This is a genomic window from Chryseobacterium sp. Marseille-Q8038, from assembly GCF_965111995.1.
Map to the genome: position 1 here is coordinate 2537548 of NZ_CBCOPN010000001.1, position 57671 is coordinate 2595218.

44 protein-coding genes, 1 tRNA gene and 3 rRNA genes (2 of these 48 only partly in view) are annotated in these 57671 nt (G+C 36.7%); 12 read left to right on the forward strand and 36 right to left on the reverse strand.

What is annotated here, in order from left to right; translation table 11 throughout:
* Positions 1-964, forward strand: partial view of a DUF7619 domain-containing protein gene (locus tag ACWPWS_RS11755; RefSeq protein WP_454046614.1) — the 3' end only. It extends 1502 nt beyond the left edge of the window; the window shows 964 of its 2466 coding nt (coding positions 1503-2466); its start codon lies beyond the left edge, outside the window; the stop codon is at positions 962-964.
* Between the two features lie 82 nt (positions 965-1046).
* Here ACWPWS_RS11755 and ACWPWS_RS11760 read toward each other — a convergent pair whose 3' ends face one another.
* The 9 genes from ACWPWS_RS11760 to ACWPWS_RS11800 form a co-directional block, all read right to left on the reverse strand.
* Positions 1047-1505, reverse strand: coding sequence for a hypothetical protein (locus tag ACWPWS_RS11760; protein ID WP_454046615.1), 459 nt, complete (start codon positions 1503-1505; stop codon positions 1047-1049).
* Between the two features lie 35 nt (positions 1506-1540).
* Entirely contained in the window at positions 1541-2044 is a 504-nt protein-coding gene (locus ACWPWS_RS11765) for a hypothetical protein (RefSeq protein ID WP_454046616.1), read from the reverse strand.
* A gap of 48 nt (positions 2045-2092) precedes the next feature.
* Positions 2093-3808 carry a HAMP domain-containing sensor histidine kinase gene (locus tag ACWPWS_RS11770; RefSeq protein ID WP_454046617.1) on the reverse strand — a complete coding sequence of 572 codons (1716 nt, stop codon included), beginning with the start codon at positions 3806-3808 and terminating at the stop codon, positions 2093-2095.
* Between the two features lie 6 nt (positions 3809-3814).
* Complete coding sequence (locus ACWPWS_RS11775; RefSeq protein ID WP_336704721.1) at positions 3815-4924, reverse strand: sensor protein KdpD; 1110 nt, start codon at positions 4922-4924, stop codon at positions 3815-3817.
* A gap of 57 nt (positions 4925-4981) precedes the next feature.
* Positions 4982-6067 (reverse strand): porin, encoded by a 1086-nt coding sequence (locus ACWPWS_RS11780; protein ID WP_454046618.1) that lies wholly within the window; start codon positions 6065-6067, stop codon positions 4982-4984.
* A gap of 66 nt (positions 6068-6133) precedes the next feature.
* Positions 6134-6691, reverse strand: a complete 558-nt coding sequence (kdpC, locus tag ACWPWS_RS11785; protein ID WP_454046619.1) for a potassium-transporting ATPase subunit KdpC — start codon at positions 6689-6691, stop codon at positions 6134-6136.
* A gap of 10 nt (positions 6692-6701) precedes the next feature.
* Entirely contained in the window at positions 6702-8741 is a 2040-nt protein-coding gene (gene kdpB, locus ACWPWS_RS11790; RefSeq protein WP_454046620.1) for a potassium-transporting ATPase subunit KdpB, read from the reverse strand.
* Positions 8742-8915: 174 nt separating this feature from the next.
* Complete coding sequence (kdpA, locus tag ACWPWS_RS11795; RefSeq protein WP_454046621.1) at positions 8916-10610, reverse strand: potassium-transporting ATPase subunit KdpA; 1695 nt, start codon at positions 10608-10610, stop codon at positions 8916-8918.
* Positions 10611-10616: 6 nt separating this feature from the next.
* Positions 10617-10694 (reverse strand): potassium-transporting ATPase subunit F, encoded by a 78-nt coding sequence (locus tag ACWPWS_RS11800; protein ID WP_077415921.1) that lies wholly within the window; start codon positions 10692-10694, stop codon positions 10617-10619.
* A 389-nt stretch (positions 10695-11083) separates the two neighbouring features.
* Between ACWPWS_RS11800 and ACWPWS_RS11805 the strand changes: the two genes are divergently transcribed.
* Positions 11084-12321, forward strand: a protein-coding gene (locus ACWPWS_RS11805) for an IS3 family transposase (RefSeq protein ID WP_454046622.1) whose coding sequence is annotated in 2 segments (ribosomal slippage) — positions 11084-11441 and positions 11441-12321 — 1239 coding nt in all. Because the reading frame shifts where the segments join, the coding sequence is not laid out codon by codon here.
* A gap of 39 nt (positions 12322-12360) precedes the next feature.
* Here ACWPWS_RS11805 and ACWPWS_RS11810 read toward each other — a convergent pair.
* The 5 genes from ACWPWS_RS11810 to ACWPWS_RS11830 form a co-directional block, all read right to left on the reverse strand.
* The gene (locus ACWPWS_RS11810; RefSeq protein WP_454046623.1) at positions 12361-13683 is read right to left on the reverse strand and encodes a sigma-54-dependent transcriptional regulator; all 1323 of its coding nucleotides are present in this window, start codon (positions 13681-13683) and stop codon (positions 12361-12363) included.
* A gap of 668 nt (positions 13684-14351) precedes the next feature.
* Positions 14352-14459: ribosomal RNA gene (gene rrf, locus ACWPWS_RS11815) — 5S ribosomal RNA — on the reverse strand.
* A 144-nt stretch (positions 14460-14603) separates the two neighbouring features.
* Positions 14604-17331 (reverse strand): 23S ribosomal RNA (locus ACWPWS_RS11820).
* 163 nt (positions 17332-17494) lie between these two features.
* A tRNA-Ile gene (locus tag ACWPWS_RS11825) sits at positions 17495-17568 on the reverse strand.
* A 30-nt stretch (positions 17569-17598) separates the two neighbouring features.
* Positions 17599-18983, reverse strand: a 16S ribosomal RNA gene (locus ACWPWS_RS11830).
* Together the 16S, 23S and 5S rRNA genes with 1 tRNA gene alongside form the textbook arrangement of a ribosomal RNA operon.
* Before the next feature lie 1479 nt (positions 18984-20462).
* On the opposite strand from ACWPWS_RS11830, the gene ACWPWS_RS11835 reads away from it, so the two are divergent.
* The gene (locus tag ACWPWS_RS11835; protein WP_454046624.1) at positions 20463-23330 is read left to right on the forward strand and encodes a M16 family metallopeptidase; all 2868 of its coding nucleotides are present in this window, start codon (positions 20463-20465) and stop codon (positions 23328-23330) included.
* A gap of 91 nt (positions 23331-23421) precedes the next feature.
* On the opposite strand, the gene ACWPWS_RS11840 is transcribed toward ACWPWS_RS11835, so the two are convergent.
* From ACWPWS_RS11840 to ACWPWS_RS11850, 3 genes are all read right to left on the reverse strand, one after another.
* Positions 23422-24498, reverse strand: a complete 1077-nt coding sequence (locus ACWPWS_RS11840; RefSeq protein WP_454046625.1) for a GNAT family N-acetyltransferase — start codon at positions 24496-24498, stop codon at positions 23422-23424.
* Positions 24495-25493, reverse strand: coding sequence for a polysaccharide deacetylase family protein (locus tag ACWPWS_RS11845; RefSeq protein WP_454046626.1), 999 nt, complete (start codon positions 25491-25493; stop codon positions 24495-24497). The genes ACWPWS_RS11840 and ACWPWS_RS11845 overlap by 4 nt, the downstream gene beginning before the upstream one ends.
* 72 nt (positions 25494-25565) lie before the next feature.
* Positions 25566-27704: a S46 family peptidase gene (locus tag ACWPWS_RS11850; RefSeq protein WP_454046627.1), complete on the reverse strand. Its 2139-nt coding sequence runs from the start codon at positions 27702-27704 to the stop codon at positions 25566-25568.
* Between the two features lie 332 nt (positions 27705-28036).
* On the opposite strand from ACWPWS_RS11850, the gene ACWPWS_RS11855 reads away from it, so the two are divergent.
* Positions 28037-28522 carry a copper resistance protein NlpE gene (locus tag ACWPWS_RS11855; RefSeq protein WP_228421840.1) on the forward strand — a complete coding sequence of 162 codons (486 nt, stop codon included), beginning with the start codon at positions 28037-28039 and terminating at the stop codon, positions 28520-28522.
* Between the two features lie 41 nt (positions 28523-28563).
* Here ACWPWS_RS11855 and ACWPWS_RS11860 read toward each other — a convergent pair whose 3' ends face one another.
* Complete coding sequence (locus tag ACWPWS_RS11860; RefSeq protein ID WP_454046628.1) at positions 28564-29211, reverse strand: MgtC/SapB family protein; 648 nt, start codon at positions 29209-29211, stop codon at positions 28564-28566.
* A 201-nt stretch (positions 29212-29412) separates the two neighbouring features.
* Here ACWPWS_RS11860 and ACWPWS_RS11865 point away from each other — a divergent pair, with 201 nt between their 5' ends.
* The 3 genes from ACWPWS_RS11865 (at position 29413) to ACWPWS_RS11875 (ending at position 31278) form a co-directional block, all read left to right on the forward strand.
* The gene (locus ACWPWS_RS11865) at positions 29413-29997 is read left to right on the forward strand and encodes a hypothetical protein (protein WP_454046629.1); all 585 of its coding nucleotides are present in this window, start codon (positions 29413-29415) and stop codon (positions 29995-29997) included.
* 15 nt (positions 29998-30012) lie between these two features.
* Positions 30013-30411 carry an immunity 22 family protein gene (locus tag ACWPWS_RS11870; RefSeq protein ID WP_209785741.1) on the forward strand — a complete coding sequence of 133 codons (399 nt, stop codon included), beginning with the start codon at positions 30013-30015 and terminating at the stop codon, positions 30409-30411.
* Positions 30412-30543: 132 nt separating this feature from the next.
* On the forward strand, positions 30544-31278 hold the full coding sequence (locus ACWPWS_RS11875; RefSeq protein ID WP_454046630.1) for a protein phosphatase 2C domain-containing protein: 735 nt from the start codon (positions 30544-30546) through the stop codon (positions 31276-31278).
* 92 nt (positions 31279-31370) lie between these two features.
* Here the strand turns inward: ACWPWS_RS11875 and polA are convergent, their stop codons facing one another.
* The 16 genes from polA to tssO all read right to left on the reverse strand — a co-directional run bounded on the left by polA (position 31371) and on the right by tssO (position 50657).
* Positions 31371-34205, reverse strand: a complete 2835-nt coding sequence (gene polA, locus ACWPWS_RS11880) for a DNA polymerase I (protein WP_454046631.1) — start codon at positions 34203-34205, stop codon at positions 31371-31373.
* A gap of 245 nt (positions 34206-34450) precedes the next feature.
* Positions 34451-34864 carry a type VI secretion system tube protein TssD gene (tssD, locus tag ACWPWS_RS11885; RefSeq protein ID WP_105684425.1) on the reverse strand — a complete coding sequence of 138 codons (414 nt, stop codon included), beginning with the start codon at positions 34862-34864 and terminating at the stop codon, positions 34451-34453.
* 534 nt (positions 34865-35398) lie between these two features.
* Entirely contained in the window at positions 35399-35812 is a 414-nt protein-coding gene (gene tssD / locus ACWPWS_RS11890; protein WP_105684426.1) for a type VI secretion system tube protein TssD, read from the reverse strand.
* 345 nt (positions 35813-36157) lie between these two features.
* Positions 36158-37021, reverse strand: coding sequence for a lytic transglycosylase domain-containing protein (locus tag ACWPWS_RS11895; RefSeq protein ID WP_454046632.1), 864 nt, complete (start codon positions 37019-37021; stop codon positions 36158-36160).
* Between the two features lie 65 nt (positions 37022-37086).
* Positions 37087-39585, reverse strand: a complete 2499-nt coding sequence (locus ACWPWS_RS11900; RefSeq protein ID WP_309513414.1) for an ATP-dependent Clp protease ATP-binding subunit — start codon at positions 39583-39585, stop codon at positions 37087-37089.
* Between the two features lie 267 nt (positions 39586-39852).
* Positions 39853-40524 (reverse strand): hypothetical protein, encoded by a 672-nt coding sequence (locus ACWPWS_RS11905; protein WP_454046633.1) that lies wholly within the window; start codon positions 40522-40524, stop codon positions 39853-39855.
* 50 nt (positions 40525-40574) lie between these two features.
* Positions 40575-41096 carry a hypothetical protein gene (locus tag ACWPWS_RS11910; RefSeq protein WP_454046634.1) on the reverse strand — a complete coding sequence of 174 codons (522 nt, stop codon included), beginning with the start codon at positions 41094-41096 and terminating at the stop codon, positions 40575-40577.
* 172 nt (positions 41097-41268) lie between these two features.
* Entirely contained in the window at positions 41269-41556 is a 288-nt protein-coding gene (locus ACWPWS_RS11915; RefSeq protein WP_209785747.1) for a hypothetical protein, read from the reverse strand.
* 629 nt (positions 41557-42185) lie between these two features.
* The gene (locus ACWPWS_RS11920) at positions 42186-43166 is read right to left on the reverse strand and encodes a hypothetical protein (protein ID WP_454046635.1); all 981 of its coding nucleotides are present in this window, start codon (positions 43164-43166) and stop codon (positions 42186-42188) included.
* Positions 43150-43323: a hypothetical protein gene (locus ACWPWS_RS11925; protein ID WP_454046636.1), complete on the reverse strand. Its 174-nt coding sequence runs from the start codon at positions 43321-43323 to the stop codon at positions 43150-43152. The genes ACWPWS_RS11920 and ACWPWS_RS11925 overlap by 17 nt, the downstream gene beginning before the upstream one ends.
* A 1-nt stretch (position 43324) precedes the next feature.
* Positions 43325-45250 carry a type VI secretion system Vgr family protein gene (locus ACWPWS_RS11930; protein ID WP_454046637.1) on the reverse strand — a complete coding sequence of 642 codons (1926 nt, stop codon included), beginning with the start codon at positions 45248-45250 and terminating at the stop codon, positions 43325-43327.
* 171 nt (positions 45251-45421) lie between these two features.
* Entirely contained in the window at positions 45422-45829 is a 408-nt protein-coding gene (gene tssD / locus ACWPWS_RS11935; protein ID WP_034697144.1) for a type VI secretion system tube protein TssD, read from the reverse strand.
* A gap of 365 nt (positions 45830-46194) precedes the next feature.
* Positions 46195-48600, reverse strand: a complete 2406-nt coding sequence (tssR, locus tag ACWPWS_RS11940) for a type VI secretion system protein TssR domain-containing protein (protein WP_209785750.1) — start codon at positions 48598-48600, stop codon at positions 46195-46197.
* Between the two features lie 47 nt (positions 48601-48647).
* Complete coding sequence (locus ACWPWS_RS11945) at positions 48648-49559, reverse strand: PKD domain-containing protein (protein ID WP_105684435.1); 912 nt, start codon at positions 49557-49559, stop codon at positions 48648-48650.
* Positions 49560-49608: 49 nt separating this feature from the next.
* Positions 49609-50133 (reverse strand): type VI secretion system transmembrane protein TssO, encoded by a 525-nt coding sequence (locus tag ACWPWS_RS11950; RefSeq protein ID WP_105684436.1) that lies wholly within the window; start codon positions 50131-50133, stop codon positions 49609-49611.
* Positions 50134-50144: 11 nt separating this feature from the next.
* On the reverse strand, positions 50145-50657 hold the full coding sequence (gene tssO, locus ACWPWS_RS11955) for a type VI secretion system TssO (protein WP_454046638.1): 513 nt from the start codon (positions 50655-50657) through the stop codon (positions 50145-50147).
* A 203-nt stretch (positions 50658-50860) separates the two neighbouring features.
* On the opposite strand from tssO, the gene ACWPWS_RS11960 reads away from it, so the two are divergent.
* The 5 genes from ACWPWS_RS11960 to ACWPWS_RS11980 all read left to right on the forward strand — a co-directional run bounded on the left by ACWPWS_RS11960 (position 50861) and on the right by ACWPWS_RS11980 (position 55617).
* Positions 50861-51532, forward strand: a complete 672-nt coding sequence (locus ACWPWS_RS11960; RefSeq protein ID WP_034697153.1) for a response regulator transcription factor — start codon at positions 50861-50863, stop codon at positions 51530-51532.
* 317 nt (positions 51533-51849) lie between these two features.
* Complete coding sequence (locus ACWPWS_RS11965) at positions 51850-52140, forward strand: HU family DNA-binding protein (protein ID WP_002984212.1); 291 nt, start codon at positions 51850-51852, stop codon at positions 52138-52140.
* A gap of 367 nt (positions 52141-52507) precedes the next feature.
* Positions 52508-54067: an Rne/Rng family ribonuclease gene (locus ACWPWS_RS11970; RefSeq protein WP_105684438.1), complete on the forward strand. Its 1560-nt coding sequence runs from the start codon at positions 52508-52510 to the stop codon at positions 54065-54067.
* Between the two features lie 218 nt (positions 54068-54285).
* A complete protein-coding gene (locus tag ACWPWS_RS11975; protein ID WP_454046639.1) occupies positions 54286-54765 on the forward strand; it encodes an OsmC family protein in 480 nt (159 codons plus the stop codon).
* Between the two features lie 201 nt (positions 54766-54966).
* The gene (locus ACWPWS_RS11980) at positions 54967-55617 is read left to right on the forward strand and encodes a response regulator transcription factor (RefSeq protein ID WP_245169767.1); all 651 of its coding nucleotides are present in this window, start codon (positions 54967-54969) and stop codon (positions 55615-55617) included.
* A gap of 290 nt (positions 55618-55907) precedes the next feature.
* Here ACWPWS_RS11980 and ACWPWS_RS11985 read toward each other — a convergent pair whose 3' ends face one another.
* Positions 55908-57419 carry a carboxypeptidase-like regulatory domain-containing protein gene (locus tag ACWPWS_RS11985; protein WP_309513408.1) on the reverse strand — a complete coding sequence of 504 codons (1512 nt, stop codon included), beginning with the start codon at positions 57417-57419 and terminating at the stop codon, positions 55908-55910.
* An 11-nt stretch (positions 57420-57430) separates the two neighbouring features.
* Positions 57431-57671, reverse strand: partial view of a CsgG/HfaB family protein gene (locus ACWPWS_RS11990; protein ID WP_454046640.1) — the 3' portion only. The gene runs 1124 nt beyond the window's last position; 241 of the gene's 1365 nt are visible here — the last part of the coding sequence; the start codon falls outside the window, past its right edge; it ends in the stop codon at positions 57431-57433.

Below are 57671 nucleotides of genomic sequence, written 5' to 3' on the forward strand. Positions count from 1 at the left end.
CAAAGGTACCGCACCTCAGTCGGGAAATATAGTTTTTAATTTCAATAATAACCTGATGAACTATCTGAGTGCAACGACATCTCCAGGCTCTCAATCTACCGGAATGTTGAACTGGAACTTCACGAATCTTCTTCCTTTTGAAACCAAAGAAATTACCGTAACTGTGAAATTAAATACTCCAACACAAACTCCGCCAGTCAATGGAGGTGATATTCTACATTACACAGCACAGATCAATGGTGCAACTGATGAAACACCTGCTGACAATAGCTTTACTTTAAACCAAACGGTTGTCAACTCTTTTGATCCCAATGATAAAACCTGCCTGGAAGGAACTTCTATCACCCAAACTCAGGTGGGAGATTATGTGCATTACCTGATCCGATTTGAAAACACGGGAACAGCCAATGCAAAGAATATTGTGGTAAAGGATGAAATTGACATTACTAAATTTGATATTTCTTCCCTGGTAGCGCTAAACGGAAGTCATAATTTTGTTACAAGAATTACCAATCCGAATACCGTAGAATTCATCTTTGAAAACATCCAACTGCCTTTTGATGATGCCAATAATGACGGATATATTTCATTTAAGATTAAAACAAAATCTACCTTAAATATTGGGAACAGCTTCAGCAATACAGCCAAAATCTATTTTGATTACAACAACCCGATTATTACCAATACTTACACAACAAGTGTTCAAAATGTATTAGCTACAGCAGAAACCAATAAGGAAAACACTAGTATTTCGATTTATCCTAACCCTGCAAAAGATGTTTTAAATATCAGATCCAAGCAGGAAATCATCAAAGCTGAAATCTATGATGCGACTGGAAGAATTATCAGATCAACAAATGTAACTGAAAATTCAATTTCTGTTTCAGAACTTTCCAAAGGAAATTATATTCTAAAAGCTTTCACAAAGGACAAAGTACTTGTACAAAAGTTTATTAAAGAGTAAACTTACGCAATGTTATAAAAAAGGCTGCGAAAATTATTCGCAGCCTTTTTATGTTTTTCGAATCTGTCTCAAAATTCATATTTTACTTGAAAACAATAATAGTATAGGGAGAACTTTCTCCTGTCTTTGGCAGAATCAACCTGATATGTTCTTTATCCTTGTAGTAATCTACATATGGCTCTTTGGTGATGATTTTTCCTTTTTCTGTTGGTTTATATCCGTCAGCTAAAATCAGTGTAAGGTACTGATCATATTCTTTCTTTGTTTTAAACTCAAATTCAATTCTGTCTTCTGACTTTTCTTCAGCATATTCAAACTTCCCAATTTTTGAGGTATAATCGGGGGCTTCATATTCGGTTAAAGCGAAACCAAGCCCTTCAGTTCTGTCATAAAACTTGAACTTTTGCTGTTTCATTTCCTTTTTAAACTCATCCATGCTAAGCTTATTGAAACCTTTAAACTGTTCTAATGTGAAAGTCTGAGCAGAAATCTGAATACTTAATACAACTGAAAATAATATAAATCCTAAGGTTTTTCTCATTTCTATTTTTATCGTAAATATAAAGAATAGGATTGTCAGTTTTGTAATCTCCAGTTATGAAGGACAACGGTAATAATAACGTCGTTCCATAACTCAAAGCCTATTAACTTCGGTTTTACCGGAAGAATGGAGGTTTCAACCCATTGACTTTTTCCTACAGTATACATCATTGCATCATATATGAGATTTTTATCAAAGGGATTACTTACCTGAAGCATCATTCCTTTATGTTTTCTATTTTCAACATCCTGCGAAAACTCTATTTCTATGGTCTTTGACGGGTTTACATTCTCTTTAACCACCTTCATAGATTCCAGTTTTCCCTCTTTAACATCTGCTTCAATAAACAAGTGTTCACCAGGATAAATTTGCAAAGTATTTTCCTTAACAAAATAAGGAGATTTTTTGACTTCCTGCTGGTAATACCTCACAGAATCAACCGGAAGTTTTAAAGTAAAATTTTCACGAAATTCTTGTTGACCAAAACAAAAGTTAGCGATTATAAATCCAAAAAAGAAAGCAATAGTTTTGATATTCACAGTTATAAGTTCTTTAAATTCTATGACACTAAAATATAACAATAATCCTTATGAAACCGGCAGTCTGAAGTAAAAAGTACTTCCATTATTCAGAGAACTCTTTACTCCTATTTCTCCATGTTGTTTCTCAATGAAGTTTTTTGAAATGGCCAAACCTAAGCCTGTTCCATTCTGGTGTTCTCCGGGAACCTGGAAGTAACGGTCAAAGATCTGGCGGTGGTATTTTTCATCAATCCCGCTTCCGGTATCAATAATACTGAACTGAATGAATGAGTTTTGTTTTTCTACTACAATCTGAATATTTTCGTCCTGAAAAGAGTGTTTCACAGCATTCGTTAGAAAGTTATTCATTACCCAGACTGTTTTATCAAAATCGGCAGTTACCGCATCACTTTCTTCTAAAAGATATTCTGTACTGATGGTGATATTTTTCTGTTCGGCAAGCTTTTCAACATTTTTTACAGCGGTCTGTACAATTTCTTGAGGAGAGCATTTTTCCACTATCAGTCTGATATTTCCGGATTCTACCTGGGAAAGATTAAGCAGTTCACCTGTAATATCCAATAAACGCTGTCCGTCTTCATTGATGCTTTTCAGCAATTCCTGCTGTTGTTCGTTCAGTTCTCCGAATTTCTGATTTCCAAGGAGCTGAACGCCCATTTTAATAGCAGAAATCGGAGTTTTCAATTCATGGGATATTGTTGCAATGAAGTTCGTTTTAGCAAAATCCAATTCTTTAAAAGGGGTAATATTTCTCAGCAAAATTACCTTTCCAATATATTTTTTTTCCTTTTCGCCGGTTTTAACAATATTGATGGGGATAACATCCTGTTCAAAATAGTTTTCTTTGTTATCACGGACAATCTTGATAGGATCTTTTACCGGATGGTCTATATTTTTCAGCAGTTCACGTATCAGATCATTGTTGATGGCTACTTCATGGGCAGTTTTTCCAATAATTTCTTCCTTGTGAAGGTTCGTAATCTTCAACGCTTCATCATTGATCATGTAGATAAAATGATTCTCATCCAGGCCAATCACTGCATCATGCATATTATTAACCAATGTTTCGATCCGTTTTTTATCCATCAGTTGCTTGGAAAGTGTACTGCTTTCGTACTCCTGAAGTTTCTCCGCCATACTGTTGAATGATTCTGCCAGGCTGTTGAATTCCTCACTTCCTTTAAAATGAACTCTTTCACTATAATTTTTATCAGCAATTTGTTTGATACTGAAAGTAAGCTGATTGATAGGTTCTGCAATCGTTTGTGGTAAATTGAAAAGCAAAATAAAAGCAATCAGAAAGCACACCGTTCCTAAACTTACAATCCAGAAAGTGGCATTTTCTGCCGTAATGATCGCGATATCACTCTTTCGTTCTATCCCTTTCATATTTAAAGACATAATCTTCGAAAGATCTTCACGGATTAGTTTTTCCTTATTGATATCGGGAGCTTTCAGATAGCTGTTGAAATGCAGATTCAGATTCTGAGTGGCTTCTTTTTCTCCGAATTCAGTAAGATTTTTTTCCTGAAGTTTATTATTTTTCTGAAAATCTGCTATCGCAACGGTACTGTCTGTACTGATATTATCCAGTGCCAGAAGCATATTTTTGGAAAACTCCAGACTGTTGTAATTGGCAGTAAGGATTTTTTCAGTATCAGATTTTAATTTATTAATATATACAGAACCTATAACTGAAAGCAGAACAATCAGCAGAAATAAAAGGCCAACGCCTAAGGTAAGTTTCGTTTTAAGTTTCATTATTTTTTAAGATAAAATAATAATATCTATCTGTCTTTCATTCAGCCTGTTCATCAGAGTATAGATCCAGCTGTACCCCAACATCCGCTGCCAGAAACTGGCATGAGGTTTCCCAATGCAGACCGTTGTGATATTATGGGCAATCACATATTCCAGAATTCCGTTATGAACACTGCTTTCTTTGATCCGGACTACTTTTGCCCCTAATTCCTGTGCTAAATTAAAATTATTAATTAAATACCGCTGTTTATCGAGTGCAATTTTTTCTGGATTTTCAGAAGGTTTCTGAACGTACAAAACAGTCCATGGACTGTTATAGTAACTGGCTAATCTCGCTGTTTTCCTGATAATTGTTTTGGCAATCTTCTCATTGCTGCTGATGCAGGCCAGGAATTTTATAGGTTTAAAATTTTCAGTTTTGATCTCTGTTTCTACCTTTCTTTCCACATGAGTGGCCACTTCCTTTAAAGCCAGCTCACGAAGCTGGAGAATATGCCCGCTTTGGAAGAAATTGCTGAGTGCAGTCTGAATTTTTTCCTTTTTGTAAATCTTCCCTTCTTTTAAACGCGTCAGCAGCTCATCAGCGGTAAGGTCAATGTTCACCACTTCATCGGCGAGTGCCAGTATTTTATCCGGAACCCTCTCTGCTACTTCTACTCCTGTAATTTTCTTTACTTCTTCATTCAGACTTTCAATGTGCTGGATATTCATGGCACTGATGACATTGATCCCGTTATCCAGGATTTCCAGTACATCCTGCCATCTTTTTTTATTTTTAGAACCTTCCACATTGGTATGAGCCAGCTCGTCTACCAGAACAACCTCAGGATGCTCATTGATAATGGCCTGAAGATCCATTTCTTCAAGGTTTTTTCCTTTATAAAAAACGGATTTTCTTTCAATTTGAGGAAGCCCTTCTACCAGAGCTTCGGTTTCTTCACGGCCATGGGTTTCAATATACCCAATCTTTACATCAATGCCATTTCGCAAAAGAGAATGTGCTTCCTGAAGCATACGAAAACTCTTTCCTACACCTGCACTCATCCCGATATAAATTTTGAATTTTCCTTTGCGGGATTTCTGGATAAGCTCTAAAAAATCTTTTGCTGATGACATTGATTTTATTCTTTTTAATTTTACTTTAAACACCTTTAATCGTGATTAAACTGATTTCTAAAACCAGGCTGAAAGACTTGTTGTAATGAAGAAATTTCCTTTTTTAAATTCATCATTTTTTGCAAAAATGGCATCTTTCGCAGTAAAACCTCTTGCTTCTGTACGGAAAACCACATTTTTAAAGATCGCATAATCTACGTTGAGAGAATATCCAAAGGTCTGAAATCCATTTGGAGTTCCGGTGTTGATAATAACCCCATTTTTATCATTGTAATATTCTAATCTTCCCGCCAGTGCCCACTTGTTGTCTAATTGATATTTCATTAATACATTGGGGCTGTACCAGATGTTATACTGCTCGCTTCCTTTTGATTTCTGCTCTGCTCCGATATCAAATCCCAATACCGCAGAAAATTGTTCTGTCAGCTGGAAACTTCCATACAAATCATGGAAATAGCGCATTCTTTTATCATCCTTTGCTTTATCATTTCCAATGAATGAACTACTGTTCAGTGTGATTTTTTCATTGGGTTTATAAGTCACCTGATGTCCGAAAGAAATACTTTGGTTTCCTTCCGGTTTAGCGATACGCTGCCAGCCATTCAGGACTAATCCGCTTAAAAACCATTTCCCGTTATCTGAGGTATAAGAAATTTTAGCACCTGTTTCAAAATAAGGAGAATTTTCTGCTGCAAAACTTCTGGTCAGATTGATATTATCCTTTCCTATAGCACTTTCCCAGCCAATATGAGATGGCATGATCCCTGTATCAATCCACAGGTTTTTATTTTTTGATATTTTGATCCCTACATTGGCTTCGTTTACATAACGCAAAGCATTTTGTTCAGCAGCCATATTATCCTGGGCATAAGTTCCGGCCATTAAAGCTACATTGGCGCGGATATTTTCACTCTGATAGTTGGCTTTAACCAATCCCAGATTGAGGTTCATTTCATTATGCCTGTTATAGGAGTATAAAAAGTTTTGACGGATATGATTTCCCGGTTCATTAAAATCATAGGTATAAAACAATTCTGCATAGGCGGAAAATGTAACTTTATTCCCTGTTTTCAATGAATCTGATGACTGTGCTTTTGTTAAAAATAATCCTAATAGTGCACTTATAACTAGATATTTTTTCACTTTTATTGTAAGGTATGTGAATCATGTCAAGGTTTTAAACCTTGACATGATTGATTATTAAATTTATTATTTTAATTGGTCTAAAGCAATATTAAGCTTCAGAACATTTACTTTTGATGGCCCGAAAAGGCCTAACAATGGCTTTTCAGTTTGATTATTGATTAAATTTTTGATCTGCTCTTCAGAAAGGCTTCTCACTTTTGCGATTCTCTTTGCCTGATACAAAGCTCCTTCTTCAGAAATATCAGGATCCAGACCGCTTCCACTGGCAGTAACCAGCTCAACAGGAACTTTCACACCTCCCATTTCAGGATTGTTCATTTTCAAAGTGTCAATTCTTTTCTGTACCGTTTCCAGATATTCTTCATTGCTTGGACCTTTGTTGCTTCCTCCACTTCCTGCAGCATTATAATTAACTGAGGAAGGTCGGCCATGAAAGTAATTTTCAGATTTAAATTCCTGTCCGATATTGGCATAAAACTTCTGCCCTTTATCATACACAATTTCTCCGTTTCCTTTGTTGGGAAGTATTTTAGAACCTCCGTATACAACAGCCAGATAAATACCTGTAACCACCAACATTACAAGAGTTAATCTCAATGCTGAAACAATATGATTTTTCATTTTTTAAATTTTAATAGAATAAACTGATTACCAGATCAATGATTTTGATCCCAATGAACGGAACAATTACTCCGCCCAGACCGTAGATCAAAAGGTTTCTTCTTAATAAAGCACTTGCACCAATTGGTTTATAAGCCACGCCTTTCAACGCCAGTGGAATCAGAAACGGAATGATGATCGCATTGAAAATAACCGCTGATAATATGGCTGTTTCAGGGCTGTGAAGATTCATAATATTCAGCTTCTGAAGGGAAGGAATAAAAGTGATGAAGAGCGCAGGAATAATGGCAAAATACTTTGCAACGTCGTTCGCAATACTGAAAGTTGTCAAAGTTCCTCTTGTCATCAATAACTGTTTCCCAATTTCCACAATTTCGATCAGCTTTGTCGGGTCATTATCAAGATCTACCATGTTTCCGGCTTCTTTCGCTGCCTGTGTTCCGCTGTTCATTGCTACTCCTACATCTGCCTGGGCCAATGCCGGAGCATCGTTTGTACCGTCACCCATCATGGCTACCAGCTTACCTTCCTGCTGTTCCTTTTTGATGTAATTCATCTTATCTTCAGGCTTGGCTTCAGCAATAAAGTCGTCTACTCCAGCTTTTTCAGCGATAAATTTTGCTGTTAAAGGATTATCTCCGGTTACCATTACGGTTTTCACGCCCATTTTTCTCAGTCTCTGAAAACGCTCCTGAATTCCTGTTTTGATGATATCCTGAAGTTCAATAACACCCCATACTTTTTCATTAACAGCAACAACAAGAGGAGTTCCTCCATTTTCAGAAATTTTGGTTACTGCGTCCTGGGTTTCCTGAGGGAAGATATTCCCGGCTTTTTCAGTCAGTTTTTTTATGGTATCATAAGCTCCTTTACGGATTCTTGTTTCTTCAAAATCGATCCCTGAAGTTCTGGTCTCCGCTGTAAAATCAATATAAGTAGGATTAGGAACCAACAAGTCTTCAGATTTCAAAGCGCTCAGTTCAATGATTGATTTTCCTTCCGGTGTTTCATCAGCTACAGAACTTAATGCCGAGGCTTTAATGAAATCTTCAAGCTGAATTCCATTAGCTGGATGGAATTGGGTTGCCTTACGGTTTCCAATAGTGATTGTTCCGGTTTTATCCAGCAGCAGAACGTCAATATCTCCTGCTGTTTCTACAGCTTTACCACTTTTGGTAATCACATTCGCTCTCAGTGCTCTGTCCATCCCCGCAATCCCGATTGCAGAAAGCAGACCTCCGATTGTTGTCGGAATAAGACAAACGAAAAGAGATATAAATGCCACTATGGTAATCGGAGTCTGCGCGTAGTCTGCAAAAGGCTTTAAAGTGAGGGTAACAATAATAAATGTAAGCGTAAATCCTGCTAAAAGTATAGTTAATGCGATTTCGTTGGGTGTTTTCTGTCTTGATGCTCCTTCTACAAGGGCAATCATTTTATCTAAGAAGGATTCTCCGGGTCTTGTTGTCACTTTTACTTTAATTCTGTCTGAAAGTACTTTTGTACCGCCTGTTACAGAGCTTTTATCTCCTCCGGCTTCACGGATTACAGGAGCACTTTCTCCGGTAATGGCAGACTCATCAATAGTTGCAAGACCTTCAATAATCTCACCATCCATTGGGATCTGATCTCCGGCTTCACAAAGGAAAATATCCCCTAATTTCATCTCAGCAGACATTTTCAGCATTGTTTCTACCTGAAACCCGGGTTTGTTATCAACCACTAATTTGGCTGGAGTTTCTTCCCTTGTTTTTCTGAGGGTATCAGCCTGCGCTTTTCCTCTTGCTTCTGCTATAGCTTCTGCAAAATTGGCAAACAGAACCGTGAAAAATAAAATAATAAATACTAAAAAGTTATAGGAAAAGCTTCCCTGGCTTTTATCACCAGTAAGGCTGAACATGCTCACGATAAACATGACAACTGTTCCGACTTCCACCAGGAACATTACTGGATTTTTAAACATAATTTTCGGATTCAGCTTTACGAAAGACTGTTTGATCGCTTCGTTTACCAAATCTCTTTGAAACAATGTTTGTGACTGATTTTTCATTTTTTTGAAAGAGTTTATATCATTGTAAATCAATAATCACCATCAAGGTCTGCCAAATAATAAGGATAGATATGGATAATATTAAGTGAACGTTTCAGTAAGTGTCAGACTAGCTTCCTCAAACTTTAGCTTCCTTAATGGTTGAATATTGATTGTAATTTTTAATGTTCACATTTATTTTGAGAAATACTGGATCTGCTCTGCGATAGGTCCTAATGTCAATGCAGGGAAGAAAGATAGTGCTGCAATCAGTAAAATCACTGCCAGTGTCATAAATCCGAAAGTAGCTGTATCTGTTTTTAGGGTTCCGGAACTTTCAGGGATGTATTTCTTCTGTGCCAATAGTCCTGCAATCGCTACCGGTCCAATAATCGGAATGAATCTGGATAGTAACAGGACAATTCCCGTTGAGATATTCCACCACGGCGTATTATCTCCAAGTCCCTCGAATCCGGATCCGTTATTCGCGGCAGAAGAAGTAAATTCGTACAGCATTTCACTAAAACCATGGAAACCGGGATTGTTCAATGTTTTTGCTCCAAACTCAGGTAAGTAAGCTGTTAAAGCTGTTCCTGCGAGAATTAAGAAAGGATGGAATAAAGCCACAATCATCGCGATCTTCATCTCTTTGGCTTCAATCTTTTTACCCATAAATTCAGGAGTCCTTCCTACCATCAGACCACTGATGAATACTGCCAGAGTAATAAAGATGAAATAGTTCAGAATTCCGACTCCACAACCTCCGTAGAAACAGTTGATCATCATCGCAAGCAGCTCATTCATCCCCGAAAGCGGCATTGTACTGTCATGCATAGAATTCACAGATCCTGTGGAAATAACTGTAGTTGCGATACTCCAATAACCAGATGAAGCACTTCCGAAGCGTATTTCTTTGCCTTCCATTGCTCCCAGACTGTTGTCTGTTCCCATTTGTGTAATCAGAGGATTTCCTCCTGTTTCATTCACAACATTCGGAATGGTAAGCGCCAGGAAACCGACAGTCATTACAGTAAAAATCACCCATGAAAGTTTTCTTTTCTTTAGATAAAAACCAAGGGCAAATACCAATGCAAAAGGAATGATCATCTGAGTAACCATCTCTGTCATATTGGTGATATAATTAGGGTTTTCAAGCGGATGTGCCGAGTTTGCTCCGAAAAATCCACCTCCATTGGTTCCCAAATGCTTGATCGCAACAAATGCAGATACAGGACCTCTGGAAACATCAGCTTTCTGACCTTCCAGTGTTATGATGTGATCTCTCCCTTCGAAAGTCATCGGGCTTCCGTTGATGGAAAGAATTAAAGCAACAATTACACTTATTGGAACCAAGATTCTGATCATGGATTTTGTAAAAAAATCATAGAAATTCCCTAATTCTGTGCTTGTTTTTTCTTTAAAAGCTTTGAAAAGAACCGCCATTGCCGCCATTCCTGTTGCTGCCGTTACAAACTGTAAAAACATCAGATAAAGCTGGCTCAGATAGCTTACTCCTGTTTCTCCTGAATAGTGCTGTAAATTACAGTTAACTAAGAATGAAATGGTAGTATTAAAAGCCAGATCGGGTGACATATTCGGATTTCCATCTGGATTTAAAGGAAGCCAGGCCTGATTCATTAAGAGAAGAAAACCAATGATGAACCATATCAGATTAATGGCCAGCATGGCGTACATATTCTGTTTCCAATTCATCTGACGGGTAGGATTAATACCCGATATTTTATAAATTAACTTTTCAACAGGTTCAAAAACCGGATCAAGAAAAGTTTTTTTGTATCCATAAACATTAGCTATGTATTTACCTAAAAATATTCCTATAACTAACGTGACAGCAAACATTGCTATAATGCCTAAAATTTCTGTATTCATGACCAATTAAAATTTTTCAGGTTTAATTAAAACATAACAGATATACACAAAGGCAAGTATTGAGAGGAAAAATAAACTCCACATAATTTATATTCTATCAAAAAATTCAACTGATTTATATAAAAGCCAAAACAATACTGCAAAAAGCAGAATTAAACTTATAAGCATCATATCTTAATCATTAGGGTTAAAAGAGTCAGTAATACGTACGATACAATCAGCAGACTAAAAGTTGAATGCTCCCGTTTTTTAAACGTTTTTCTTGAAATTGTCATTTTTAAATATTTTATTCAGAGACTATATGCCAAAAGAAAGTCCACTTTAAAATAAAAACATTTAAATGATTGAAATTAAAATACTTACATCAAAAACTTAAGATCTCCTAAAACAAAAAAGCCTATCAAAATGATAGGCTCTTTATTAAAATGATATGTCCCGTCCTGAAATAAGTTGACACTTAATCAACTTATATTATGAAAGATCAAGAATTAAAAGATGAAAAACGTACTCAAAGAGATTACAGTATAGGCTTTAAATTACGAGTTGTTTCTCAGGTAGAAAACGGCGATTACACTTATAAACAAGCCCAAAAAGAGTATGGTATCCAAGGCAGAAGTACAGTTTTGGTTTGGTTGCGAAGATATGGTAACTTAGATTGGAGTAAACCTAAACTTCATACTATGCATAACTCTAAAGAAACTCCGGCTCAAAAAATTAAGCGTTTGGAAAAAGAATTAGCTGATGAAAAACTAAAAACTAAGGTTCTTAATACCATGATTGATATATCAGATAAGCAGTGTGGCACCCAAATCAGAAAAAAGTTTTCCTCCCAACAATCTTCAGACTCCACAGAGAAGGAATAAGCATATCCAGGCTGTGCAGATTGTTTGGGATAAGCCGTCAGGCAGTTTATCAAAATAAGCAGAGGAGCTTAACCCGTGAAAAAGAATTACTAAAAATAAAGATACTCGTACAAAAAGTACGAATGGAAATGCCTAGACTTGGAACCAGAAAGCTTTATTACCTACTTAAAGGAAGGTTCAAAAATGAAGGAATCAAAATAGGCAGAGATGCTTTATTTGCTTATCTAGAAAGAGAGAATATGCTTGTGCGTGCTCAAAAAAAGTATGTTAAGACAACTTTTTCAAAACATTGGCTTAGAAAACATCCTAATTTATTGAAAGAATTAAAGATCAGAAAAGCAGAACAGGTTTTTGTAAGCGATATAACTTATATTAAAACAAGAGAATCTACCTGCTATTTGTCTTTAGTAACAGATGCTTACAGCAGAAAAATCATGGGATATTCATTAAGTTCAAATATGAATACTGAGAATGTAGCCAAAGCCTTAAAGATGGCAGTGAAAAATAGAGTTTCAAATACTCCTTTGATTCATCATTCAGATAGAGGATTGCAATACTGCTCGGGCTATTACCAGAAAATGCTTAATAAAAACAGAATAAAACCATCTATGACTGATGGTTATGATTGTTATCAAAATGCATTGGCCGAGAGAATTAATGGAATATTAAAACAGGAATTCCTGTTTTGTAAAACAAAGAATATACAAGACTTAGGATCATTGGTAAAAGAAAGTATTGATATCTACAATACAAAAAGACCACATCTGAGTCTTAATATGCAAACGCCAGATAAAGTGCATAAAAAATCCGAAGAAAATAAATACTTCTCCGGATTAAATATTGTCTAATTTTATGTCAACCTATTTTAGGACGACTCAATAAAAGATTTATTTTAATCCGTATTCTTCCAGTTTACGGTATAATGTGGCAATACCAATCTCAAGTAGGCGGGATGCTTCTGCTTTGTTCCCTTTTGTATACTGTAAAACCTTCTGTATATGTATTTTTTCCAGTGATCTGATACTTAAAGAATCACTTTCTTTAGTATTTTTTTCAGAATAATGAGGAAGACTTTCTGCATCCAGAATATTGTTATCCATTAAAATCAAACTCCGTTCTACAGCGTTTCTCAACTCACGGATATTCCCTTTCCAGTCATTTTTCTCTAAAGCTTTATAATAATCCGGATCAACCTGAACAGAAGACAGGTGAAGTTTATGTGAAAAAATATCAACAAAGTTCTTCGCAAGCGCTTTCAGATCTTCTTTTCTGTCTCTTAAAGCCGGAAGAGTGATCTCAAAGACATTCAGTCTGAAATAAAGGTCTTCTCTAAAATTACCCTGCTTTATTTCATCCTCCAGATCCCTGTTGGTGGCTGCAATTAATCTAAAATCGGATCTTGAAACTTTTGTTTCCCCCATTTTGATGAATTCCCTGGTTTCCAAAACTCTGAGTAGCTTCGCCTGAAGCTCTATAGGCATTTCACCAATTTCATCCAAAAACAAAGTCCCTCCATTAGCTTCTTCTATCAATCCTTTTTTATCTTTCAATGCACCGGTAAAAGCACCTTGTTTATGACCAAAAAGTTCACTCTCCAGAATTTCCTTACTGAATGCAGAGCAATTGATGGCCACAAAACTATTCTTCTTTCTGTCACTTCCTTCATGAATAGCACTCGCAAAAACCTCTTTCCCAGTCCCTGTTTCACCTGTAAGAAGAACCGCTGCATCCGTTAGAGCTACTTTTTCTGCCAGTTTTTTAGATTGTAAAATTAAAGGTGACTTACCAATAATCTGATCAAAACCTTTCGTTACAATCTGCTGAACCATTCTTGACTTGTTGTCTTTTACTTTGTCAAGAGCCTTATACACCAATGGGATAATTTTCTCATTATCATCACCCTTCACAAGATAATCATAAGCTCCATTTTTCATAGCTTGCACTGCATCCGTAATATTACCGAACGCTGTCATCAGGATTATTTCCAGCTGAGGATATTTGGTTTTAATAGACTTAACAAGCTCTACCCCAAAAGCGTCAGGAAGGCGCACATCGCTCAGAACAACATCAAAGTCATACTGCTCCAGCATCGTCATAGCAGAACGTGCCGTAGAAGCTTCTTTTACATTAAAATTTTCTTGGGAAAGGATCATTCCTAGGAGTTTAAGGAGCTTGATCTCATCATCGATGATCAGAATATTTCCTGACATTATAATTATTTTTGGAAAACTCCTACAAACTTATTGAATTTATTCGAGTAAAACTCGTTTATACAGGGAAATAGTTTAGTAAATAACAGCCATATATTTCAGGAGCTGTATCCCGCTATTCATTCATACTCCTCGCGCCTGTGCTCTCACCCTGAGCTAAGCCAAAGGTTCTCCACGCAAGCTGCGGGGTAACCATTACTATCGGGGCTAGGAGGACATTAATGATGAATGATAAGTGATGAATGATGAGATTCGGGATTTGAAGGAAGAATCGTGAATTTCTGATTTGGTTTGATGAAATTTTAAAATGTGAATTGTCCCATTTCATATTCAATAGGAGCGGGCTTTAGCCCGTTTTCTTAATTTTTTTTCTTCCATTGGCTTTAGCCAAAACTTATTATTTGGTAAGACATCCGTTGAGGAAAATGATACAATACAATCCCGAATTGTTTAGACTCCTACGGAGTGGCAACAGTGTTGGGGTAAAGATGAGTAATGGGTAATAAGTAATGATGGCATACGTTAGATATTACTCATTGCTGATTGCTTATTACTCATTATTGATGTTGGTTGGGTGTTTAGGTTTGGAGCTGGTAGCTATGGGTATAGTATAAAGCAAAAAAAAAATCCTTTATCATCAGATAAAGGATTTTTAAAAATAAAATAAAAACTGGCGGCGGCCTACTCTCCCGCGTTAGCAGTACCATCGGCGCTGGTGGGCTTAACTTCTGTGTTCGGAATGGGAACAGGTGAGCCCCACCGCTAAAACCACCCTAAAGGTTGTATATAAGATGTCAGATGTAAGACAGCAGATGTCAGACGAATTTGTCTGAGATCTGAGATCTAATCTCTGATATCTGTTTTATCGATAAAAACTTTCACAAAGAGGTAACCTTGCTGCACTTCCGTGCGCCATATCAGGCTATAAATCTACGGGTAATTAGTACTACTTGGCTATGACATTACTGTCTTTACTATAGCCTATCAACGTCGTCATCTCCAACGACCCTTAAAAGATGTCTCATCTTGAGGCGAGTTTCGCACTTATATGCTTTCAGTGCTTATCTCTTCCAAACGTAGCTACTCAGCAGTGCACCTGGCGGTACAACTGATACACCAGAGGTTTGTTCAATTCGGTCCTCTCGTACTAGAATCAAGCCCTCTCAAACATCTAACGCCCGCAATAGATAGAGACCGAACTGTCTCACGACGTTCTGAACCCAGCTCGCGTGCCACTTTAATGGGCGAACAGCCCAACCCTTGGGACCTTCTCCAGCCCCAGGATGTGACGAGCCGACATCGAGGTGCCGAACCTCCCCGTCGATGTGAGCTCTTGGGGGAGACTAGCCTGTTATCCCCGGAGTACCTTTTATCCTATGAGCGATGGCCCTTCCATACGGAACCACCGGATCACTATGTCCTGCTTTCGCACCTGATCGACTTGTAGGTCTCACAGTCAAGCACCCTTATGCCATTACACTCTACGCACGGTTACCAAGCGTGCTGAGGGTACCTTTGAAAGCCTCCGTTACTCTTTTGGAGGCGACCACCCCAGTCAAACTACCCACCACGCAATGTCCTTCTAAAAGAAGTTAGGCTCCAAGTAAGTAAAGGGTGGTATTTCAACGTTGGCTCCACAAACACTAGCGTGCCTGCTTCAAAGCCTCCCACCTATCCTACACATTACTTACTCAAAGTCAATACGAAGTTATAGTAAAGGTTCACAGGGTCTTTTCGTCCCATTGCGGGTAATCGGCATCTTCACCGATACTACAATTTCACAGAGCTCATGGTTGAGACAGTGCCCAGATCGTTACACCATTCGTGCAGGTCGGAACTTACCCGACAAGGAATTTCGCTACCTTAGGACCGTTATAGTTACGGCCGCCGTTTACTGGGGCTTCAGTCAATGCCTTCGGTTTAACCCTAAGCACCTTCCTTAACCTTCCAGCACCGGGCAGGTGTCAGACCCTATACGCATCTTTCGATTTTGCAGAGTCCTGTGTTTTTGATAAACAGTCGCCTGGGCCTCTTTACTGCGGCCACCATTGCTGATGGCGTCTCTTCTCCCGAAGTTACGAGACTATTTTGCCTAGTTCCTTAACCATGATTCACTCTAGCACCTTAGGATTCTCTCCTCGACTACCTGTGTCGGTTTTGGTACGGGTTGCTTCACTTCGGCTTTTCTTGGAAGCACTTTCCCTACAGCAGCTTCGCCCGAAGGCTAGGCCTTGACTATTCCGTCAGTCTCCAGTAAGTACGGCACTCCGTCCCCTTTTTAGTGTGAGCAAGTATGGGAATATTAACCCATTGTCCATCCACTACCCCTTTCGGGTTCGCGTTAGGTCCCGACTAACCCTCAGCTGATTAGCATGGCTGAGGAAACCTTAGTCTTTCGGTGAGCGGGTTTCTCGCCCGCTTTATCGTTACTTATGCCTACATTTTCTTTTCTATCCGCTCCACAATAAGAATGCTCTCCTACCAGATGTATCTAAAATACAAATCCATAGCTTCGGTAATATGTTTATGCCCGATTATTATCCATGCCGGACCGCTCGACTAGTGAGCTGTTACGCACTCTTTAAATGAATGGCTGCTTCCAAGCCAACATCCTAGCTGTCAATGCAGTCCAACCGCGTTGCTTCAACTTAACATATATTTTGGGACCTTAGCTGTTGGTCTGGGTTCTTTCCCTCTCGGACATGGACCTTAGCACCCATGCCCTCACTGCCGTAGAACATTTATTAGCATTCGGAGTTTGTCAGGAATTGGTAGGCGATGAAACCCCCGCATCCAATCAGTAGCTCTACCTCTAATAAACTTATATACGACGCTGCACCTAAATGCATTTCGGAGAGTACGAGCTATCTCCCAGTTTGATTGGCCTTTCACCCCTACCCACAGGTCATCCGAAGACTTTTCAACGTCAACCGGTTCGGTCCTCCACTCTGTGTTACCAGAGCTTCAACCTGCCCATGGGTAGATCACAAGGTTTCGCGTCTAATCCTACTAACTATACGCCCTATTCAGACTCGCTTTCGCTCCGGCTCCGGTACTTAATACCTTAACCTCGCTAGTAAAATTAACTCGTAGGCTCATTATGCAAAAGGCACGCCGTCACACCATATAGGTGCTCCGACCGCTTGTAGGCGTACGGTTTCAGGTTCTATTTCACCCTTCTATTCGAAGTGCTTTTCACCTTTCCTTCACAGTACTTGTTCACTATCGGTCTTTCAGGAGTATTTAGCCTTGGAGGATGGTCCCCCCATATTCAGACAGGATTTCACGTGTCCCGCCCTACTCATTTATCATCTTAATATGCCTTTCGAGTACAGGATTATCACCTTCTACGATTGTTCTTTCCAGAACATTCCTCTAAACATATAAAGACTTTTGGGCTAATCCGCTTTCGCTCGCCACTACTTACGGAATCTCTTCGATTTCTTTTCCTCCGGGTACTTAGATGTTTCAGTTCTCCGGGTTTGCTCCTCCTAAGAGGTGACTGGTCTTCAACCAGCCGGGTTGCCCCATTCGGACATCTGCGGATCAATTCGTGTGTGCCAATCCCCGCAGCTTTTCGCAGCTTACCACGTCCTTCGTCGCCTCTGAAAGCCTAGGCATCCGCCATACGCCCTTAACGATTTCTTTCCTAATATTTAAATTAGTTCAGTATTTTTTGATAAACTCTCGTCTATCGATATTTTTATAAACTCGGCACTCGAAAGTGCTCGGTTATCTCTTTGTGATGTCTTTACCGTTAATGTCAATAATCTAAAATCTATAATTTATAATCTATAATCCCTTCAATTAGTAGTCTCGGGCAGGCTCGAACTGCCGACCTCTACATTATCAGTGTAGCGCTCTAACCAGCTGAGCTACGAGACTTCATTATTAATTTTAAATTTTAAATTGAAAATTTTAAATGATTCTTAAATCTAAAATCTATAATTTATAATCTAAAATGCGCGATTACTAGCGATTCCAGCTTCATAGAGTCGAGTTGCAGACTCCAATCCGAACTGAGACCAGCTTTCGAGATTTGCATCACATCGCTGTGTAGCTGCCCTCTGTACTGGCCATTGTATTACGTGTGTGGCCCAAGGCGTAAGGGCCGTGATGATTTGACGTCATCCCCACCTTCCTCTCTACTTGCGTAGGCAGTCTCACTAGAGTCCCCAACTTAATGATGGCAACTAGTGACAGGGGTTGCGCTCGTTGCAGGACTTAACCTAACACCTCACGGCACGAGCTGACGACAACCATGCAGCACCTTGAAAAATGTCCGAAGAAAAGTCTATTTCTAAACCTGTCATTTCCCATTTAAGCCTTGGTAAGGTTCCTCGCGTATCATCGAATTAAACCACATAATCCACCGCTTGTGCGGGCCCCCGTCAATTCCTTTGAGTTTCATTCTTGCGAACGTACTCCCCAGGTGGCTAACTTATCACTTTCGCTTAGTCTCTGAAGCTTGCGCTCCAAAAACGAGTTAGCATCGTTTACGGCGTGGACTACCAGGGTATCTAATCCTGTTCGCTCCCCACGCTTTCGTCCATCAGCGTCAGTTGTTGCTTAGTAACCTGCCTTCGCAATTGGTGTTCTAAGTAATATCTATGCATTTCACCGCTACACTACTTATTCCAGCTACTTCAATAACACTCAAGACCTGCAGTATCAATGGCAGTTTCACAGTTAAGCTGTGAGATTTCACCACTGACTTACAGATCCGCCTACGGACCCTTTAAACCCAATAAATCCGGATAACGCTTGCACCCTCCGTATTACCGCGGCTGCTGGCACGGAGTTAGCCGGTGCTTATTCGTATAGTACCTTCAGCTTCCCACACGTGGAAAGGTTTATCCCTATACAAAAGAAGTTTACAACCCATAGGGCCGTCGTCCTTCACGCGGGATGGCTGGATCAGGCTCTCACCCATTGTCCAATATTCCTCACTGCTGCCTCCCGTAGGAGTCTGGTCCGTGTCTCAGTACCAGTGTGGGGGATCACCCTCTCAGGCCCCCTAAAGATCGCAGACTTGGTGAGCCGTTACCTCACCAACTATCTAATCTTGCGCGTGCCCATCTCTATCCACCGGAGTTTTCAATTTTAAATGATGCCATTCAAAATGTTATGGGGTATTAATCTTCCTTTCGAAAGGCTATCCCCCAGATAAAGGCAGGTTGCACACGTGTTCCGCACCCGTACGCCGCTCTCAAGATCCCGAAAGATCTCTACCGCTCGGCTTGCATGTGTTAGGCCTCCCGCTAGCGTTCATCCTGAGCCAGGATCAAACTCTCCATTGTATGTTTGTCTGACTCACTCAAAGTTTTTTAACGCTTTAGTTTTTCCTTACTTGGTTGTTATATTGTATGTCAATGATCTTTATATCTTTCGCTTTTCAACGAAGCAATCTCTCTGTCAGTGTCGCTCCGTATTTGCGAGTGCAAAAGTAAAACTTTATTTCTTAATGACCAAATGTTTTGAAAGAAAATTTTAAAGTTTTTTAAGTAACCTTAATCTCTCCTAAACCCTCAATCATTCTACTCCTGCGCTCCCTGTAATTGGGACTGCAAAGATACAAACTCTTTTTAAACCTGCAACTCTTTTTAATAAAAAAATTAAAGTTTTTTGTTTGTCTCTTTTTGAAGTATCATATTGTTTCTGCTTAGCTAAAAGCTCTTCTGCGCTACTGAGCTACTCTCGTTTTTCAGTGGGGCAAAGATAACAACTTATTGTAACGCAAAACAACTTTATTTAACATAAATGTCATATCCACGTAATATTTGAACATAAGCCACTGATACAAAGTGAGAAAAATTTTAAACATTTGTTTGGGATTCCCAGTGGGAGGGTTTGAGGGTGGGAGAATTTGAGGGTTTGAGCGTGAAAGGGGGAATCATGAGTAATGGGTAATGAGTAATGAGTAATGAGTAATGAGTAATGAGTAATGAGTAATGAAAGATATATATTCTATATATTATATTACATATAGGATAAGTATAAAGGATAAGTTTTGGCTAAAGCCATAGGAAAAGGAATATTTTTAATAAAACGGACTCTCTTTGTCTACACTCAGGATTATAGCCCGTTTCTATTGAATATGGTTGTAGAGTGAATAGGTATTGGTTGGGATGCGTGGTGTTTTTTTTCCCACAGATGGCACGGATTTGCACAGAGGATGATGGATATAATATAGGTATACAAAAAAGTGGATAATGAAAACGGGATAAAGCATGTTCTTATAATATATAAATACTGCTGATGATAATATAGAATATGGATAGTAATAATATGAAGCCTGAAAAACCAAAACTCAAATATTAAAAAACAGAACTCGAAACACGTAACTCAAGACCCAAACTCCGAATTCATCATTCATCATTCATCATTCATCATTCATCATTCATCATTTATAATTTATAATTCACTCCCCTCTTCTTCCCTAGCCCTGATAGAAATGGTTACCCCGCAGCTTGTGTTGGAGAGTGGATGGGTCTGAGCGTGGGACAACAGCAAAGGCGCGAGGAGTAGAAATGGATAGCAGGAAATAGCTCCTGAAAAAATAAATGCCCATTTTCTATAGACAGTCATAAATAATAAAGGCGGTACATTATATAATATATAAGAGGAAACGGCATTAGTAAAAACTGTTTGTGCCTCATGATTCACCTTTTCAACTGTAACAATAGATGTAATAATGATAAAAAAGAGTCAACACTTTTTTTTGATTCCTTACATTTGTAGTGCATTCCGGTTTCTAAGGAATGAAATGAGTTTTATATATGACAGACAGACAACATAAGGAAACGGTACATACGGATAAAAACCAATACGAATATATTACGGTAACACATGACGAAAATAACGTCAGAATCTATACTTTGAAAAATGGATTAAAGGTTTTTCTTGCTCAAAATTTTGATGCTCCAAGGATACAGACCTTCATTCCCGTAAGGACAGGAAGTAATAATGATCCGGCTGATAATACAGGGCTGGCTCATTATCTAGAGCATATGATGTTTAAAGGAACTTCTCGTATTGGAACTCAGAACTGGGAAAAGGAAAAGGAACTCCTCGACCAGATCTCAGCATTGTATGAAGAGCATAAAGCAGAACAGGATTCTGAAAAGAAAAAGGAAATCTATAAAAAGATTGATGAAGTTTCTCAGGAAGCCAGTCAATACGCCATTGCCAATGAATATGACAAAGCGATTTCTTCTCTGGGAGCAAGTGGAACCAATGCCCACACCTGGTTTGATGAAACGGTATACAAAAATAATATTCCGAACAACGAACTTGAAAAATGGCTGAAAATAGAAAAGGAAAGGTTTTCTGAAATTGTACTTCGTCTTTTCCATACCGAGCTGGAATCCGTATATGAGGAGTTCAACAGGGCGCAGGACAATGATACAAGGCTTGTGAATTCCGAACTGATGGATGCTCTTTTTCCTACTCATCCTAATGGACAGCAAACGACACTGGGAAGGCCGGAGCATTTGAAAAATCCTTCAATGAAGGCTATTCACAAATATTTCGATGAATATTATGTTCCTAATAATTATGCCATGGTATTGGTTGGGGATCTTGATTTTGATAAGACCATTCAGTTAATTGATCACTATTTCGGTACATTACCTTATAAGGAACTTCCTAAGAAGACACCAATTATTGAACAGCCCATTACAAAAGTTGTAACAAGAACAGTGAAAAGCCCTACTACTCCACGCACTCAGCTGGCATGGAGAACAGAAAGCTATGGAACAAGAGAAGCTATGCTGGCGGATGTTATAGCGAATATACTCAGCAACAGAGGGGAAGCCGGATTACTGGATCTGCATATTAATCAGACTCAGAAAATGCTTTGGGCCCAGGCTTTTTCTGTGGGATTAAGACAGTATGGATATTTTTCCATCGTTGCTGTTCCTAAGGAAACACAAACCCTGGAGGAAGCAAAGAACATGGTACTGGACGAAATTGAACTGATCAAGAAAGGAGATTTCCCGGACTGGATGCTTCCCGCCATCATTAATGATTTCAAACTTCAGAGAATGAAAGGCCTTGAAACGGCTGAAGGTCTTGCTACCACACTCTATGATTCTTATATAAAAGGAAGAACCTGGGAAGAAGAATTGAATGAAATGGATGAGTATGCTTCTTTCACTAAAGATGATATTGTGAATTTTGCCCATGATTTTTTCAAAGAAAACTATGTGGTTATCAATAAAGAAAAAGGGGTAAATGACAAATTAATCAGGGTTGACAACCCGGGAATCACTCCTGTTAAAATCAATCGTGATACACAATCTGAGTTTTTAAAAGATATTTTAGCAGATAAAACTGAGGATATTAAACCTGAGTTTATCGATTATCAAAAAGAAATCATCACGGATCAGCGTAACGGAAAGAAACTAAGCTTTGTAAAGAATAAGTATAACGATATTGCTCAGCTGCATTTTATTTTTCCTTTGGGAAGTGATAACGACAGGGATCTAGGAATTTCCACTCAGCTTCTGCAGTATTTGGGAACAGATACCCATTCACCGGAAGATTTAAAAAAGGAATTTTTCAAAATCGGAATCAGCAATGATTTTAAAACAACAAACAACCAGCTGATTATATCTCTAAGCGGACTGGAAGAAAATATAGAAAAAGGAATTGCTCTTTTACAGCATTGGATGCAGGATGTAAAACCTGATCAGGAAATCTACAATCAGTTTGTGGGTACCGTACTGGAAAACCGCCAGGCGATCAAGAAAGATAAAAACCGTATTATAACTGCTTTAAACAATTACACGAAACTGGGCAGCAACTCACGTTTTACAGATGTCATTTCCAGGGAAGAGCTTGAAAGCAGCAATTCTGAAGTATTCACAGACAGAATGAAAAAGCTTTTCAAATATCCTTATCAGGTATTTTTCTACGGTAAAAATTTTGAAAACTTCAAAGAATATATCGGCCAGTATATAGAAACTGACAGCCTTCAGATACCTGAAGCCAAGCAGTATCCGGAACCTGCAACAGGAGGAAATGTTAATTTCATCAACTATGATATGGTTCAGATGGAAATGAGCAAGATTGGTAAAGGAAACGAAGTGAACCCACTTCATTTTGGAAAGATCAATGTTTTCAATGAATATTTTGGAAGAGGATTATCTTCAATTGTTTTCCAGGAGATGCGTGAAAGTAAAAGTCTTGCCTACTCGGCCTATGTTTCTTACGCCGCCAACTCTGAGCTGAAGCACCCTGACTATGTAACCACTTATATCGGAACACAGCCTGACAAACTAATGATTGCAGTGGATACCCTGAACGAACTGATGAACGAACTTCCCGAAGTTCCTATTCAGTTTGAGAATGCCAAAAATGCTGCGCTTAAGCAGATTGCATCAACAAGGGTTACCCGAAATAATATATTTTTTAATACCTTAAGACTGCAGAAGCTCAATATTCATCATGATTTCAGAAAGAATATTTATGAACAGATCCAGAGCCTGGAGTTTGAAGGTATCAAACAGTTTTATCAGACAGAAGTCCAATCCATACATTTTAATACAGCCATTATCGGTAAAAAAGAGAATCTTGATATGGAAGCTGTCAATAAAATGGGAACATTTAAAGAAGTAAGCCTGAAAGATATTTTCGGACATTAAAAAACAAACCGCCTGATAGTGTTATCAGGCGGTTTGTTTTTAAATGATAATTGATCAATGATAATTCATCATTTATAATTTTATAATTTAATTACGTCATCATACAATCTCCGTCTCCATCCTGATAGTTTGGGTTAAAATTATCGGGAAGTAATTCCAGAAGATTTTTATGAAACAGATACTCTCTTGTGAAATCACGTTCGTAGATAGGGGAAAACCCTTTTGAATGTTGTATTTCCTTGTTCAAAGCGGTTTGATAAGAGGTAAAGCCTTTCACTTTGTGGGTAACAATAAAGTAATTCAGAAACCGGACAACCTCATCTGCATCACCATTCGTGAAAAAGTAAGGGATTTTAAGATATCCATCACGAAGCTGCAACAAGAGACAGGCTTTAATTTTCTGATCCTGATCAAAAATTTTAATCCAGAAATATCTAAATGTACCAGCAAAACTGGAAAAAAGGTATTTTTCATCTTTTTCACCCTCCAAAACCCAGGGATTATCTATAAAGGCATTAATTTCATCAGCATTCCGCTGGCCAGAAAATCCATTGATAAAATCAGCACTTTCTTTGTCGATCCTATCCTGAACTTCATATTTGAAGTTGGGTTTTGGTACTGTAAAATTCTTTATTGAAATCAATCCATTGGCTGTGACATCCAGAATTTTAAAAAGAGGTTTCAACGGTTTTGTTCCCGGTTTCTTTTCAGGAATCATTTTAGCAGCATCTGTTCTGAAGTAATAACGCTTTCCTTCTTTGGGGAAAATGTATTCAAAAACACCCATTATATTGTAAAGCGCTTCTGCTTCTTTGGTAAATTCTGTTATGGCAATTCTCCCTTCATATTCTTCAAAAACTTTTTTAAGCAATGCTTTTGCCGGTCTTTTTTTTCTGTACTCGGGGTTTGCATACAGCGTACTGAGCCACGCATATCGGATTTCTTTTCCATCAATAATAAAACAATCCGGAAAACAGCCTACATAACCGATGAGTTTTTCTTCATAAAAAGCAAGAATGAGAAGTGTATCTTCGTCTGATGCTTTTGGATTCTGAATATGAGACAGTGCACGATGCCTTGTAATGGGAAGAAAATCATATTGCTGAAAATCTCCGGTTGATATAAAATCTTCCAGTTCTTTTCTGTTGTATGTTTTCAGGGTTATCATTTTCTTATAATCATGTTTTTATTGATGAGCTTTTTCAGTCGGAAATAAGCCATTTCCTTTTTTAATATCTGTGCTCCGCTCTCTCCCATTTCCATTGGAATTCTCTGGAAATTTCTTTTTATACTGTCTAATTTTATCCCAGCACATCCAAAGCTGCAGTAGATTTCCTCATTTTTATAGAGCTCATCAAAAAAGTCTTTCCTAACTTCAAAATCGGTAAACGGAAATGCAAAACTTTCGTACAGGAAGCCATTTTCTTTTAAATAAGCAAAAGTCTTATCCGTTGTTTCCATCTGTTCTTTCAGAGATAAATCTCCATATTTCGGATGATCCCAGCTGTGCGAAGAAATTCCGAAGCCTTTACGCGTAAGTTCTTTTAATTCTGCTGTGGTTAAATAAGGCTTATATTCTTGGGAATAGGTTTTAAAATCTATTTCAAATTTTTCTGCAAGCTCATCCAGAATATCTTTTTCCTGATAATTGATTGTTAAAATTTTCTTTTGTAAAATGCTCCTGTCTGCGTTTTTCAGCGATAAGATAGAATAAATTTCAGGATCTATGGTTTTTATTTTTTCAGCAGCATCCGCAAGCAGGCTCGCTTTGCACCTGAACATCATCTCTTTATTGTCTATGAAAGCAGGATTGATAAAATTACAGGCATAAATTCCCTTACGCTCCAACACAGGAACCGCTACATCATAAAACTCTCTGAACCCATCATCAAAGGTGAGCAAAGCAACTTTTTTCGCAGGTTTAAAGTTTCCAGCTTTATATTCCTTGAATTCCTGCCAGTTTACAAACTGAAAATTTTTTTCCATATGATCCAGATCTTCTTCAAACTGTCTGGTATTCTTATAGCGGATCACATGTTTTAAATGAGGAAGTTCTTTATCGGAAACACTGTGATAAAGCGGCAGACAATAATCCAGCGGAAAAGATTTTCCGATATTTTCAGATTCGAAGGCTGCCAGTACATTGATGATCCTGTCTTTCATCTTATTTAAAATAAAAAAGAATCTATTTAAAACTCGGTTTAAATAGATTCTTAAAGATATAACTTTTAAAAATTATTTTATAATCTTCATTTCATCAACAAGCCACTTTGAGTCAGCGAACTTTTCGATGATGAAAAGAATATATTTCGTGTCTACCATGATGTTTCTGCTGAAACGAGGATCATAGTTGATATCACTCATTGTTCCTTCCCACTGTCTGTCGAAATTCAATCCAACAAGGTTTCCGTTGGCATCAAGAGCAGGGCTTCCTGAGTTTCCTCCGGTTGTGTGGTTGGTAGCAGTAAATCCTACAGGAACATCACCTGTTTTATCTTTATAGATTCCGAAATCTTTTTTGTTGTAAAGATCAATCAGTTTCTTTGGAACATCAAATTCATAATCTCCTGGAACATATTTTTCCATTACTCCGGCAAGGTGAGTCTGGTATCCGTAAGAAACCGCATCTCTAGGAGTAGAACCTTTCACTTTACCATAAGTTACACGAAGCGTAGAGTTGGCATCCGGGAAGAACTTTCTGTCTTTATCCGTCTGCATCTGCTGTGCCATGAACTTCTTCTGTAAAGCATCAATTTTTGCCTGAAGTGAAGTATACTGTGGATCAGCAGTTTTCATATAGGTTTCTCTCATAGAAACATACAGCTGATAAATAGGATCTTTCTTTAGCGTTTTGATCAGTTTATCCTGATTAGAAAATGCTTTCTCAATATCTGCAGTCAATGCGCCTCCGTTTACCGCATTTCTTCCTGTGATAATAGAGTTTTTAGACATATCTTCTACTACTGGAATATTAGCATTCTCATCTTTATATTTATTGAATCCTGCCGGTAAAAACTGTGGTGCAGTTTTATTAACGTATAAAGCCAATAACTTTGCGGTTACTTTAGCATCTAGCTCTGCACTGTAATCCTTATAGAAAGAAGTTAATTTTGATTTTAACTTTGAAAGTTCCTTTTCATCCATTCTTCCGGCTTCTACAGAAGCCACGAAATCATAATAATCACCGGCAAGTTTCAAAGTCTCTGCATTTCTGATTACTTCTGTATAGTAAGCATTGTTTAATGCATAAGGAGCCTGATCATTATAAAGCTTATTCAACTGATCCAAAGTAGTCTTTATCTCCGGGTTTTTAGCCACCAAAGAACCTTCGTACATTACTTTCTTTTCTACAGCATTGGATTTTTTCAATCCTTCTACTTCACCAATCCACTTTTTCCAGTAGTTGGCTACTGAAGCATATTTTGAAGCATATTTAATACGTGTTTCATTGTCAGCACGCATCTTTTCGTCCAATGTTTTCAACGCAACATCACGTACCGCAATTCTTGCAGGATCAATATCCTTCATGATTTTCTCAACACCTACTGCAGGAAGATATTCTGTAGTTCTTCCCGGGAATCCGAATACAAAAGTAAAATCGTTCTCGTTTTTATCTTTTATAGAAACCGGTAAGTAATGTTTTGGAACGTAAGGTACATTGTCTTTTGAATATTCTGCAGGTCGGTTATTCTTATCTGCATAGATTCTGAACATAGAGAAATCTCCGGTGTGTCTAGGCCAAACCCAGTTGTCTGTATCACTCCCGAATTTCCCGATGCTTTGAGGCGGAGCTCCTACAAGACGGATATCTTTATAAGTTTCGATGGTATACGCATAGTATTTGTTTCCGTAATACATAGGTTTTACCATGATCGACTGGTAAGATTCAATTTTCTGAGAGTTTTTGTACACCTCAATATTGTTGTTGATCTTTTTAGTCAGCTCAGGTTCTGTAAGATTATCTGTTCCTTCTAAAATATGATCAGTAACTTCTTTTATATCTACAATAAAATCCACTTTTACTCCCGGATTAGGAAGCTCTCCATCTGTATTTTTTGCCCAGAATCCGTTCGAAAGAAGGTCATTCTGAACTGTAGAATGTGCCTGAATCTGACCGAAACCACAGTGATGGTTGGTTAAAAGCAGCCCTTTAGGCGAAATAATTTCTGCAGTACATCCGCCGTTAAACTGTACTACCGCATCCTTAATGCTTGGCTTCTGAGGATTGAAAATATCTTTTGCAGAAATTTTCATTCCTAAATCCTTCATTTCCTTTTCATTCAGCTCTGTAGGAATCCACATTCCTCCATATTGTTGCGCAAATGCCATTGCAGCCGGCAAAAGAAATACAGATAAAAGTATCTTTTTTGTCATAATCAAAATTTTGCCCCAATTTACGAAGAAAAATAAGAATAGGCTTTATAAAACGGGCGGAAAAGTTGTTAAGAGTAGGTTTTTGTAAAATGTAAAAAGTAAAATGTATTAATGAAGAGAAAGCAGAAAATTCATTTAATGTATAAAATAAACCCGAACCGCATACTGACAACTATCAACCAGCAACATTCAACATTCAACATTCAACATTCAACATTCAACATTAAACTTTAAACATTAAACATTAAACATTAAACTCCCGCCTCCCTCTGGCTTAATTTTTGTTTATTGGAAGTAACTTTATTATTAAAAACATACTTAAATTACTTATTATGATGAAAAGCAAAATGCTTATGTTGGGAATGGTATCAACGCTATTCTTAGCTTCATGTACTAAAAAAGAAACCACTGAAACAACGGCCAACACAGATTCTGCAACAGCAGTTCAGCCTGTAGCCGCAGACAGCATTACCAAAGCAACGCCTACAGCAGCGGGTGACACCTCTGAAAATGCACTGGACTGGGCCGGTACTTATGAAGCAACTGTTCCATGTGCTGACTGTCCGGGAATCAAGACTTCTTTAACATTGAACAATGATAAAACATTCAGCATTACCGAAGAATATCTTGACAGAAATTCAAAGAACCAGGATAAAGGTACTTTTGCATGGGATGCTACAGGAAGTATGATTACGTTAAAAGGAAAATCAGCCAATTATAAATATAAGGTTGGAGAGAATATGCTGATCCAGCTGGATATGGAAGGAAAAGAGATTGATGGTCCCAACAAGGATCTTTACATCTTCAAGAAAAAATAAAAATAAAGGCTCAGGCCTTTATTTTTTTGCATATACCTCATCTAAAACTGATAGGCGGTAATCTTCGGATCATCTACCAACCGTTTGGTTAATCCTTCATGATGAGTGTTTTTTCCTGTAATCCTCCAGATCACTGTAAAACCTTCCTGTGAATACTGCTGTCTGATCATCTGAAATTTTAAATGATTTTCCTTAAAGATATTTTCGCAATATTTAATATCCCCTGAGCTGGAGACTGCTATTTTGTATTCTCTTACTTTATTATAATTATCAATAAAATTCTGCAAATAAGTCAAAGCACTTAAAATGATTAATACTAAAGCCGTTCCTAGCATGGCAATATAGACATATCCGGACCCTACAGCCATTCCTATAGAAGCTGTGGCCCAAATGGTTGTTGCGGTAGTAATTCCTTCAATTTTATTATCTCCTTTAAAAATAACGCCTGCTCCCAGAAAACCTATTCCCGTAATGATATTGGCTGCAAGACGATCGGGATTGGCAACCCCTATTTTTATAGAAAGTATCGTAAACAGGCAGGCACCAAAGCACACCAGAATAAAAGTTCTGAGACCTGCAGATTTATTACGGTATTCACGTTCAGCACCAATGAACAGCCCTAAAATAACAGAAATAAGGATAAGCAGCAATTCATTTTTAATAGCATAATGATCCTGAAGAAAATCCATTTTTTTAAATTTAAACTGAGAATAAATTTACAATAAAATACCATTAAGGAACTATTTTTGCTGCGCAGATTTTGTGTTGTCACCTCAAAAAATTTATTTCACGAAAAAACTTTTGTAATATTACATTTTAATAGTAACCCTTCTCTTATATAAAAGAATTACCAAAGACAATCAACAAAGAGACGGTAATAGAAATACCCTATGAAAAACCTTATTTTCGCCTTGTTTACGATGCTATCCGGAATGACATTTTTCCAAGCTCAAAAAGTGTTTAATGAAAACTATTCTTTTAAAAGCGATGTATCAACGGTGGCTTTTGTACCTATTATCAACAATTTTGAAGACAATGATGTCATTACAAAGAAAATTTTAAAGGATACTCTTCAATTAAAATTTAATGATGTAGCGGTTTTACGCGCTAATATGGATGCAAAAGTGATGGATATTTTAAAGAAAGTCGCTGAGAAAGATTATAAATCTAAAGAAGTAAAGATGTTTCCCGGTCTTACCACTATTATCAGTACTGAGGAAATGAATTATATTAAAGAAAAATTCGGCAGTGCGGATTTACTGCTGCTTCCGGTTGTGTTCAATGTTAACCAATCTATGGGAATGACTTTTGGAAATTCATTATTTAGGCTCTATGATCTTAATAACGGGGATTTTATTCAGCAGTTTTCAGAAAAAATCAATGTTAATATAGGAGATGCCGCAGGTTTCGCTATCATGACCGGGATGCTTATCAGTGGTGAAAAATCCCACCTGCTAAAAAATATCAAAAAATAATACTTATATAAAATTATGGATAAAGAAATTTCACACTTCTGGTTAGGATATTTTAAAAATGAAGAAGATTTTTATGCTTTTGTAGAAGAGGATGAAAATTATTATATAGAAGAAGAGAGTGACGATCAGTATGTTTCCAAATTCGCGGAATCACAGAATATCAAGTGGTTTGACGATGACTTTATAGAATATGGTTTTGAGGATGAAAGCCTTAGTCTTTATGACAAATTTGCAGAATATTCTTATGCTGATCAATGGCTTCCGATTCTGGAAAACAAACTGAATGAACTCAGTCTGGATACTCCTATAAATGCGATCATTTTTGCTACAAGATTTGTTATTCCCAATCCTGTTTCTGTAGAAAATGACGATTTTGCACTGCATTATGTGGGGGAATTAGAATATGACATCTAAATAATAGAGAGAAACGGATATACAAGCACTGGCAACAAATGATTTATGAAATCACTTGTTGCCATTTTTATAATATAACCAGCATGGAAATAATAAGGGATTTCTTGGAAAAATAGGAGTAATTTAGCACCAATGAATTTATATTCTACACTACAAATAGGAGATTATCATATTAATCACTGTGAAGATGATTTCCTCATCAAAAAAATCGGTTCAGATAAAATTGTATGTGCCATAATGGATGGTTGTTCTACTGCTATGGATAGTCATTTTGCTTCAACACTTATTGGGAAAATTCTACGTAAAGTCATTATTGAAGCTGGATACAAAGCATTATATAAAAAAGACAGCCAAGATAGTCTGGAAGAGGAACTCAGAGAAATCATAAGAGGATTATTCAAAGAACTTCTATTTGTTAAAAATCATCTGATGCTGGATGAAAAAGAGCTATTGACTACTCTTACTATCTTACTTTACGACAACACAACAGACAATGGAATTGTTTTAACAATTGGTGATGGAGTTGTTTGTATCAATGGAAGTATTACAGAATTTGACCGTAATAATAAACCTGATTATTTGGCTTATCATCTTCATGAAAATTTTGAAGATTGGTATTCTGCTCAGTCTCAGAAAATATTTTTTGATCATTTGGAGGATGTTTCAATTGCGACTGATGGTATTTTAAGCTTTTCAAAAATTAAAAAGACAGACTCCGATGAAGTTATCAACTTTATGGAATATTTAATGATTGATCAGAAAAATAATGAAACGGAAGATATGCTCAACAGAAAACTTAAACAGCTGGAACATCAGTATGGGGTAAAGCCAACAGATGATTTGGCTATCATTAGAATGATAAAATAAAGCTATTCTAACAATCCGATTGACATAAAAAAACAAAAACTTCCGCCCAAAAGACGGAAATTTTTTATTTAAGGTTTGATTTACAGTATTAATTAATGAGCTTCCAGCCAGTTATCTCCTACTCCAATTTCTACCAATAGCGGAACCTGTGTTTTTAAGGCATTTTCCATTTCAGTTTTGATCAGTTTTGACGCTGATTCAATCTCATCCACCGGAGATTCGAATATCAATTCGTCATGTACCTGAAGCAGCATTTTTGTTTTTAGCTGTTGTTCTTCAAGTTCCCTGTCTATTTTAATCATGGCAAGCTTTACAACATCTGCGGCACTTCCCTGAACCGGAGCATTTACAGCATTTCTTTCAGCATGACCTCTTACCACAAAGTTGTTGGAATTGATATCTTTCAAATGACGTTTTCTTCCTAAAATAGTTTCTACATAGCCTAACTGACGAGCTTTGTTCACCTGTTCTGCCATGTATTCCTTCAGCTTTGGATAAGTTTCGAAATAAGCTTCAATCATCTGCTTGGCTTCTGTACGCGATAATCCGGTTTGTTCTGCCAGCGCAAAAGCTCCCTGTCCATAAATAATCCCAAAGTTTACGGTTTTAGCCTGACTTCTCTGGGTTTTGGAGACTTCTTCCAACGGAATTTTAAAGAGTTTCGCAGCCGTAGAAGCGTGAATATCTTCTCCATTCTGGAAAGCTTTGATCATATTGTCCTCTCCTGAAATTTCAGCAATCAAACGAAGTTCGATCTGAGAGTAATCGGCAGAAATAATTTTCTTTCCTTCTCCTGAAACAAAGGCTCCACGAATCTGCTGTCCTCTCACCGTTCGGATCGGAATATTCTGCAGGTTCGGGTTTACACTCGCCAAACGGCCTGTAGCAGCAGTAGTTTGTGAGAAATTGGTATGTACTCTGTTATCTTTTTTCTCAATCTGTGAAGGCAAAGCGTCTACATAGGTTGATTTCAGTTTCTGATACGTTCTGTATTCCAGAATATATTTGATGATCTCATGTTTTGAAGATAACTTTTGAAGAACATCTTCTGAGGTTGCATATTGTCCGGTTTTTGTTTTCTTAGCTTTTGGATCCAGCTGTAATTTTTCAAACAGAATCTCTCCCAGCTGTTTAGGCGAATTCATATTGAATTCTTCTTCTGAAAGTTCAAAAATCTTCCCTTCCAGTTGTTTCAGATCATTTTCAAGGTCAACACTTTCCTGTGCCAGCCATTTTTCATCCAGAGAAATTCCTGCCAGTTCCATTTTTGCCAGCACTTCCATCAGAGGCATTTCAATATTATAGAAAAGCTCTTCCAGGTTTTCTTTTTTCAGTTGTGGTGCAAAAAGCTCATACAACTGGAACGTTACGTCAGCATCTTCTGCGGCATAATCCGTCTGCGTTCTTACATCTGCATCTCTGAAGCTGCCTTGTTTTTTACCTTTTTTCCCAATGATCGTTTCAATAGATACCGGTTTGTAGTTCAGGTATACTTCTGAAAGGTAATCCATGCCATGTCTTCCATCCGGATTCAGCAGATAATGGGCAATCATGGTATCAAACATAGCCCCTTTAACGGTGATGTCGTATTGTTGTAAAACTTTATAATCGTATTTAAGATTATGAGCAATTTTCAACAGGTCTTCTTTTTCAAAAAATGGTCTGAAAATCTCCAAAGTCTGTAAAACCTCTTCTCTGTTTTCAGAGAGAGGAATGTAATAGGCAAGTCCTTTTTTATAGGAGAAACTCATTCCTACCAATTCAGCTTCCAGTTCGTTTAATGAAGTGGTTTCCGTATCAAAGCAAACAACTTTCTGCTGCAGCAGGTTATCTACCAGTTTTTTCTGAGCTTTTGGATTATCTATAAACTGATAAAGATGATCGTTCTGTTCAATGGTAGATTTTGTGGAAGTAGCCTGTTCCAGTTCTTCGAAATTGGCAAAAAGATCAAGTTGCATAACCTGTCCTTTCAATTCTGTTCCTGCCGGAGTCTGCTTCACTTCCACTTCACTCACCACTACGGTTTCTGTAGCAGCCGGAGCAAAGGCTCTGTAAAGGTTCTCATATAGTCTTCTGAATTCTATTTCATCAAAGACTTCTTTTACTTTTTCAAAATCCGGAGTTTCCAGGTCATATTGTTCCTGATGGAATTCTACGGGAGCATCACAGATAATGGTAGCCAGTTTTTTAGATAAAATACCACGTTCTGCGGAAGCTTCTACCTTTTCTTTCAGTTTTCCTTTCAGTTTATCTGTGTTCGCCAGCAAAGTTTCGATATTTCCGAATTCTTTCAGGAATTTCATCGCCGTTTTCTCTCCTACTCCTTCCAGTCCCGGGATATTATCCGAAGAGTCACCCATCATAGCCAGGAAATCAATAACCTGCTTAGGATCTTCAATTTCATATTTAGCTTTTATCTCTTCAACACCAAGTATTTGGATTTCTCCACCTTTATAACCAGGCTTATAAATTTTAATATTATCTGTAACCAGTTGTCCAAAATCTTTATCTGGAGTTACCATAAATACAGTATATCCTTCTTTTTCAGCCTTGCATGCAATAGTTCCGATGACATCATCAGCTTCATATCCTTCAACTCCCAAACGTGGAACATGCATCGCTTCTAAAATTCGATGAATATATGGAACACCAATCTTGATAGCTTCAGGAGTTTCACTTCTGTTGGCCTTATAGTCTGCGTAATCGTTTGTTCGAACACTTGCCTGTCCTACATCAAAAACAACAGCTAAATGCGTTGGCTTTTCTTTTCTGATCAATTCAATCAATGAATTCATAAAACCAAAAATAGCAGTGGTTTCAATTCCTGAATTTGTAAATCGCTGGCTTTTATACATTGCGTGATAACCACGAAAGATCATCGCATAGGCATCGATGAGAAACAGCCTTTTATCTTGTGTTGCGTCCATATTTTGAATAATGAACAAATATAAGAAAATAGGAGTAAAAACTGGAAGTCTGCGGAAGGGTTTCGGGGGGGGGTGAATTTCATGAGCTGGGATATGGGATGTAGAGTATGATGATGAATAGTCAATTCGCTTCGCTTGTGAATTTTTTCTAAACTATTTGTTTATAAATGTTTTCAATGAATGATAAAAACAAAAAACAGCATACCGATGGTATACTGTTCCTTTTTTTATTTAAGTTGATTGGATTATTTACCTGAAGAAGGCCATAGTCCTGCGTACTGAGAAGTACCGTAGTCGATAGTCTCAGCACTGATTACGAAACTGATCAGCATACTGTTGCTGTCTATTGCATCGAAATCTACTTCGTGCTGGATTACATATCCATTCTCCCATTTCAAATTAATTAATGTTCCTTCTTCGTGAGATTTGTTGAAAGTGATTTCTCCTACTGTTGGCTTGTACTTACCGTTTAACAAGCTTTCAAGGATGTCTGACTTTTCAGTAGCTTCTACTGTAACCTTGATCAATGCGTTAGAAGGATCTGATGCTACACGTCCTGATACGTCTGTAGATCTTGATACACTGTAGTTCATTTTTAACAGTTTCTGTCCTTCACCGTTGTTGAATTTTAAGATTCCTCTTGAATTTCTTTCTGCCATGATTGTAAATTTTAATCGTTAGTAATAAATTGTAATTCAATAATTATATAACAAAGATAAAGCCCTTGGTTTTGAAAAAAAAGCAATTGAAGGAAAATCTGAAAAAGTGTCGTAATTATACGATTTGGTGTAGTAGTTCTACGATTTCATGTCGTAATTCTACGACATTAGATTTAAATAAAAACACAACCCTCTATAAATAAATATTTTAAAAGCCGTTAAAAATCATCAATCATCTATATATTATTACACCATGAAGAGAAATAAAACGGACTGATTTTACTTATTTAGATAAAAAAAGACCTTTTGAAGGTCTGGTTATTTTTGTTATTTTCCGGTTGTTCTGAATGGAGTCATTTTATCATTTCTCAATTTTAGAAAGAGATTAAACAATTGATGAATCCCTTATACACTTGTCATTTTCTTTTTGGAAAATGGTTTCTGAAATTCTTTTAAACAAAAAAACAGAACAGTATACTCGGAAGAGTGTACTGTTCTGTACCAATTTTATTTTTACTAAGATGATGAATAGGCTTATTTACCTGCTGAAGGCCATAGCCCCGCGTACTGAGAAGTACCGTAGTCAATCGTTTCAGCACTGATGACGAAGCTTACCAGCATACTGTTGCTGTCTATTGCATCGAAATCTACTTCGTGCTGGATCACATATCCATTCTCCCATTTCAAATTAATTAATGTTCCTTCTTCATGAGATTTGTTGAAAGTGATTTCTCCTACTGTTGGCTTGTATTTACCATTTAACAAGCTTTCAAGGATGTCTGATTTTTCAGTAGCTTCTACTGTAACTTTGATCAGTGCGTTAGAAGGGTCTGATGCTACACGTCCTGAAACGTCTGTAGATCTTGAAACGCTGTAATTCATTTTTAACAGCTTCTGTCCTTCTCCGTTGTTGAATTTTAAGATTCCTCTTGAATTTCTTTCGGCCATGATTGTAAATTTTGATCGTTAATATTTTGTGATTCGGTGATTGTGTTAGCAAATATAGACGCTCTTTTCTGCTAAAAAAAGCTTTTGAAGGGAAATCTGAAAATTTGTAGTAATTCTACGATTTCTTGTAGTAATTCTACGACAAAGGATTTAACGAACTCAGTCGAAATACCATCAGCACAGGGTTTTAACTGATTGAAAATTAACAACAAAAACAATAATTTTACACCTCAGTGAGAAATATTAAGATTTCTTTAATATAAAGTTAGGATAGCCTTAACAGATTTCTATCATAAAAAAAGCAACCAGTGACACTGATTGCTTTTTATTTTATCTGACATTATTTTACTGTTTGGTCTTTCCTCCTTCTTTTATGGAACGAACCAGTATTTTATTTTTTCTCAGCAGAAAATCGGGCATAAGATCGATGGGAAGATAGAAAGCACTTTCTCCTTTTCTCTGGAGTTCTTCTACAATTCCCGGATTCCAGGCAAGAATTTTCTCTACGTCTACATTTAATTCAGCAGCCACAATGTTCAGATTGAATCCGGCATTGATCTCTGTTTCTGAAAGCGCTGCAGCAGTCTCTTTTCGGTCTCCCTCAAAGAAAATCTTATTGATTCTCGACGAATTATAGTTATTCAATACACTTTGAAGTTCTCCCGTAGCATAGCATGCATTCAGGTATTTTTTCACATGATTAATGGTTTCTCCGGGAAGGTATTTATAAAACTCATGGTACTGCGAGGAACCTGCAGTTTCCATTGCTTTGGCAATATTTCCTTCACCACAGTTATAAGCAGCTACTACTGTCACCCAGTTGTTATACTTTTTATAAAGATTACTCAAAGAAATAGCGGCTGTTTTGGTACTTTTATAAAGATCGGTACGGCCTTGTTCTGTAAGCCCATACTGATTGGCATGTGCCGTCATAAACTGCCAGACTCCTACAGCTCCGGCTCCTGAGGTAATATTTCTGTCAAAATGGGACTCAATCAGAGCCAGGTTTCTCAAATGCTTGGGAAGCCCTTTCTGAAGAAGTAACTGTTCAATAAATTCTACCAGATCTTTATTGGCATTAATGATACCTTTATACTTTTTCACACTGCTTTCCGAAGTATCGGAAGCGGCAAGAAACTGTCCGTTTACAAAAACAACAGTTCCCAATAATAGTAAACCTGTAAAGATATTTCTGACAATCGTTTTCATTTTAATTTTATTTATAAGCAAAAAAGGCAAAACGCGGTTAGCAGATCTGCCTTCTTACTTTATACTTAATCTACTTTCCAGCTTAATTTTTCTTCTTCATTATTCCAATCTACATGAATGGTCTGTCCGGATTTTACTTCTTCTCTAACAATCATTTTGGAGATTGGCCTGGCAAGCTGTGCACGGATGACTCCTGAGATCTGTCTTGCTCCATATTTGCTGCTGAATCCTCCCAATGCAAGATTTCTTACGGCATCATCAGTAATTTTTAAAGCAATTCCTAATCTCGTTAATGAAGTATGAAGTGATTTCAACTGAATATTAAAGATTCTTTCTGCAATAGATTCTGTGATTGGTGCGAAAGGAATAATCTCTGTAATTCTTGCCAAAAACTCAGGTCTGAATCGTCCGGAGTTTGACATAATCTGCATCAGTGAAGATGATTCCGGAATTTTTCCTTCTTCAAACTGTTTTACAATTTCTTCACTTCCGATATTGGAGGTAAACAGAATCAGGGCATTACTGAAATCTCCTTCTTTCCCTAATTTGTCATGAACTTTTCCTTCGTCCATAATCTGAAGGAATACGTCAAAAACAGAATGGTGGGCTTTTTCAATTTCATCAAATAATACAACGGTATAAGGCTGTTGTCTGATTTTGTTCACCAGCATACCACCTTCCTCATATCCTACATATCCCGGAGGCGCTCCATATAATAACGCTGCGGAATGTTCTTCTTTAAATTCCGACATATCAAAGCGTACCATTGCCTTTTCATCATTGAAAAGCAGTTCCGCCATAGATTTTGCAAGCTCTGTTTTACCGGTTCCGGTAGGTCCCAGAAGGAAGAAAGACCCGATTGGCTGTCCTGGTTTATTCAATCCGCTTCGGTTTTCCACGATAGCATCAGAAAGGATTTTTAATGCATGATCCTGTCCTACCACTCTGTTCAGTAGAAGGGATTCCATATTCAGGAGTTTTTCTTTTTCCTGAGCCTGGATCTTCCCGATTGGGATATTGGTTTTAGCGGCCATTACTGCAGCCAGTTCCAGCCTGTCTACTTTTTCTCTTTTTTTGGCGGCATGCTGTAGAAGCTCAGCATACGTATCTTCAATGATTTTCTGAATCTGATCTACCGGCATAGAGTTGTCAATCGCAGGCTGCTCACTCAAAGAACCCCATAGGATTGGGCTTATTTTGTCTCTTAGTAAGTTATAAGTCCAGATCAGTTCATCCGCTTTATCTTTGCTGTCTGCATATTCTTCTGTTAAAATAGCATCATAGCTTTCTTTCCAGCTGTTAAGTTCTTTTTCTGAAAGTTCATCAAGCATTTTAATGGCTGCCATTGTTCTGTCTAACAAGTCAATAGCTGCATCCGGCAATTTTTTGCCTTTTGCATATCTTTTTGCCAGACGTACACATTCGGGAATAGCTGTTTTTTCGACTTCAATACCATGATGTTTTTTATAGCCATCAAGAAGTACGTCAATCATTTTTACGCAAGTCTTTTCATCCGGTTCGTGAACGGTTAACACTTCAAAACGACGGTTGAAAGCCTGTTCCGGCTCTATAATTTTTCTGTATTCTTCCTGAGTAGTTGCTCCAATTACGGTAATTTCCCCTCTGGCAAGCTCAGGTTTCAGAAGATTGGCAACGTTTCCGATGCTTCCTTTCGGATCTAAAAGGGTATGAATTTCGTCAATGAAAAGAATAGCTTTTTCTATTTTTTTACATTCATTGATAACTTTTTTCAGACGGTCTTCAATTTCACCTTTATAAGAAGTTCCTGCTAACAGGGCACCAGTGTCCAGTTCTAAAAGGGTACCGTTTTTAAGCATTTCAGGAACATTTCCTTTGATAATTTCAGTAGCAAAACCTTCTACCAAAGCAGTTTTCCCTACTCCAGGCTCTCCAATGATGATCACATTCGGTTTGCTTCTTCGGCAAAGTATTTCCACCAGCATTCTCAATTCTTTATCTCTGCCGATGATATTTTCGATTTCTCCTTTTCTGGCCTGTGCTGTTCTGTCTACACAGTAGCTTTTAATGGAAGGAAATGAAGAGTCTGAATAGTCTGATGTACCATTTGAAAATAATGATGAAAAATCTCCGTCTTCTGAAACGGCAAATGGTGTATCTTTTCTGTACAGATTGAAAATTTCATGTTCTCTCAGCGGAAGTGATTTCAGCTGCTGAAGTGAAAATACCACCTGTGGTTTTACAATTGCGGTAAGAATACAGATAGGAGTAATCTCATCCAATCCTAATTTTAAACGGATATCATCTGCTTCTTCTATAAGGGTGTCTATAGCATCATCCTGACCTACTTCATCCGGCAGGTGATTGGTTTTAGGATATTCTTCAATACGGACATCAGCCCATTCATAGAAATAGCCGGGATCTTTATCTATACTTTTCAGGAATTCATTAAGTCCGATATCTTTATGCATTAATGCCTGCAGGATGTGTGGCCCTCCATAAGTTCCATTATAATTTTCCTTCGCTATCGACTGAGCAATATGAAATAGTTGCTTTACGGTTTCGTTGGTTACTAGTACTCCCATTTATAATTTTCTTATATTAATATATTTGCGTTCTGTTTTAGTGTTCTTCAGATTTGATGGTATTGATCTGTATTTCTCATCCCTTTTATCAGGAGGTCAAAAGTTGTTCTTTTTATGCAGCTAAAATTAAAAATTTTATTCTAAACGAGATAAAGATAGTTAATTCTTCAATTAGAGAAGTAATAACCGTATTTTTTTGTCTCCAGAGACAGTTCCGATAATAGAATTTTGTGACCAATTACTGTTGTAAACCTCCTTCTTTTTGTTTTAAATATCCAAAAAATATAATAAAACCAGACTGAACCATTGAAGCCCTATGTAGATATAGAACAGCATGGCTGATGGCTCTGCTAATTCGTATAATTTTTCAATCAAGGTCTTTTTGATAATTTCGGAGAAGTCTGCATTGTCCTCACCGAGGTTCAATTCATCAAACTTGATTTTATGTAAGGCATAGCCTAATATCTTTTTCAAAATTCTGTTTTCAGAGCTGTTTCTGAATTCATTCAACAGTTTAACTTTTGCAATAGCAAAGTCTGCACTGGTTCGGATTACCATAGGCTGTTTGGCTTTAAATGTACTGATGACCTTACCTATAAACGGATTTACAATTGTTTTGGAATGGTCCTGAAGCAATTTACTAATAACTACAGACATTGCATATTTTGTGGCAAAAATTACTGTAAAAAACGGGGCGATAATAATCAACAGGTAGAAAATACTTGCTGAAACAGGCTGAGCAGTAATAGTGGTTATCAAAAATCCTCCAGCACCACTGTGCCCTAATGACGGCCCCAGCTTTTCTGATAAGATATAGATTCCCAGGACGAGTATAATAATTGTTGAAATAGTTCCGATTGCGTAAATTTTCAACACGTTGAGTAGGAATACTGCAGATAGTTTGGACAAATATTTCAGATGATCTGTGATTTTGTTCATTGATGTTTTAAGGTTATTTAGTTTATTTTCTTTATCTATATTCAATAGAATTATGGGTTATAAAATGGTACTGTTTTCTTTTGAAGCTCTTTTCCTGTTTTACCGTCCAGAATGATTTCTTCTATTTTGTCTCCTGCAATTTGATGAGAAATTCTCCATACTTTTTTGCCTTCAAAATCCTGTTTTAATACTCTAGCCTGGTAACCAGAATCATGGTAGCCTTTAGGCAGATCAATTTTATTTTTTTCGCAGTATGCAATAATATTTTCAGATTTGAAATCATAGCCTTCGTCCGTATTTTCTTCTTTAATAAGCTTACCAGATTTATCAAAATAATATAATATTCCTACGGGAGAGCCCATGTTAAATGACAATGATTTATTTTTTATGTACCCGTTTTTATAATACAATTTATCTGATTTATAAAAAGAATTCTCATAGTAAATACTTAATCCATATCCATCTTTAGAAGCAGAAAAGATTTCTTTTCTTCCTTCTGGGGTTTCAATACATCTGTCATCATCTTTTTTCTTAGAGTTCTGTATGGTAATCTTTTCAAATTCATTACTCATTTTGGGGATCATTGTCTCTTGTAATTCCTGAGATTGGAATTGAGTAAAAAGCCCAACCCAGCTAATATTATTATTTTATTCATAATAATTTTTTTGGATAAATCAGTTTTTCCTCATTATCAATACTATAATAATTTTATGTAAATTAATATAAAAGCCGCTATCTACTACATTATTCTTTTACCTGACCTTGCATTGGTTCTGTATTTCCCGATTGCGAGTTTACTTTCAATTTATATAGTTTCCAGGATCTGTTCATCTTATCCTGGCTGGGATCAGTTGTTACACCAAATAGATAATCTTCTCCTTCACAAAAAAGAAATACCGGAGTCAATTTTATATGTTCTTTTTTTAAATATTCCAAAAATATAGCATTGGCCTCATCATATTTTATCTGGGCATTATTTTCAAAAGATGTAAACTCTTCTGTTTTATAATAAATTCTATTTGTATTATTCATATGCTTTTTTTTACATTGAGAAAAAAATAAAAACATAGCAATTAAAAAAAATATTCTAAATTTCATAATTTAAAACCGACTTAATTTATTTTGTTTTCTTCTCATAAGAAACATTGTCAAAAAATTAAATAGAAAAATTAGAGTTAAAGAAATGTATATTATGGTTTCCAAAGTATCATATTTTGTATTAAAATAAAATATTTCAGAAACATAAAACATTTCAAATAGATATATAAATACCATACATACAAATGCAATAATATAATGGTTCTTTTCTTTATTATCTATTAGTTTCGCTGAAAAAGTAATGTAAATAGATTTAAAATAAAAAGAAACATTACAGCTCCATTAGAACCAAGTTTCAAAATATTAAAGAGTAAAACCAGTACTACTATTATAAAATATTTTATTTTACTTCTTAGTAAAAGATTTACAGTTATTACTAACATTAAAAAGAGGAACCAATTAAAAATAATGCTTTTTTGAGTTAATTCGTAACATTCTGTACTGACATCACAAAATAAACCTAAATCAAAGGATGTATTGTATAATAATTTATAGCCGAAATAGCTAACAATACCAATTACCAGATATATTAAGAAAAATTGAGTTTTTGATTTCATATATATTTAACCTTTTGGAAAGACCATTGTATCACAAGGTATTATAATTTTTTTATTTTTTTGAAATAAACACATGCAACCTGGAGGACCATATGGAAAGTCTCCTGCTACAACATCTCTATATGCACCTTGCGGTTGCCAAGGATAAATTTCATCAATCTTTTTTTCTTTTTTCTTATAAGCTCTAAAATTATCGTCATTTTTAATATCAATATTTATCTTTTCAAGATTATCAGCAATTTTTAAATCTAACCTATCCGATCTTCCTCCCCAAGTAAGTTCATAATTACTTCTCTTAAGAAAAGCATGAACTTTTGCGTTTAACCTATCGGCTAACTTCTGAGCAAGACTTTCTGCTTCACCCCATGTAAATTTTTCAACCTCAGAATCATTATCCACACTGAGTCCAGTCCTACATGCAAAGGACCATAATTCAACATCTTTTGAGAAACTTTTAGGATTTAATATTGTATAGTTTTCTAAATTCAGTTCATTTTTCTGAGCAGTTTCATTTGATTTGATATTATTATTTTTTATATAAAGATCCCAATCTAACATAAATGTAATTCTACTTGGCATACCATGAGAATAGAAATATACATTTCTAATCTTATACATATTTCCATATTCATCCGGTGTCGTACGATAATCACTCCCAGATTTCTCTATACTTCCAATGTTTAAGTAATTAAAAAGTTGAGAAATATTAGTGATCGAAATAATTTTTATATTTTTTTTATAACTTTTCAGTGAATTTTCAAACTCACTTATCATATTTTGAGAATAGCCATGCTTAAAATATATTACTGTCTGTACACTTGATATCTTAACTCTTCTTATAGCTTGAGCCATAAACATTAATTTATTAACTGGCTTTTTGTCATGAACTTCTGCTCCTACAACAACTATGTTCTCATTATACTCAACTATATGATTTATGGAAGGTTTTCCTGGTTTGTATTCTCCTACGCTATTTCCTGTTGCCATGAGAATGTATTTTTTTAGGGCTATTCAACACTAGTTTACCGTCCATAGCTTCTACCCATTTGGATGTTGCAATTTCTTTTAATCTCTTTCCACAAATAATAGTTTCTTTATTTGTGGTTTTGATAATCATATTTTTTGATCTTTTGATAATTGCCATATTAAAAAAGGTTTGATTTTTCTCCGCTATTCCACTCAATTGTCTTAGCACTTTGCATAATCATATCATCCTGAGTTGAGCTAATATCAATAGATCCTGCAAAAGTTTCTGATTTATCAGACTGTCTAAGCAATGTATTATCCACCATTTCTGTCCGGTTATCAGACATTTCCATTCGATTGCCCGTAGCAGTTTCTATAATATCATTACCAGCAGATATTGTGATATTATTTCCAACGTTTGTACTTTGGCTATTTCCCACCGTCGTTGTCATATTCTCCCCCACATTAATATTCATATTCTTACAGTTCAGAGTCATGGTTTCCGGTGCTGTAATATTAATATTGCTGCCCGTTGTATCCAGATGAATCTCATTACCGCTTTTATCTGTAATAATGATGCTTTCATCTTCTGTGAAAACAATTCGGTGGCCACTTCTCGTTTGGATAGATTTTACACGGTTGTCTGCACCGCCACCAAGACCTATTCCTCCATGAAACATTCCTCCCATTACAAAAGGTCTGTCGGGATGACTATGAACGAAGTTCACCATCACCTGATCTCCTACTTCAGGAATAGCTACATATCCTCTGTTTTGAGTGATCTGATCTGTTCCTCCAGCATCAGGGCTCATCACCCTAACAAAGTGAGTAGTATCATTCATCTGCCAGTCGAATCTTACCTGAACTCTTCCCTGTCCTTCCGGATCAGTGTTAGAGATAACGGTTGCCATCTGTGGTTGTGCAGCGGGTACAGTAAATTCAGGTTTGGGTAGAAATCCTGTGTCTGCAGCAATAGATTCAAAAGTTCCTGTATAATGACCGATGGTATCAATTTCATGAACAGCTTCCGTTATCATAACCTTGGTAAAATAGGAAGTTTCATTACTATCGGGTTTTCTCATATGAATATCCGCAATACAGCCCGGATGTAAGAAAGGAACCGTTGTAGAACCGGAAACTGAAAATACATTGACCGCTTCACTTCCTGAAGTGCTTCTTTGGGAATGTTCCACATCCAGATGAGTGGTGGCTTTAATGGGAGCAACCTGAAGTGCCGGAGTTTTATATATTTTATCGTTATGGCTGTACGTTGTACGGGCGAGATCACCTAAATGATTTACCGGAGTTTCTCCGGAAGTCAGCTTTTCATTTTTACTGCTGTTATAGCCATAATATTGAGGTTTTGTATGTACCGCTTTCAGCTCTACTCTGATATTATCTGCATTGCTTCCGTAGAGCAGTTTTATAGGTTTATTCTGTGGCGGAAGTTTCCCGAAGTGCAATACTTCTCCATCGTAATAGAATTGTTCCCCATAAGCTTCTGCCATTCTCGCCAGATAATTGTAATGGGTTTCGTTATATTGGCTGCTGTAAATGATCTGAGAATAATCATTGGTATCAACTCTTATATCGAATCGTTCTTTATCTATTCCCTGTTTTATTACTTCTTTGGCTATGATTCCCATATTAACGGGCTGTCCGCCGCCAAAGCTTTGAATATGGGGAGCACCATCCAGTAAAATGGTTGGACTGTATCCGGAGAGGACAATATTCCCAAGGCTCATTTTCTCCTGACTGAAACCTACTTTGGTAATGATTCCAATGAAATTTCTTTCCGGGCTCTTCTCAATATCTTTGTAAGAAATAACAGCTGTGAGGCGTTTTCCAAGAAATTTATTGGCTTCTTCAAGAGTATGACTCTGTCTGTCCCCCAATGCATCGTGAGCAAGGATAAGACTGAATTCGTGATGATGATTTGTTTTTTGTTTAAGAGTGAAATGTTTATAGTACTTAATAATTTTACCTTCTATAACCAGTGACAACTTAACCAGGCGGTTGATGCCTGCATGATGATTCTCGGATATTCCGTCTGCATTCTGTGACGGACGGAAGGAAGATCCTTTGGGTTTCGATTCGGTTTTCATATGCTTTGTGTTTGTGTTTGTTTTAAAGATAATATTATTTTATATAACAGACACTATATAAGCCTTTTATAAAATAAAAATCTTTTGTATCGTTTTTCATTCAGGCAAAAAAAGACCGTCTTAAATAGGGACAGTCTTCTTTCTTATGAATGTTGATAATGTGTGTCAGTTTTAGCTGGATGGCCATAGCCCAGCGTATTGAGAAGTACCGTAGTCGATTGTTTCAGCACTGATGACGAAGCTGATCAACATACTGTTGCTGTCAATAGCATCGAAATCTACCTGATGCTGAATTACATATCCGTTCTGCCAGTTCAGCGTAATCAGTGTTCCTTCTTCGTGAGATTTGTTAAAAGTAATCTCACCTACTGTCGGCTTATATTTACCGTTTAGTAAGCTTTCAAGGATATCTGATTTTTCAGTAGCTTCTACTGTAACCTTGATCAGTGCGTTAGAAGGATCTGACGCTACACGTCCTGAAACGTCCGTAGATCTGGAAACGCTGTAATTCATTTTTAACAGCTTTTGCCCTTCCCCGTTGTTGAATTTTAAGATTCCTCTTGAATTTCTTTCGGCCATGATTAGTAAATTTAATCGTTAGTAATATTTTGTGATGTGGTGATTGTGTTAGCAAATATAGAGGCTCTTTTCTGCTAAAAAAAACTTTTCTCTATAAATCTGCAAAATTGTAGTAGTTCTACGATTTGTTGTCGTAATTCTACGACAATGGATTTACACACATCACTATAACAACCATGAATACAGCATTTTAAATTATATCTCTATTTTTAGATAAAAAATATTTTTCCACATGAAAGAGAAATAAGATGGGTTCAAGGTTTAAGGTTTAAGGTTTAAAATTAATCAATATATACAGCCTCACTTTACAGCACAAAAAAAGCAGAAGTATATACTCCTGCCTTTGATATCATAAAATGAATTGCTTAGTGTTTCGTGTATTCCGGTTGTTCTGTCGGAATTCTTGATGGGGTAAAGTATTCATTAAGCCAGTAGAAAGTCTGCCCGTTCTGTTGAATTTTTACAGCAGGGTTATTTCTGTTGGCAAGCATTCTGTCTGCTAAGTTTTTATAGTGCTGGAAATAATTTTTCACCGTCTCACTAGGAACGATTTTGGATTTTTTCCAACCTTTCAGTTTATATTTAGCCATCAGTTCTTCTTCAGAAAGATCAAATCCTGTACTCATTCCGATAGCATAAGACATTGGCAGCTCATAAAGCGCTCCTTTATCTAAGAATTTTATCGTAGGATTATATTTCTTCAACAGCTTCACATATTCTTTCACGGCTCTTGCCTGATTAAAGTCTGCACGGTCAGCCTGAGTATTTCTGTAAACTTCCGAGTAGAAAGCTTTTAAGTTATCATATTCCGATTCTGAAATAAGGATTCCTTTTTCTATTCCCGGTGTAAACTCTTTCAGCTCTTTTGGAATATACCCTTTCACAAGGAATGGGCTTCCATAGTTGATCAACTGAGCGGCAATTCCTGCAGAAACAGGATTGGTAAGTCCTGGATACAGATATTTATACTTTAAATCTACATCTGTTCTTCCTGCTCCTACTGATGAATGGAAATATTCATTCAATGATTTATCAACCGTCTGATTGTCTAAAGTAACCTGCGCAATAAGGCTGTCAACAGATTTTTTCAGGAATCCCGGAGTGGTAATGTCTCCTTTTTTAGGGAAAATGACAAAGCCCTGAGACATACTCTGTTTAGGATAAGCTAAAGAGAAGAAACCTGCATCACCTTCCACAAGGCTGAAATTATTTTTGGTAAGAACATCATATTGATTGATGATCTTTTGTTTTTTAAGTTCAGCAATATTTTTAGCCGTATTGGTCACTACATTTTCAGCCATCAATACAAAATCATTGTAAGTATCGGATGATCTTGCGCTGGTCTGGAACATAATCAACCTTGCCTGAGCCTGTGTCAGCGAGCTGATTACACTATACATATTTCCGCTTTGGTTGGCAGAAGTTCCTACAGTGACTACAATATTGGTTTCATCAGAAACATTTGAAAGAAGGTTTCCTGCTGCAGTAAGAGCCTCTCCTACCGGTTGGTAACCATTGTTGCTTGCGCAGTTCATTTCATTTGTTTTCTGATCAATAAATGACGTGATTTTACTGTAATCTGTACTTAAGTTGGATACTGAAATATTCTCTCCACAAGGATTGTTTTTGTATAGAACCACTCCATATTTAACATTGCTAAAATAGGATGGTTTTTCAAATCTAAGCTGAAGATCCTGCAATAAAGATTTTACGATAGGTGCATAAGGTGCATTGGCAGCACTTACGTCTAATGCAAAAACAATATTGATATTTTTATCTCTTTCAGTGATCTCTCTGTAACGGTCAAAATAGATGGGTTCCCCCAATACATTGGAGACAAAGTTCTTACTATAGTCTAAAATATTGGTGAAATATTTTGTCTTGGAATCAGGAGTTGGGGCTTCTTCTAAAGGAAGATTTACAGGGAAGATATTTTCCAGCGGTGTTCTTTTGTTTACATCGGTAAGAAGAACGGCTGTTTTATTATCTGCATCGGAAGCAGATCCGCCAGGATGTCCTTCATGAATTCCCAGTGCCGAATCGTTAATTCCGGTTGTATTTTTAAGCTTGATAGCGGAACGTTCTCCCCAGCTGGAAATTACATTTGAACTTACCCAACCGTAAAGTCCTTTGCTGATACTGTCCATATCAACAGACGGTTTTTTACCTACCAGGAAACGTTTGTTGTTTTCGGCCATTTTGTATACGTATACAATTTGTCCGTTAGGAATTTTTACATTGGCAGTTTCAATAAGACTCGGTGAATTAAACACCATAATAGAGTCATTTTTGTAGTATCTTTCAGCACTTCTGATGACTTCGCTGTTATTGGGTACTACTGCCACTCTTACAGGATAACCTGTTTTATCACTTTTTAAAGCGTTATTCCAAAGAAGAAGGTCTGATTCCGGAATCCAGCCATATGTTTTGACTGATTTTGATGAAACCTTTTTCATTAAAGCATCCGGAACATACTCCGCTACTTTTACCATTCCGTCTCTATGTTTTAAAACCATTAAAGGTTCAAGGAATTTTACTTCTTTGTAAGACTTCTCATCATCTTTATCCAGATAAGCCGTATTTCTTGATCTGTCTGAAATAACAATCCATGGAACTGACTTTTTTGGATAACCGTTAACGACAGGGGAAGCATCCACCTGCCCATACTGTGAAGGCTCCGGGGTTTTCTTTGACGGCAGTTTTACCTGGCAACTCGTCAATAATACTGTTAACCCTATATAATATGCTGCTAGAGGAAATTTATTTTTCATCCTATTTAATCTTTTTATGATTGGCACATCCGTAAGACCGGACGAAATTATTTGCTTTGATTGATATCTACTTTAGTTACACAGTTCTGCGTATCATCCAGGTTTACTTTTACTGTCTGGATCACCGTATTTTTGTCAAACTGAAGTCCTGCACAATACATGTAAAAGTTATTTACTTTGCTGTCATTTACTTTTACCACTGTATTTTCATTGTTACACAGATAGGTTTTCAACAGGTAATTGTAGTGCATGTTGAAACTGTTCCCGTTAGCAATCTGCTGCAAATGATATTTAAAATCGTTGTCTACTTTTGCATAAGAGTCTTCTACTGAAACTTCATCTTCTGCAAGAGCATCATAAGCCGGAAGAATTTTAATGCGGTGATAGATAGGATCCTGGCTTTGCTCTGTGTACAGCGTTACAAGATATTCTCCAGGTTTTTTATAGGAATAGATGGTAAATTTATCCTTAGCATCTGTATTTCCGGATTCCCCGAATTTCCATGCAAACTGTTTGGCATCAGAAATGGCACGGAATGTTACATTTTCATTTTGCATCGCCTGAGTAACGGCTTCAATAGTGGTCTTAGACATTGCCGTATCTTTTGGTTTCTGAACGCTTCTTGCGCCTACCATTACAGGGAAAGATTTCGTGTACTTATTGTCAACGATCAAAATCACCTGATAATATCCTGGTTTATTATAGAAGTGAATACCACTGTTTTTATCAGAAGTTGTCCCATCTCCGAAATTCCATCTTTTGGTTTTGGCAAACTGGGTTTTATCTTCGAATAAAAGCGTGTCTCCTACCGCCAGTGAAGACGGATAAACCACCCCAACAATATCATCGGCTGAGTGTATTACTTTTTTCTGCAGCCACAGAGCAACCAGTGCCGCGATCAGCAACGTTGCAATAACACCGATAATAATGTTTTTCTTGTTCTTTTGAAAATAATTCATAGTTAATAATTGTGATGTGTTTTATATAAAATTCCTAGTATTTATTTGCTTACTGCATTCTTGCTTTCAGATCCTGCTCGCGCTGATAGAGCTTATTCTGCTTATCTTTAAATCCGATTCTGCATTCATCTACCTGCTTCTGGAAAATTTTAATGTCTTCAGAGGTTGTTGAAATGACTTTTTTGTCATCAAAGTACATTTTATAGAATTTGGCAATCTGCGGATAGGCATCTTTACGGATATCCACAACGTCCGTGTTATTAAAATAGCTGTTAAGGTCATTCACCCCCAGCTGAATATTGTTTTCGATAAAAGGCTGCGGCCCGTCATTGGTCAGCTTGGTAATCATGGTATACGTACTGTCCATAATAGGAAGAACAACTTTCTGGTGCTGTTCAAATTCGGCTTTCTGTTCAAGATTCTGAATTCCTCTTACATCTTCATCAGAAAAGGGAGATTCAAATCCTTTTAAAAAGATGACACCCAAAAATAACATTGCAGTCACCAGCATCAGTATTAAATAAAAAAACTGATAATGCCTTTCTTTCTTAGATAATGTGATTTGTCCTTGCATATCTTTTCTTTTTATCTTCTTCTTTTACTTCCGGTGAAATTTCTTGTGGGATCTTTTCTAAGCTCATTATTAGTCACTTTGATTTTTCCCATACACTCATCAAGATCTCTCAAAACCGTTTTCTTCTGATATTCCACTTCGATGATCTTAGCTTTTAAGGTCATCATCGGTACAATCTGCTTCATCAGTACAGCATAATGTTTAAAGCTCTGCACACTGTCTTTACCCATAATATTTTTGGCATCTCTCACATTATCCATAATACTGGTTCTGAGAAACACCTCATTCTCCACCTTATTAATGCTAAGCTGGTTCATTTTGTCGTAGATATCATCAATGTGATCCTTAAGCACGTCACTTCGAAGCATCAGTTCTTTATAAGCTTCAGCTTCGCGGCTAATCCCTTCCCGCTGTATATCATAACTCTTAAAGAAGAGAAATAAGCAAGCAAAAGATACAACCGACAAAACGACAAATGACAGAATAAACTTCCAAATGCCCGTTCTGACGTCAGATTTGTTCAATTTTTTTTCCCTGTTAGAAGACATAATTTGCGATTTGTTTGGCCTGTGAAAATATAAAAAAAAAATTTTATGCACAATACGTAATTTCCCCAAGCCTGTTTCGTGAAAACCCTGATTAAATTAATATTAATTTTCACTTTGATAAGTTTTTCATAAATTAGACCTCTAAATTTTAAATATCATTCGCCAAATCGATATTAAGAATGAGTAAAATATTATCTAATACCGTACGTTTTTCCATTGCAGACAGTGATTTTTATTTTAAAAAAATAATGATCAAAACCCTTATGGAAAACCCTTTCTATATGCTTCTGAATGATTGTAACAATGGACATGAGCTGGTAAACAGAATCTACAGAAGACAGGAAGATGTTTTCATTATAGAACTCTTCATGCCGGTATTAAGTGGAATTGAAGCCATCAAATACATCAGGAAAAACAATACAGAAACCCCTATCATTACCTATTCCGGCACTTATCAGGAAGATATGGCCGAAATCCTTTCCAAGATTCCCAACATCTATTATTGTCAGAAAAAAAGTACGATTATAAAAGATATTATTAAAGGAAGCATAGCCTCTGAAGACTTCGACTATCAGGCGTATTCCAAAGAATGGGAGCAGCAGCCACTTGCCGTTCAGGAATATATGGACAGACAGAAGAAAGGACAGGAAGAGCTTTCACCGGCGGAGATACAGCTTATGAGGTTCTGTTATGAAGGGTTCAGCAATAAAGAAATTGCTGAAAAACTTAATCTGAGTACCAGAACAATTGATACTTACATTAACAGACTTACAGAAAAGCTGGGGCTAAAAACCAAGCTTCACCTTATCCGTTTCTGTGTAGAAAACGGATATTATAATTCCAGTTTATAAAAAATTCTGATTTCCCTTAAAAATTTTCAATTTTGGATAATTTATGGGACAGATAAGGTGATCTCAAATGTAATGGCTAAGACCTTAAAACCCTGCAGAACCTGTCATAATCAGCTTTTATTAAGTTTTGTTCGTCAAATTTTTGTACCTTTATCCGGTAACATTATTTTATTGTTAAATTATCACAAGCCTGCCTTAATATAGTGTATACATAAAAAGTCCAACTCTTTGAATAAAAATATTTTGCCACTAATTTGCTAGTATTCAATTTTTTTAACTAAATTTGCACACCTAAAATTTAAAATTAAAATAAGGAAATGACAAAGGCAGAATTGGTAAACACCATCTCAAATAAGTTGGGAACAGAAAAGAATGAAACACAGAAAGTTGTAGAAGCTTTTATGCAGGAGATCAGAACTTCTATGTATAATGGGGATAACGTTTATCTAAGAGGTTTTGGATCTTTTATCATTAAAACAAGAGCTGCTAAAACAGGAAGAAATATTTCTAAAAACACTGCAATTGAGATTCCTGCTCATAACATTCCTGCTTTCAAACCTTCAAAATCTTTTGTTGAGAAAGTAAAAACTAAAGTTGCAGTAAAATAAGAACATTAACTGAATATTAACTAGTTACTAAAAAATTAAAATTATGCCAAGCGGAAAGAAAAGAAAAAGACACAAGGTTGCTACTCACAAAAGAAAGAAAAGAAGAAGAGCAAACAGACATAAGAAAAAATAATCTCTTTTTCTCGAGATTTACAATATAATAATATAGTTGGTGGATTTAAATTTCTAAAGTTCACTAACTATATTTTTGTTTGCAACTATAAGATTCCGCGGAAAACGGAGGGTTTCAAATATTATTTTAATAAACATATAATGGTTTTCATTCAAAATCCTTATATTTAATAGATGAATTAATCAGTAAAAACATCCACTTCCTATAATCTTAACAATTTTATCTTATTAAAAAATGAAGAAAGAACTAATAGTTTCGCATGAAGATGATCTTACAAAGATTGCGCTGCTGGAAGACGGAAGACTATGTGAACTTCATGAGCAAGAAGACAAAAGCGATTTTATAGTTGGAGATCTGTTTATAGGAAAAGTAAAAAAACTAGCCCCCAATCTGAATGCAGCATTCGTCAATATCGGATATGACAAAGATGCATTTCTGCATTATCAGGATCTGGGACCTCAGTATCTTACGTACAGAAAGTTTTTAAAAGATACTATTTCTAAAAAACAAAGCACTTCGAGCTTAAAGAATTTCGAGATACAACCCGAAATAGACAAAAACGGAACTATAGACAAAGTAATTGCCAAGGATGACTTGGTTCTGTTACAAATTACCAAAGAACCTATTTCTACCAAAGGTCCAAGAATTTCTACCCAGATTTCATTAACAGGACGTTTTCTGGTTTTAATTCCTTTCGACAACAAAGTTTCTATTTCCAAAAAGATCAGAAGTTCTGAGGAAAAAGAAAGACTGAGAACCCTTATCGACAGCATTAAGCCTGAAGGATTCGGAGTTATTATCAGAACGGTAGCGGAAGGAAAAAAAGTAGCCGACCTTCATAATGACATGAACCAGCTGGTTCAGAAATGGGAAAGCACTTTCAAAAACATCCAGAGAAATAAAGTTCCGTCTAAAGTTTTAAGCGAAGAAGACAAAGCTTCAGCTATTTTAAGAGACAATTTTAATCAGGATTTCGTGAATATCATCTGCGATGATGAGCAAATGGTAAACGAAATGAAAAATTACGTAGAAGTAATTGCTCCTGAAAAGAAAAATATTGTCCAGTTTTATGATTCTCATATTCCTCTTCTGGAATATTACAATGTTGAAAAACAGCTTAAACAGAGCTTCGGAAAACACGTAAACATTCCAAGTTCTAAAGGAGCCTATCTTGTTATTGAACACACAGAAGCACTTCACGTTGTGGACGTCAACTCCGGAAACAATATTACTACCGGAACTGCTGTCAACAAAGAACATGCGCTAAGAGTGAACAAAATGGCCGCTACTGAAATCGCAAGACAACTTCGCCTCCGCGATATGGGAGGAATCATCGTTATCGATTTCATAGATATGCCAAATTCTGATCACCGAAGAGATCTCTACGAGCATCTTAAAGAGGAAATGAAGCGCGATAAAGCTCGCCACAAAATCCTTCCTCCAAGTAAATTTGGGCTGATCCAGATCACCAGACAAAGAAACCGTCCGGAAAAACAGATCGACACCAAAGAAGAAAACCCGAACAAAGACGGAGAAATTGTAGCTCCTATTGTTATCGTGGAAAGAATGGGTGAAACCTTAAGAAACATTCTGCAGAAAGAAAAAGGAAAAATCTACCTGCATGTACACCCATTTGTGGAAGCCTACCTTACAAAAGGCATCAAAAGTATCCAGATGAAATGGTTTATCAAATACAAAAAATGGGTAACCATTGTTCCAAGGGATTCTTTTAAATATTTAGAATATAAAATCTACAATTCCAAAAAAGAAGAATTGATAGAATTTTCTAATTAAGACAAAATTTAAAACCTTCAGTTGTACTGGAGGTTTTTTTGTTTTATATTTATAAGTATAGAATATCATTGACAATTTAAGTTTTGGCTAAAGCCAATGGATGTTTTTGTATATATAGGCTGGGCTAAAGCCCACCCCTATTGAATTTTAACGGCAACATCTTTTATCTTTTATCTTTTATCTTTTATCTTTTATCTTTTATCTTTTATCTTTTATCTATGAAAAATCACCATTACAAAATCACCATTCAATGGACAGGAAACCAGGGAACAGGAACCAGCGGTTATAGAGACTACGAAAGAAGCCATACTATTTCAGCAGAAAATAAAGCTGTTATCGAAGGTTCATCAGATCCTGCTTTCCGTGGCGACAAGACAAAGCATAATCCTGAAGAGATGTTTTTATCCTCCCTTTCTTCCTGTCATATGCTTTGGTATCTTCATTTCTGTTCTGAAGCAGGTATTATTGTTACAGAGTATACTGATGAAGCAACAGGTATCATGGCAGAAACAGCCAGTGGAAGCGGTCATTTTACAGAGGTAACCTTGCATCCTACGGTAACTGTTGCAGAAGAATCTATGGTAGAAAAAGCAGAACAGCTTCACTATAAAGCAAACGAATATTGTTTCATTGCCAATTCAGTTAATTTTCCGGTAAAGCATATCCCCGTAATGTTAGTTAAATCCACAAACCATTAATATTATCATTCAAAAACAATGATGAACACTATGTTTTAACAGAAATAACTCTAAAAAACTCCACAAAAAGAGAATTATTTAGTAAAAAATCAATAAAAATAACATTTTACTATTAATAAAAACACAATAAATTGAAAATTTTTAACAATTTTATTTAAAATGTAAAGTTTTTTTCCTATTTTTATATAAATAAAACAGACCATGATGAAACCAAGATTGACCATTTTTGATGAACCCATGCTCTATACAGAAGGCTTATCAAGACTGCTTACACAAAGCAAAATTTTCAGCACAATAGATATTTGTAATTCTTTAGAAAACCTCTCCAAACATTTAAAAGAAGAACCTCCGGAAATGCTTGTTATGAGCTCCAACATGCTCATGCTTACCGAAATCTGCAAGTTGGTGGAAAGTATTATTACACAACATAAAAATACCAAGATTACGATCATTGGAAGCTCTTATGATGTGATTGATATCCGAAAGCTCTTCAACAAAGGTATTAAAGCTTATCTGGATAAAAACTGCACCTATGATGAGTTTCTTAAATCCATCAATGTTTTACTTCTTAATGAGATCTATATCTGTGACCATGCCAAGGAAAGAATGATCAATTTTATCAGCAGTGAACAGGGAAAACCCAATCCTCACATCAAAGAACCTCTCACCCGTCGCGAAATGGAAATTCTCAAACTCATCTGTGACGGATGCAGCAGTAAAGATATCTCTGAAAAATTATTTATTAGTATCAATACGGTAGAAACACACCGAAAAAGAATTCTTTTGAAACTCAATGCGAAAAACTCAGTCGGAATCGTAAAATATGCGATAGAAAATCACATCATCGACTGAAAGACTTCCATGAATCACACAAAAATTCCAGGCTTTGCAAAGTCTGGAATTTTTTATGTCTGAACCCAATTTCCATAATCCTTCAGACAAATATTTATTATTACCTATAATCAAAGCCTATCAGTAAAAAAGTGAGGCAGAGAAATAAGAGACTTAACAATGAAAAACGTATGTAATTACTTCTCAATTGGTCTCTAATAGGTACAGATTGTATCTCTCACCTCACTTTACAACTAAAACCTTGGACTTTGAACTTTAAACATTGAACTTTGAACATTAAACGCTATATCTTATTCATAATCCGGCATTTCTCCATTGCTAAAAAGTGTTGCCCTTGTAAGATCCGTCATCGTACTATTGAGATCAATGACCATTACATTTTTCTGCGAAATATTATCATTGGAGGTATTCATGAAGATAATCTGGGCATTGTTTGGTGAGAATCTTGGATCGAGATCATTGGTTCCCATCACTTTTTCGCTTTCTGCAGAAATATCACTCACGGCATCTGTAACAAGATTATAGACAAAGATATGTGAATCCAGCTGACGGTAATTTCCACTTCCGTCCAGATAACCTGAGACATCACGGGTAAACAAAAGAAGCTGTCCATCTACAGAAAAGTTCAAACCTCCACTGGCACCTACAGTACCTGACAATACCGTTTTAAGAACGCTTCCGTTAATGTCTATCACATAAATTTTAGTATTATATCCGTTATAATCATTGGTTTTCAATGCTATTTTACTACCGTCGTAGCTCCAGTCACATTCGGAGATCATACTTCCGTCCGGAGTGGTGTATACTAGGCTCAAGCCGCTTCCATCCTTATTAATTCTATAGAGTTTATTAAAGTTGGAATAAATAAGTTCCTTACCATTTGTACTCCATGCAAAATCCATTTCATAATTATTAAAGCCTGCAACAGCAACTGTAGTTACTTTAAAAGGATTGGAGCCATCCGGATTTGCGGTATAAATATGGGTGCTTCCACCTTCTGTACGAAGGAATGCAATGAGACCTGCATTATTGTTTTTGCGGGGTCGCCAGCTGTTATAGGAAGAATTGGTAAACTGGAAATTATTTCCCTGGTCATCACTGGAAATGATCACAAAGTTTCCATTTTGTTTTTGAGTATAATGATACCTGTTAGCGGGAACTGTATTGGTGGTGAATTTACTGATAGAGCTTAAAACTGGCTGGTGAATGCCGTCCGAAACAGACACCTGCCAGAAGTAACTTACACCAAACTTCAGATTTGAAAGCGTATAGTGGTTTGCTGTCAAATCATTAACCTGAATCACATTAGTGTCAAGATTATTTTTAATTGTCAGACTGTATCTTAATACATCTGCTGTATCGGGATCTGTTGCGCTCCAGGTTAATTCGACGCTCAAAGGCTGATTTACTGCGTTATCTATCGGACTTAGCAACTGTGGTGTAGCGGGAGGAGAATTTAATGAAGTATCATCATCCATCTCAAAAACTACCGTTACTACCTGATTTTGATTTTGTATATTGACTGACTGAAAGCTTGTAATATATCCTGAAAGTTCTGCTTTTAGAGAATAATTCCCTACCGGCATGGCAGCGATTTCAAATGAACCATCTGTACCGCTGAACACCGTTTGTGTCGTAGGATTGGTAAATATCTTCACATTAGAAAGCGGTACATTGCTACCTCTTTTTACGACTTTTCCTTTTAACATTCCTGTTTGAGCCTGTTCTACAAGGTCTTCATTACATGAAAACAGACAAAAAGCAAAGATGAATATGCTGAATATTTTAATTATAGTTTTCATAGTTCGTGTTTTTATTTGTTTCCGAAGTAAAAGTTGATTCCTATTCCAAAGCGCAAAGCCTGATCTTTTCTTTTCCCATTTACAAGGCCTTCCCAGTCGTCTTTGAAGCCAAGGTCATATTGGGCAGAGGCTCTCAGTGAGAAATTCTTGCTGATCATATATTCCAGCCCACCACCGAATTGTGCTTTGTATTGGGGTTTATATTTTGAATACATCGCTCCTGCTCCTCCATATAAGAAGGGACTGAATCTG

Excerpts from the sequence above, each read along its gene's own strand:
- ACWPWS_RS11915 (WP_209785747.1), bottom strand. The coding sequence starts at position 41,556 with ATGAATAATACAAATAGAATTTATTATAAAACAGAAGAGTTTACATCT.
- ACWPWS_RS11910 (WP_454046634.1), bottom strand. The coding sequence starts at position 41,096 with ATGAGTAATGAATTTGAAAAGATTACCATACAGAACTCTAAGAAAAAA.
- tssD (WP_034697144.1), bottom strand. The coding sequence starts at position 45,829 with ATGGCCGAAAGAAATTCAAGAGGAATCTTAAAATTCAACAACGGGGAA.
- ACWPWS_RS11860 (WP_454046628.1), bottom strand. The coding sequence starts at position 29,211 with ATGGATTTTCTTCAGGATCATTATGCTATTAAAAATGAATTGCTGCTT.
- ACWPWS_RS11960 (WP_034697153.1), top strand. The coding sequence starts at position 50,861 with ATGAGTAAAATATTATCTAATACCGTACGTTTTTCCATTGCAGACAGT.
- ACWPWS_RS11760 (WP_454046615.1), bottom strand. The coding sequence starts at position 1,505 with ATGAGAAAAACCTTAGGATTTATATTATTTTCAGTTGTATTAAGTATT.
- ACWPWS_RS11945 (WP_105684435.1), bottom strand. The coding sequence starts at position 49,559 with ATGAATTATTTTCAAAAGAACAAGAAAAACATTATTATCGGTGTTATT.
- ACWPWS_RS11845 (WP_454046626.1), bottom strand. The coding sequence starts at position 25,493 with ATGAAAGACAGGATCATCAATGTACTGGCAGCCTTCGAATCTGAAAAT.
- ACWPWS_RS11775 (WP_336704721.1), bottom strand. The coding sequence starts at position 4,924 with ATGTCATCAGCAAAAGATTTTTTAGAGCTTATCCAGAAATCCCGCAAA.
- kdpC (WP_454046619.1), bottom strand. The coding sequence starts at position 6,691 with ATGAAAAATCATATTGTTTCAGCATTGAGATTAACTCTTGTAATGTTG.
- ACWPWS_RS11875 (WP_454046630.1), top strand. The coding sequence starts at position 30,544 with ATGAATTTATATTCTACACTACAAATAGGAGATTATCATATTAATCAC.
- ACWPWS_RS11950 (WP_105684436.1), bottom strand. The coding sequence starts at position 50,133 with ATGCAAGGACAAATCACATTATCTAAGAAAGAAAGGCATTATCAGTTT.
- ACWPWS_RS11850 (WP_454046627.1), bottom strand. The coding sequence starts at position 27,704 with ATGACAAAAAAGATACTTTTATCTGTATTTCTTTTGCCGGCTGCAATG.
- ACWPWS_RS11800 (WP_077415921.1), bottom strand. The coding sequence starts at position 10,694 with ATGTGGAGTTTATTTTTCCTCTCAATACTTGCCTTTGTGTATATCTGT.
- tssD (WP_105684426.1), bottom strand. The coding sequence starts at position 35,812 with ATGGCCGAAAGAAATTCAAGAGGAATCTTAAAATTCAACAACGGAGAA.
- tssD (WP_105684425.1), bottom strand. The coding sequence starts at position 34,864 with ATGGCAGAAAGAAATTCAAGAGGAATCTTAAAATTCAACAACGGTGAA.
- kdpA (WP_454046621.1), bottom strand. The coding sequence starts at position 10,610 with ATGAATACAGAAATTTTAGGCATTATAGCAATGTTTGCTGTCACGTTA.
- ACWPWS_RS11970 (WP_105684438.1), top strand. The coding sequence starts at position 52,508 with ATGAAGAAAGAACTAATAGTTTCGCATGAAGATGATCTTACAAAGATT.
- ACWPWS_RS11810 (WP_454046623.1), bottom strand. The coding sequence starts at position 13,683 with ATGTCAGGAAATATTCTGATCATCGATGATGAGATCAAGCTCCTTAAA.
- ACWPWS_RS11835 (WP_454046624.1), top strand. The coding sequence starts at position 20,463 with ATGACAGACAGACAACATAAGGAAACGGTACATACGGATAAAAACCAA.
- ACWPWS_RS11985 (WP_309513408.1), bottom strand. The coding sequence starts at position 57,419 with ATGAAAACTATAATTAAAATATTCAGCATATTCATCTTTGCTTTTTGT.
- kdpB (WP_454046620.1), bottom strand. The coding sequence starts at position 8,741 with ATGAAAAATCAGTCACAAACATTGTTTCAAAGAGATTTGGTAAACGAA.
- ACWPWS_RS11905 (WP_454046633.1), bottom strand. The coding sequence starts at position 40,524 with ATGAACAAAATCACAGATCATCTGAAATATTTGTCCAAACTATCTGCA.
- ACWPWS_RS11925 (WP_454046636.1), bottom strand. The coding sequence starts at position 43,323 with ATGGCAATTATCAAAAGATCAAAAAATATGATTATCAAAACCACAAAT.
- ACWPWS_RS11855 (WP_228421840.1), top strand. The coding sequence starts at position 28,037 with ATGATGAAAAGCAAAATGCTTATGTTGGGAATGGTATCAACGCTATTC.
- ACWPWS_RS11770 (WP_454046617.1), bottom strand. The coding sequence starts at position 3,808 with ATGAAACTTAAAACGAAACTTACCTTAGGCGTTGGCCTTTTATTTCTG.
- tssR (WP_209785750.1), bottom strand. The coding sequence starts at position 48,600 with ATGAAAAATAAATTTCCTCTAGCAGCATATTATATAGGGTTAACAGTA.
- ACWPWS_RS11975 (WP_454046639.1), top strand. The coding sequence starts at position 54,286 with ATGAAAAATCACCATTACAAAATCACCATTCAATGGACAGGAAACCAG.
- polA (WP_454046631.1), bottom strand. The coding sequence starts at position 34,205 with ATGGACGCAACACAAGATAAAAGGCTGTTTCTCATCGATGCCTATGCG.
- ACWPWS_RS11900 (WP_309513414.1), bottom strand. The coding sequence starts at position 39,585 with ATGGGAGTACTAGTAACCAACGAAACCGTAAAGCAACTATTTCATATT.
- ACWPWS_RS11965 (WP_002984212.1), top strand. The coding sequence starts at position 51,850 with ATGACAAAGGCAGAATTGGTAAACACCATCTCAAATAAGTTGGGAACA.
- ACWPWS_RS11930 (WP_454046637.1), bottom strand. The coding sequence starts at position 45,250 with ATGAAAACCGAATCGAAACCCAAAGGATCTTCCTTCCGTCCGTCACAG.
- ACWPWS_RS11870 (WP_209785741.1), top strand. The coding sequence starts at position 30,013 with ATGGATAAAGAAATTTCACACTTCTGGTTAGGATATTTTAAAAATGAA.
- ACWPWS_RS11840 (WP_454046625.1), bottom strand. The coding sequence starts at position 24,498 with ATGATAACCCTGAAAACATACAACAGAAAAGAACTGGAAGATTTTATA.
- ACWPWS_RS11920 (WP_454046635.1), bottom strand. The coding sequence starts at position 43,166 with ATGGCAACAGGAAATAGCGTAGGAGAATACAAACCAGGAAAACCTTCC.
- ACWPWS_RS11895 (WP_454046632.1), bottom strand. The coding sequence starts at position 37,021 with ATGAAAACGATTGTCAGAAATATCTTTACAGGTTTACTATTATTGGGA.
- ACWPWS_RS11865 (WP_454046629.1), top strand. The coding sequence starts at position 29,413 with ATGAAAAACCTTATTTTCGCCTTGTTTACGATGCTATCCGGAATGACA.
- ACWPWS_RS11980 (WP_245169767.1), top strand. The coding sequence starts at position 54,967 with ATGATGAAACCAAGATTGACCATTTTTGATGAACCCATGCTCTATACA.